This is a genomic window from Lysinibacillus sp. IITD104, assembly GCF_036698265.2.
Taxonomy (GTDB): Bacteria; Bacillota; Bacilli; order Bacillales_A; family Planococcaceae; genus Lysinibacillus; species Lysinibacillus boronitolerans.
In genome coordinates, this window is the sequence record NZ_JBAHYH020000001.1 from 2,876,385 (window position 1) to 2,934,055 (window position 57,671).

The 57,671-nt window shown below is 38.5% G+C and carries 57 protein-coding genes and 1 riboswitch (1 of these 58 only partly in view); of the genes, 21 read left to right on the forward strand and 36 right to left on the reverse strand.

What is annotated here, in order from left to right; all coding sequences use genetic code 11:
* Positions 1-25 precede the first annotated feature (25 nt).
* Positions 26-1,705 carry a formate--tetrahydrofolate ligase gene (locus tag V1L66_RS14770; protein ID WP_036076327.1) on the reverse strand — a complete coding sequence of 560 codons (1,680 nt, stop codon included), beginning with the start codon at positions 1,703-1,705 and terminating at the stop codon, positions 26-28.
* Positions 1,706-1,918: 213 nt separating this feature from the next.
* Here V1L66_RS14770 and V1L66_RS14775 point away from each other — a divergent pair, with 213 nt between their 5' ends.
* Together V1L66_RS14775 and V1L66_RS14780 are read left to right on the forward strand one after the other, a co-directional pair.
* Positions 1,919-2,119 (forward strand): cold-shock protein, encoded by a 201-nt coding sequence (locus V1L66_RS14775; protein WP_004269397.1) that lies wholly within the window; start codon positions 1,919-1,921, stop codon positions 2,117-2,119.
* A gap of 133 nt (positions 2,120-2,252) precedes the next feature.
* Positions 2,253-2,522, forward strand: coding sequence for an amphi-Trp domain-containing protein (locus V1L66_RS14780; protein WP_333006538.1), 270 nt, complete (start codon positions 2,253-2,255; stop codon positions 2,520-2,522).
* Positions 2,523-2,885: 363 nt separating this feature from the next.
* On the opposite strand, the gene V1L66_RS14785 is transcribed toward V1L66_RS14780, so the two are convergent.
* Positions 2,886-3,671: a VOC family protein gene (locus tag V1L66_RS14785; RefSeq protein ID WP_333006537.1), complete on the reverse strand. Its 786-nt coding sequence runs from the start codon at positions 3,669-3,671 to the stop codon at positions 2,886-2,888.
* A 149-nt stretch (positions 3,672-3,820) separates the two neighbouring features.
* Here V1L66_RS14785 and V1L66_RS14790 point away from each other — a divergent pair, with 149 nt between their 5' ends.
* Complete coding sequence (locus V1L66_RS14790) at positions 3,821-4,306, forward strand: flavin reductase family protein (RefSeq protein ID WP_036076325.1); 486 nt, start codon at positions 3,821-3,823, stop codon at positions 4,304-4,306.
* Between the two features lie 91 nt (positions 4,307-4,397).
* Here V1L66_RS14790 and V1L66_RS14795 read toward each other — a convergent pair whose 3' ends face one another.
* From V1L66_RS14795 to V1L66_RS14815, 5 genes are all read right to left on the reverse strand, one after another.
* Positions 4,398-4,553: a YezD family protein gene (locus tag V1L66_RS14795; RefSeq protein ID WP_004269393.1), complete on the reverse strand. Its 156-nt coding sequence runs from the start codon at positions 4,551-4,553 to the stop codon at positions 4,398-4,400.
* A gap of 71 nt (positions 4,554-4,624) precedes the next feature.
* A riboswitch (SAM riboswitch) is annotated at positions 4,625-4,720 on the reverse strand.
* Positions 4,721-4,890: 170 nt separating this feature from the next.
* Positions 4,891-5,985 carry a heparan-alpha-glucosaminide N-acetyltransferase domain-containing protein gene (locus V1L66_RS14800; protein WP_333006536.1) on the reverse strand — a complete coding sequence of 365 codons (1,095 nt, stop codon included), beginning with the start codon at positions 5,983-5,985 and terminating at the stop codon, positions 4,891-4,893.
* A complete protein-coding gene (locus tag V1L66_RS14805; protein WP_016994898.1) occupies positions 5,975-6,571 on the reverse strand; it encodes a TetR/AcrR family transcriptional regulator in 597 nt (198 codons plus the stop codon). Before V1L66_RS14805 ends, V1L66_RS14800 begins: the two co-directional genes overlap by 11 nt.
* A 102-nt stretch (positions 6,572-6,673) precedes the next feature.
* Positions 6,674-7,348: a phosphopantothenoylcysteine decarboxylase gene (locus V1L66_RS14810; RefSeq protein WP_016994899.1), complete on the reverse strand. Its 675-nt coding sequence runs from the start codon at positions 7,346-7,348 to the stop codon at positions 6,674-6,676.
* Between the two features lie 71 nt (positions 7,349-7,419).
* Positions 7,420-8,301 (reverse strand): LysR family transcriptional regulator, encoded by an 882-nt coding sequence (locus tag V1L66_RS14815; protein WP_016994900.1) that lies wholly within the window; start codon positions 8,299-8,301, stop codon positions 7,420-7,422.
* A gap of 134 nt (positions 8,302-8,435) precedes the next feature.
* On the opposite strand from V1L66_RS14815, the gene V1L66_RS14820 reads away from it, so the two are divergent.
* A complete protein-coding gene (locus V1L66_RS14820) occupies positions 8,436-9,335 on the forward strand; it encodes a DMT family transporter (protein ID WP_333006535.1) in 900 nt (299 codons plus the stop codon).
* A gap of 36 nt (positions 9,336-9,371) precedes the next feature.
* Here V1L66_RS14820 and V1L66_RS14825 read toward each other — a convergent pair whose 3' ends face one another.
* Both V1L66_RS14825 and V1L66_RS14830 read right to left on the reverse strand, forming a co-directional pair.
* The gene (locus V1L66_RS14825) at positions 9,372-9,809 is read right to left on the reverse strand and encodes a general stress protein (RefSeq protein WP_036076320.1); all 438 of its coding nucleotides are present in this window, start codon (positions 9,807-9,809) and stop codon (positions 9,372-9,374) included.
* A gap of 190 nt (positions 9,810-9,999) precedes the next feature.
* Positions 10,000-10,440, reverse strand: coding sequence for a Dps family protein (locus tag V1L66_RS14830; RefSeq protein ID WP_016994902.1), 441 nt, complete (start codon positions 10,438-10,440; stop codon positions 10,000-10,002).
* A gap of 217 nt (positions 10,441-10,657) precedes the next feature.
* On the opposite strand from V1L66_RS14830, the gene pepF reads away from it, so the two are divergent.
* A complete protein-coding gene (gene pepF, locus V1L66_RS14835) occupies positions 10,658-12,472 on the forward strand; it encodes an oligoendopeptidase F (RefSeq protein ID WP_333006534.1) in 1,815 nt (604 codons plus the stop codon).
* A gap of 228 nt (positions 12,473-12,700) precedes the next feature.
* Complete coding sequence (locus tag V1L66_RS14840) at positions 12,701-13,684, forward strand: SEC-C domain-containing protein (RefSeq protein WP_333006533.1); 984 nt, start codon at positions 12,701-12,703, stop codon at positions 13,682-13,684.
* 64 nt (positions 13,685-13,748) lie between these two features.
* On the opposite strand, the gene V1L66_RS14845 is transcribed toward V1L66_RS14840, so the two are convergent.
* On the reverse strand, positions 13,749-13,940 hold the full coding sequence (locus V1L66_RS14845) for a zinc-finger domain-containing protein (protein ID WP_004269383.1): 192 nt from the start codon (positions 13,938-13,940) through the stop codon (positions 13,749-13,751).
* A 187-nt stretch (positions 13,941-14,127) separates the two neighbouring features.
* Between V1L66_RS14845 and V1L66_RS14850 the strand changes: the two genes are divergently transcribed.
* From V1L66_RS14850 to V1L66_RS14865, 4 genes are all read left to right on the forward strand, one after another.
* A complete protein-coding gene (locus V1L66_RS14850; protein WP_036076318.1) occupies positions 14,128-14,520 on the forward strand; it encodes a ribonuclease HI family protein in 393 nt (130 codons plus the stop codon).
* Positions 14,521-14,752: 232 nt separating this feature from the next.
* Positions 14,753-15,550 (forward strand): amino acid ABC transporter substrate-binding protein, encoded by a 798-nt coding sequence (locus V1L66_RS14855; RefSeq protein WP_054550807.1) that lies wholly within the window; start codon positions 14,753-14,755, stop codon positions 15,548-15,550.
* Between the two features lie 67 nt (positions 15,551-15,617).
* Positions 15,618-16,274 (forward strand): amino acid ABC transporter permease, encoded by a 657-nt coding sequence (locus V1L66_RS14860; protein ID WP_004269380.1) that lies wholly within the window; start codon positions 15,618-15,620, stop codon positions 16,272-16,274.
* An 11-nt stretch (positions 16,275-16,285) separates the two neighbouring features.
* A complete protein-coding gene (locus V1L66_RS14865; RefSeq protein WP_312124466.1) occupies positions 16,286-17,032 on the forward strand; it encodes an amino acid ABC transporter ATP-binding protein in 747 nt (248 codons plus the stop codon).
* A gap of 799 nt (positions 17,033-17,831) precedes the next feature.
* Here the strand turns inward: V1L66_RS14865 and V1L66_RS14870 are convergent.
* Positions 17,832-19,022 (reverse strand): MFS transporter, encoded by a 1,191-nt coding sequence (locus V1L66_RS14870; protein ID WP_376747976.1) that lies wholly within the window; start codon positions 19,020-19,022, stop codon positions 17,832-17,834.
* A 5-nt stretch (positions 19,023-19,027) separates the two neighbouring features.
* Positions 19,028-19,426 carry a MarR family winged helix-turn-helix transcriptional regulator gene (locus V1L66_RS14875; protein WP_016992502.1) on the reverse strand — a complete coding sequence of 133 codons (399 nt, stop codon included), beginning with the start codon at positions 19,424-19,426 and terminating at the stop codon, positions 19,028-19,030.
* 167 nt (positions 19,427-19,593) lie between these two features.
* Here V1L66_RS14875 and V1L66_RS14880 point away from each other — a divergent pair, with 167 nt between their 5' ends.
* Positions 19,594-20,148: a DJ-1/PfpI family protein gene (locus tag V1L66_RS14880; protein WP_016992501.1), complete on the forward strand. Its 555-nt coding sequence runs from the start codon at positions 19,594-19,596 to the stop codon at positions 20,146-20,148.
* A gap of 34 nt (positions 20,149-20,182) precedes the next feature.
* Here the strand turns inward: V1L66_RS14880 and V1L66_RS14885 are convergent, their stop codons facing one another.
* From V1L66_RS14885 to V1L66_RS14905, 5 genes are all read right to left on the reverse strand, one after another.
* Entirely contained in the window at positions 20,183-20,509 is a 327-nt protein-coding gene (locus V1L66_RS14885) for a DUF3889 domain-containing protein (protein ID WP_333006532.1), read from the reverse strand.
* A 57-nt stretch (positions 20,510-20,566) separates the two neighbouring features.
* Complete coding sequence (locus V1L66_RS14890) at positions 20,567-20,698, reverse strand: hypothetical protein (RefSeq protein ID WP_004269370.1); 132 nt, start codon at positions 20,696-20,698, stop codon at positions 20,567-20,569.
* 14 nt (positions 20,699-20,712) lie between these two features.
* Positions 20,713-20,937: a hypothetical protein gene (locus tag V1L66_RS14895; RefSeq protein WP_004269369.1), complete on the reverse strand. Its 225-nt coding sequence runs from the start codon at positions 20,935-20,937 to the stop codon at positions 20,713-20,715.
* Between the two features lie 126 nt (positions 20,938-21,063).
* Positions 21,064-21,900, reverse strand: a complete 837-nt coding sequence (coaW, locus tag V1L66_RS14900) for a type II pantothenate kinase (protein WP_036076313.1) — start codon at positions 21,898-21,900, stop codon at positions 21,064-21,066.
* Between the two features lie 669 nt (positions 21,901-22,569).
* On the reverse strand, positions 22,570-23,304 hold the full coding sequence (locus V1L66_RS14905; RefSeq protein ID WP_016992499.1) for an SDR family NAD(P)-dependent oxidoreductase: 735 nt from the start codon (positions 23,302-23,304) through the stop codon (positions 22,570-22,572).
* 214 nt (positions 23,305-23,518) lie between these two features.
* On the opposite strand from V1L66_RS14905, the gene V1L66_RS14910 reads away from it, so the two are divergent.
* Complete coding sequence (locus V1L66_RS14910) at positions 23,519-24,340, forward strand: squalene/phytoene synthase family protein (RefSeq protein ID WP_333006531.1); 822 nt, start codon at positions 23,519-23,521, stop codon at positions 24,338-24,340.
* Positions 24,341-24,381: 41 nt separating this feature from the next.
* Here the strand turns inward: V1L66_RS14910 and V1L66_RS14915 are convergent, their stop codons facing one another.
* Positions 24,382-24,870, reverse strand: a complete 489-nt coding sequence (locus V1L66_RS14915; RefSeq protein WP_048390054.1) for a metal-dependent hydrolase — start codon at positions 24,868-24,870, stop codon at positions 24,382-24,384.
* Between the two features lie 158 nt (positions 24,871-25,028).
* Here V1L66_RS14915 and V1L66_RS14920 point away from each other — a divergent pair, with 158 nt between their 5' ends.
* Positions 25,029-26,261: a ferric reductase-like transmembrane domain-containing protein gene (locus V1L66_RS14920; protein WP_333006530.1), complete on the forward strand. Its 1,233-nt coding sequence runs from the start codon at positions 25,029-25,031 to the stop codon at positions 26,259-26,261.
* A 37-nt stretch (positions 26,262-26,298) separates the two neighbouring features.
* On the opposite strand, the gene V1L66_RS14925 is transcribed toward V1L66_RS14920, so the two are convergent.
* Entirely contained in the window at positions 26,299-28,329 is a 2,031-nt protein-coding gene (locus V1L66_RS14925; protein WP_333006529.1) for a methyl-accepting chemotaxis protein, read from the reverse strand.
* Between the two features lie 194 nt (positions 28,330-28,523).
* Between V1L66_RS14925 and V1L66_RS14930 the strand changes: the two genes are divergently transcribed.
* Together V1L66_RS14930 and V1L66_RS14935 are read left to right on the forward strand one after the other, a co-directional pair.
* A complete protein-coding gene (locus V1L66_RS14930; RefSeq protein ID WP_016992492.1) occupies positions 28,524-29,150 on the forward strand; it encodes a nitroreductase family protein in 627 nt (208 codons plus the stop codon).
* A gap of 350 nt (positions 29,151-29,500) precedes the next feature.
* Positions 29,501-29,998 carry a hypothetical protein gene (locus V1L66_RS14935; protein WP_004269361.1) on the forward strand — a complete coding sequence of 166 codons (498 nt, stop codon included), beginning with the start codon at positions 29,501-29,503 and terminating at the stop codon, positions 29,996-29,998.
* Between the two features lie 28 nt (positions 29,999-30,026).
* Here the strand turns inward: V1L66_RS14935 and V1L66_RS14940 are convergent, their stop codons facing one another.
* Positions 30,027-31,076, reverse strand: coding sequence for a DUF1835 domain-containing protein (locus tag V1L66_RS14940; protein ID WP_333006528.1), 1,050 nt, complete (start codon positions 31,074-31,076; stop codon positions 30,027-30,029).
* Between the two features lie 141 nt (positions 31,077-31,217).
* Between V1L66_RS14940 and V1L66_RS14945 the strand changes: the two genes are divergently transcribed.
* The gene (locus V1L66_RS14945) at positions 31,218-32,387 is read left to right on the forward strand and encodes an alanine--glyoxylate aminotransferase family protein (RefSeq protein ID WP_333006527.1); all 1,170 of its coding nucleotides are present in this window, start codon (positions 31,218-31,220) and stop codon (positions 32,385-32,387) included.
* Between the two features lie 532 nt (positions 32,388-32,919).
* Here V1L66_RS14945 and V1L66_RS14950 read toward each other — a convergent pair.
* Together V1L66_RS14950 and V1L66_RS14955 are read right to left on the reverse strand one after the other, a co-directional pair.
* Positions 32,920-34,248: a D-serine ammonia-lyase gene (locus V1L66_RS14950; RefSeq protein WP_333006526.1), complete on the reverse strand. Its 1,329-nt coding sequence runs from the start codon at positions 34,246-34,248 to the stop codon at positions 32,920-32,922.
* Positions 34,238-34,711 carry a YaiI/YqxD family protein gene (locus tag V1L66_RS14955; RefSeq protein WP_258860615.1) on the reverse strand — a complete coding sequence of 158 codons (474 nt, stop codon included), beginning with the start codon at positions 34,709-34,711 and terminating at the stop codon, positions 34,238-34,240. The genes V1L66_RS14950 and V1L66_RS14955 overlap by 11 nt, the downstream gene beginning before the upstream one ends.
* Before the next feature lie 175 nt (positions 34,712-34,886).
* Between V1L66_RS14955 and gdhA the strand changes: the two genes are divergently transcribed.
* From gdhA to V1L66_RS14970, 3 genes are all read left to right on the forward strand, one after another.
* On the forward strand, positions 34,887-36,260 hold the full coding sequence (gdhA, locus tag V1L66_RS14960) for an NADP-specific glutamate dehydrogenase (RefSeq protein WP_333006525.1): 1,374 nt from the start codon (positions 34,887-34,889) through the stop codon (positions 36,258-36,260).
* 217 nt (positions 36,261-36,477) lie between these two features.
* Complete coding sequence (locus tag V1L66_RS14965; protein ID WP_004269355.1) at positions 36,478-37,164, forward strand: phosphoribosylaminoimidazolesuccinocarboxamide synthase; 687 nt, start codon at positions 36,478-36,480, stop codon at positions 37,162-37,164.
* A 146-nt stretch (positions 37,165-37,310) separates the two neighbouring features.
* The gene (locus V1L66_RS14970; RefSeq protein WP_333006524.1) at positions 37,311-37,964 is read left to right on the forward strand and encodes a Yip1 family protein; all 654 of its coding nucleotides are present in this window, start codon (positions 37,311-37,313) and stop codon (positions 37,962-37,964) included.
* 100 nt (positions 37,965-38,064) lie between these two features.
* Here V1L66_RS14970 and V1L66_RS14975 read toward each other — a convergent pair whose 3' ends face one another.
* From V1L66_RS14975 to V1L66_RS15000, 6 genes are all read right to left on the reverse strand, one after another.
* Positions 38,065-39,267 carry an NADP-dependent malic enzyme gene (locus tag V1L66_RS14975; protein ID WP_258860617.1) on the reverse strand — a complete coding sequence of 401 codons (1,203 nt, stop codon included), beginning with the start codon at positions 39,265-39,267 and terminating at the stop codon, positions 38,065-38,067.
* Between the two features lie 407 nt (positions 39,268-39,674).
* Positions 39,675-40,505 carry an MBL fold metallo-hydrolase gene (locus tag V1L66_RS14980; protein ID WP_258860618.1) on the reverse strand — a complete coding sequence of 277 codons (831 nt, stop codon included), beginning with the start codon at positions 40,503-40,505 and terminating at the stop codon, positions 39,675-39,677.
* 54 nt (positions 40,506-40,559) lie between these two features.
* The gene (locus V1L66_RS14985) at positions 40,560-41,114 is read right to left on the reverse strand and encodes a hypothetical protein (protein WP_258860619.1); all 555 of its coding nucleotides are present in this window, start codon (positions 41,112-41,114) and stop codon (positions 40,560-40,562) included.
* A complete protein-coding gene (locus V1L66_RS14990) occupies positions 41,107-42,225 on the reverse strand; it encodes a hypothetical protein (RefSeq protein WP_333006523.1) in 1,119 nt (372 codons plus the stop codon). Before V1L66_RS14990 ends, V1L66_RS14985 begins: the two co-directional genes overlap by 8 nt.
* Positions 42,226-43,150: 925 nt before the next feature.
* The gene (locus V1L66_RS14995; RefSeq protein ID WP_258860621.1) at positions 43,151-43,960 is read right to left on the reverse strand and encodes a sulfurtransferase; all 810 of its coding nucleotides are present in this window, start codon (positions 43,958-43,960) and stop codon (positions 43,151-43,153) included.
* Between the two features lie 10 nt (positions 43,961-43,970).
* Positions 43,971-47,582 (reverse strand): dynamin family protein, encoded by a 3,612-nt coding sequence (locus tag V1L66_RS15000; RefSeq protein ID WP_333005879.1) that lies wholly within the window; start codon positions 47,580-47,582, stop codon positions 43,971-43,973.
* A gap of 245 nt (positions 47,583-47,827) precedes the next feature.
* On the opposite strand from V1L66_RS15000, the gene V1L66_RS15005 reads away from it, so the two are divergent.
* Together V1L66_RS15005 and V1L66_RS15010 are read left to right on the forward strand one after the other, a co-directional pair.
* Positions 47,828-48,253 carry a DUF4183 domain-containing protein gene (locus V1L66_RS15005; RefSeq protein WP_333005878.1) on the forward strand — a complete coding sequence of 142 codons (426 nt, stop codon included), beginning with the start codon at positions 47,828-47,830 and terminating at the stop codon, positions 48,251-48,253.
* A 24-nt stretch (positions 48,254-48,277) separates the two neighbouring features.
* The gene (locus V1L66_RS15010; protein WP_016991913.1) at positions 48,278-48,598 is read left to right on the forward strand and encodes a DUF4183 domain-containing protein; all 321 of its coding nucleotides are present in this window, start codon (positions 48,278-48,280) and stop codon (positions 48,596-48,598) included.
* 40 nt (positions 48,599-48,638) lie between these two features.
* Here V1L66_RS15010 and V1L66_RS15015 read toward each other — a convergent pair whose 3' ends face one another.
* The 8 genes from V1L66_RS15015 to V1L66_RS15050 all read right to left on the reverse strand — a co-directional run.
* Positions 48,639-49,373 carry a 5-oxoprolinase subunit PxpA gene (locus V1L66_RS15015; RefSeq protein ID WP_333005877.1) on the reverse strand — a complete coding sequence of 245 codons (735 nt, stop codon included), beginning with the start codon at positions 49,371-49,373 and terminating at the stop codon, positions 48,639-48,641.
* The gene (locus tag V1L66_RS15020) at positions 49,373-50,236 is read right to left on the reverse strand and encodes an allophanate hydrolase subunit 2 family protein (RefSeq protein WP_315057280.1); all 864 of its coding nucleotides are present in this window, start codon (positions 50,234-50,236) and stop codon (positions 49,373-49,375) included. The genes V1L66_RS15015 and V1L66_RS15020 overlap by 1 nt, the downstream gene beginning before the upstream one ends.
* Before the next feature lie 3 nt (positions 50,237-50,239).
* Complete coding sequence (gene pxpB, locus V1L66_RS15025) at positions 50,240-50,935, reverse strand: 5-oxoprolinase subunit PxpB (RefSeq protein WP_312124492.1); 696 nt, start codon at positions 50,933-50,935, stop codon at positions 50,240-50,242.
* Positions 50,919-51,533 carry a pyroglutamyl-peptidase I gene (pcp, locus tag V1L66_RS15030; protein ID WP_036077493.1) on the reverse strand — a complete coding sequence of 205 codons (615 nt, stop codon included), beginning with the start codon at positions 51,531-51,533 and terminating at the stop codon, positions 50,919-50,921. The genes pxpB and pcp overlap by 17 nt, the downstream gene beginning before the upstream one ends.
* Positions 51,534-51,538: 5 nt before the next feature.
* On the reverse strand, positions 51,539-54,364 hold the full coding sequence (locus V1L66_RS15035) for a M14 family metallopeptidase (RefSeq protein ID WP_258860625.1): 2,826 nt from the start codon (positions 54,362-54,364) through the stop codon (positions 51,539-51,541).
* Between the two features lie 8 nt (positions 54,365-54,372).
* Positions 54,373-55,275 (reverse strand): ABC transporter permease, encoded by a 903-nt coding sequence (locus tag V1L66_RS15040; RefSeq protein ID WP_016991918.1) that lies wholly within the window; start codon positions 55,273-55,275, stop codon positions 54,373-54,375.
* The gene (nikB, locus tag V1L66_RS15045) at positions 55,275-56,207 is read right to left on the reverse strand and encodes a nickel ABC transporter permease (protein WP_036077499.1); all 933 of its coding nucleotides are present in this window, start codon (positions 56,205-56,207) and stop codon (positions 55,275-55,277) included. Before nikB ends, V1L66_RS15040 begins: the two co-directional genes overlap by 1 nt.
* A 67-nt stretch (positions 56,208-56,274) precedes the next feature.
* A protein-coding gene (locus tag V1L66_RS15050; protein ID WP_016991919.1) for an ABC transporter substrate-binding protein crosses the window boundary here: on the reverse strand, positions 56,275-57,671 show its 3' portion. Its footprint extends 184 nt past the window's final position; the window shows 1,397 of its 1,581 coding nt (coding positions 185-1,581); its start codon lies beyond the right edge, outside the window — the gene reads right to left on this strand; it ends in the stop codon at positions 56,275-56,277.

Sequence of the window (57,671 nt, forward strand, 5' to 3'; positions counted from 1 at the left end):
TAAGTAGGCAGCTTTTAATATTCTATTAGAACAATCCTACCGCATGTCCTTCATTATCGACATTCATGCGTAGGGCAGCTGGTGCTTTTGGAAGTCCTGGCATTGTCATAATATCGCCCGTTAGACAAACTAGGAAGCCCGCACCAAGCTTAGGAATAACTTCACGAATTGTGATGGTGAAGCCTTCTGGACGACCGAGTAAACTTGGTTGATCTGATAAAGAATACTGCGTTTTCGCCATACAAATTGGAAGAGAGTCCCAGCCGAATTTTTCGATTTGGGCAATTTGTTTTTTGGCTTGGTCTGTAAATTGTACATCTTTCCCGCCATATACCTTTTGCACAATCGTACGTACCTTTTCTTCAATCGACTCTGTTACATCATATAAAGGAGAGAAGTTGTTTTCTTCCTCTAGCACAGCTAGTACTTGCTCAGCTAAGGCTAGACCACCTTTACCGCCCTCTTCCCAGACATTCGTACGGGCAATACGAACATGATTTTCTTGACACCAGTTCAGAACGGCTTCTAGCTCAGCCTCTGTATCCGTGATAAAACGATTTAAGGCAATAATTGGTTCAACGCCAAATGTACGAACTGTATCTACATGTTTAGCTAAGTTTTCAATTCCTTGTAGGAGTGCTTCCACATTTTCGCCTACAAGCGCTGTTTTCGGTACACCTCCATGCATTTTTAATGCACGAATTGTCGCTACAATGACAACTGCGCTTGGTTTAAAGCCTCCCTTACGAGCTTTAATGTTCATGAATTTTTCAGCACCTAAATCAGAGCCGAAGCCCGCTTCTGTCACCACAATATCAGCTAGCTTACGAGCGGTTTGTGTCGCCATAATGGAATTGCAGCCGTGGGCAATATTCGCAAATGGACCACCATGGATAATAGCAGGTGTTCCCTCTAATGTTTGAACTAGGTTTGGCTTAAAGGCATCTTTTAATAATAGTGTTAAGGCACCCTCTACCTGTAAATCACGCACAAAGACAGGCTCACGCTCGAAAGTATAGCCAATCACGATACTTGCGATGCGCTCGCGTAAATCCTCAATGCTTGTGGCTAAACAGAATACCGCCATAATTTCTGAGGCAACCGTAATATCAAAGCCATCCTCACGCGGCATGCCTTGAACAGGACCACCTAATCCCACCACTACCTTACGAAGGGCACGATCATTTAAGTCCATGACACGCTTCCAAATTATGCGTCGAGGATCAATGTTAAGTGCATTTCCTTGGTGGATATGATTATCAATAAATGCGGATAAAGCATTGTTAGCAGTTGTAATCGCATGAAGGTCACCAGTGAAATGTAAATTAATATCCTCCATTGGTATAACTTGTGCGTAACCCCCACCAGTTGCGCCACCTTTTACGCCCATGACTGGACCTAATGATGGTTCACGTAATGCGACCATCACCTTCTTATCTAATTGATGAAGGGCATCTGCTAGTCCAACAGTCACAGTCGACTTTCCTTCACCAGCTGGGGTTGGACTAATAGCTGATACTAATACTACCTTTGCATCCTCGCCCTGCGCAGTAATTTTTAATGGGTCAATCTTTGCTTTGAAGCGTCCATACTGCTCAAGAGCATCCTCTGGAATACCCGCAGCATTGGCAATTTCCGTAATAGGTTTGATCACTGCTTGACTAGCGATTTCTAAATCTGATAATGGTTGATTTTTCGTTGTCATTTGGCATCCTACTTTCTATGTTGTTCATTTCCATTATAGTCTTAATTGTGAAAAAAAAGAAAGCCAGATACGCAAGCATTTCGTCAATCAATTGACATCTTTGTTCAATTCCTGTATGTTCTAAGAGAAAATGCAATTTTTTCACATTTTCTCAATGAGAGCACCATTTATTTAACTTTATTTTACATTCAAGCGCATTGGAGGCGAATGCTTATGCAACAGGGGATCGTAAAGTGGTTCAATAATGAAAAAGGTTATGGCTTTATTGAATGTGATGATGGCGAAGATGTATTTGTTCATTTTACGGGCATCCAGGAGGAAGGCTTCCGTACACTTGAAGAAGGTCAAAAGGTTTCATTTGATGTTGTGGAAGGCAATCGTGGACCCCAAGCATCAAATGTGGTAAAACTATAAACATAATGGGGCTATCCGTGTAGTTCCAGATTAGCAGCGGATTAGGAAATGAATCGTTTCCTTCATCCGCTTTTTGTGCTGTTTTATAAGCTTAATGACCCCTCCATGTTATAATAGAAGTAATAGGATTTCGATGCAAAAACCAATGACAGAAGTTATTTTGAAGCATACAGAACGACAAAGTGTAGCAGAATTTGCGGCAACACTGGAAACGATTGCAGAAAAGCTTAAAGAAAATGGTGAATTCACTTTTGTTCAAGGCACAGAGCCAACAGTTGTCAGCCCAAGTGAACAGCTCAAAATCGAATACTCCTATACAAAAAAGGGCGACAAGCATTCATTTGAAATTGAGTTTGATTGGTACACAGGTACAGAAACACCGAAAAAAATGACAATCGAATAATAATAGGTAGCGAAAATCCACTTCTTTGATGAAGTGGATTTTTCCATATTATTGAATAAAGAGCATGTCACTAGAAAAAGACCTTTTAGCAAAGTGAGGGGTTGATTTCGCTCTAGAGTCCCCTGTGTAACGCTAAATCCACAGGAAAGCAAGTAGCCTGTATCAGAAATTCTATTGATGGGTTTGTTTTTCAATACTTATGTACAGAGGCTGGAGCAAAGGTGTTTCAGCCCCTAAAAATACCGAGCTATCCACTAAAACGCTTACGAAGTGTTTCGGAATAGTCGGTTTTTCTAGTTATCATGTTTAAAGATTATTCGGCTTAATGAAGGTCCAGGTTAGTTATGTTCCAGCCTTTTTTCATTATTGATTTATCCAATAAAAAGCACCTGGGCAAACTAATGTTTCCTTTGTTCGCTTAGGATCCTTTAATGTCACGCCAAATGGTCCCTCTTTGACATGTCCGAGTGTCATTGCCTTCGCACTCTCTTCCTTATAGAAATCTAAGCGCATATTCGGTAGCTGTAGTGACATATACTGCTCATATTGTGTAGGCTCTGGTAGCTGTAGCACCTCTTGCCACAGCTGAACGGTTGCCTGCATGTCCCTGACATAGAATTGGACGGATTCCATCGTTATAGCCTGTTTTACATCAATGGCACCACTTGCCTTTAATTGTGCCAAACGCTCTTCATCTTCCTCCGCCCATTCAATCAAAAATGGAAAATCAATTGGAAGATCTGGCTTACCAAAATGCAGTAGCTTCCATTCTACCACTGTGCCATCTGGTCTTGTTCTGCTACATGCATCTGGCCCATATACTTCATAGCCCAATGCTCGCAAGCGCCGACCCTCTTCCTCAATATTTTTTGTACGCAGGGCAATTCGAGAAAATCCCTGGCGCTCTTGATCACGTTTAAACGTATAATGTAGGGAATATGGGTATTGTGCCGCTTGCTCAAATAAATCACGATCATAAATAGCAATTTGTTCAATATAGCTTAAGCCAAAGTAGCTTAACGTATTATAAGTCCCCCACATCGTGTGCTGCCCACCATTCACTGTATGAACATTTCGTTTATTGAAGAAAACCTTTATATTTTCTGGTGATTCCACTTGATGAACCAGATGATCAAAATATAAAGTCATGGCCATTCCCCTTTCTTTCCCCATTACCTTTACCTATATGTTTGATTAGTTTAAAATTTACTCAAGAAAAGGAGTTACTAGTAGGATATGAAAAAAAGTTTCGTTTACCTACAAACTCCGTTCACTAATTTCATAAAGAGGTGATTTGAATGACAGATTTAGTAGCTGCCTTTAAATTGGCATTAGGTAATTATCCTACAGGCGTAACAGTTGTCACGACATGTCATGACACACAACCTATTGGCTTAACCGTCAATTCCTTTGCATCTGTTTCAATCGACCCGCTCCTTATTTTGTGGTCACTCGATAAAAAATCTCAGCTCCATCCTTATTTCACGGCTGCGCCAAATTTTGCGGTCAATATTTTAGCGAGTGATCAAGAGCATTTATGTACACTTTTTGCTAGTAAAATCCCTGATCGCTTTGCACAAGCACAGTGGTCAACTTCCACTTTAGGACTACCGATTCTACATGATACAGCAGCTAATTTACAATGTAAAACATTTCAGCAAATCGATGCGGGCGACCATACCATTTTTATTGGGCAGGTGGTAGACATTACAAATGCTCAAAAAGAGCCTTTGCTTTATCATCGCCGTCATATCGGTCCCATACCAAAAGGCTTTTATAGCTAGCCTATCACACAAAAAAAGGGCCACTTGTAAGCACAGGATATCCTTCATGCTTATAGGTGGCCATTTGACATAAGTTCTACTGAAATCATTGTTATTTTTTCTGCGGAAATCTTTGCTTTTCAAGCCTATTAATTTGCACAATTACACCATCTTGAATCGTAATATGCACTTCACCAAATTCAAGATTTTGAATCGCCTTCGCAATTGCCTCTAGTTTCTTATCATCTACTTTTACTGACTGAGCCATACGAAACACCCCTTCTTTCTTATTCCTTATTGTTCATAAAGAGGCCAACGCATCAAACTGATTGATAGCCCCTCCTATCTCTCAGACACCATCTGTTGGATTTGGCACCTGTTTTTCGGTTGCCGAGGCTTCATTGGGCCAAGTCCCTCCACCTCTCTTGATAAGAGTACTGCGTTTCTTGAAAATAATTCTATAATTCCGCTATAGGAATGTCAATACAAAATATTAGAAAACCTAGTTGAATACTATGCAATGTGTCGTTTAGATTAAAAAACTCCCTATACCTAAAGTATTTTATGCCTAGTCAGTGAGAAATAGATGGCAATCCATTAATTTATTACGAGCTCCATTTCCTCATTATGAATTCAAGTGGGCCTCGATGATGTTTAGCCCTCCACCATACAGAAACAAAGACACATCCTAAAAAGTAACAGCAGGCATACAGCATAGAAAAAACAAGTGTTTGGTTCTCCAGCTTTTGGCAAACAATTAGTATTCCAATGCCTATAAAAACATGGCCAACATAATGCGTTAAAGACATTTGTCCAGTTAAGATTAAAGATTGAATGACTTTATTTTTATATGTCTCTACAAGATAGATGGAGCCCACGATAAGGACAATAGCCGAAGCCGAATTAGATAGGACATACATCATATTTGGTGGAATCGGTCCTGTATCAAATAAATACAATGCACTCTCTACATCCAATAAATGAATGGTTGTCATCTTAATGAATACTGTTGAACAAGCCTCAGTCATGATGACTAGCAATAAACCAGTCACCAATAAGATTTTTCGTAATGTACGATTTGTTAAATCTAATGTGCCGATTAACATGCCGATCAGAAAAAAACAAATCCAGGGGAAAAGTGGGTGATAGCCATTAAACAGCAAATTTCTAATAAATCCTACTGGTGTCCAAAAATCCAGATACTCTAGTAACACATATGTTGGATGCCAGCCAGCAAGGTAATTAAATTGAATTTGAAGCCATTGTGAAAGGATAAGAATGACACCGATAATAAACATCATCCTTTTCTTAGATTGGGCAATCAACCATGCGGCAACAAACATATACACGCCATAATAATGTAATATATCTCCTGTCCAACCGATCGCATATAGTACTATCCCTATCACGAATAACAAAAGCGACCTCTTCCACAAAATAAGTCGATTCTGACGAAGAAGCATTGGGTCCTTACTCTCTCTAGCCTGACGAGTCATTAAGGCTGTTCCTATTCCTGCTAGCATGACAAATACGGCCGACGCACGCCCCTCAAACATATTTTGTAAGGCAATCAACCGTGTTGAACCATTCGTTGTAGAACCTGTTATGACGCCAAAATTGACAATGAACATACCAAGCATAGCGAGAGCTCTTGCAAAATCAAGACCTTCAATGCGCCGATCATCATTTCTATTTGTCATCTTTGCCCCCTTGAATAATGCTATGTACAGCCTCCTTCCAAATAGCTCTATAGTTCAATTGGTTACCTGTTAACATGAAATTACCGATATTATCATAGACCAGGGCTAGCATCTGTGCCTTTGCTTCTATATGGGGCGTATCGTCTAGAACTCCTAGCCGCACACCCCATTGTAGGACTTCAACAAAGCTTGTTAAAAAGCTGGTTTCTAGCTCCACTAATTGTCTCTTATAGTTTTCATCGCGAGCCGCTAATAGTACATATTGATTAAATATTTTATTAAAATAAGGATCCTTGCCCTGTGCCTCAATAGACTTATAGCCTAGCTCGAGTAATTTTTCCTTAAAATTAGCGGAAGTAAGCTCTTTATAATCCACAGCGATATCCTGTTGAATTTCTTTATACAATTCATCAAATATGTAAGCGATTAATTGATCTTTTGATTGAAAATAATAGTAAATGGCTGGTTTTGAAATACCTACCTCTGTAGCAATCATTGCTAAGCTTGTTTTTTCAAACCCATTTTCCGCAAACATCACATAAGCAATTTCTATAATCTTTTGAAAAGTTTGTTCTTTATTTCCCATTATTACCCTCCTTTTTTACCGACCGTTAAGTAAATATTATAGGATGCTAACCTTTTAGACAAGAAAAAACTGTGTAGAAATAGTTCTCTACACAGTTCACATTTATTGATTTTGTAAATGCATCATTAAAGCTTCTGCTGTTTTTTGCTTACCCATTACTTTAAGAGGCTGTCCATCAGCAGGTACAATCCAATGAGGTTCATCCCCCCCATATAAAGACTGAGAGCTATTTGCTACCATAAATTGAGCATTGGCTGTTTCCATACGCAGTCTTGCGCGAGCTAACAAGAATTCCTCATCATTCGTGGCTTCGAGCTTAAAGCCTACTAATGTTACATTCGGTTGCCAGCCCTTAATTTGACCTAATACTTTTGGCGCTTTTTTAAAATGAATAATAGGTGGTTCGTCAGAAGGCATTTTCCCCGTTTCCTCCATTAAATTACCTGATTGATCATATACTTTGTCAATGACCCAATCAGAGCCCGCAGCCGCCATAATGACAATATCGATATGTTGTTGTTGAACTGCATGACGCACCTTTTGTCCTAAATCCTCTATGCCTTCAAATTGTATCAATGTCATATCATTTTGGTTTTCTGGGAGCTGTGCAAAGTAACCATGCATGTATACTACATTAGCGCCAGCAGCCAGCGCCGCCTCTGCTAAATAACACCCCATTGTGCCTTTTGATAAATTCGTGTGACCTCGTACACGATCCCATTTTTCAAGTGTTCCCCCACTTGTAATCAGTACGGTTTTGCCCTGTAATGTCCCCATACACTCACCTATTTTCTGAAATATATACAAATACTATTTTAACGTAATGTAAGGATATGCTTCAATAGCCACTATTTTAGGGAGCTGTTTTGCTCTTTTAGCCAAGCACTTAATATCTCTGCAAATTTCTTTGTGACGGGCGAAGCATGATGTTTCATGGCAATACCAATCGTTCGGTAGCCACCTTGCTTTAATGGAATCGCTTTCAATGTTGGCGGTAAATTTTGAATAACCAACTGAGGTAAAATACTGATCCCTAAATGATGAGAAATCATGGAAAGAATCCCTACCTCCTCAGAAAGCTCAAAGCGGATATTCGGCTTGACATGATATTGCTCTAATAGCACCTTGACATCATTTGTCCCTTTATAGGAAGTCATAATAAATGGCATATCCTCTAGATCTACGATATCAATTTCTGTCTTATTAAATAAAGGACTTTTATCCGAAACAATACATAACAATGGGTCCTGTTGGAGCTCAGTGAACTGATATTGCTCTGACTTTTGACCATTCAAAAATCCTACTTCCACTTCACCGCTTAAAAGCCATTGTTCAATTTCATAGTAATCTCCCTCTCGTAACTCCACCTGAATCCCTGGAAATTGATTATCCATGATCTGAACAATTTCTGGCATCCAATTCGAGGAAATACTCGATATTACACCAATTCGAACCTTACCGCGTGTCACCCCAAGAATATGAGCTGCTTCCTGTTGCAATAATTCCTGAGCATCCAAAACCTGACGCATTGCCCTTAGCATTGTTTGTCCCTCACTCGTTAATGTTACACCTACCCGACTTCGATGAATGAGAGCAAAGCCAAACTCTTTTTCTAAACTTGATACGGCATGACTCACAGCAGACTGTGTTAACCCTAGTGCATCCGCTGCTTTTGTAAAGCTTGCCACCTCTGCCACCTTTGTTAAAATCTCATATTTAACTAAGCTCATCCGCAATCCCTCAATATACATGAATTTTTTTAATCCTATTCATTATAAACATTCGTTTTACTAATCACAATACAAGATATATAGTAATTTTTAGTATAAAAACTGTTTTAGTACACAGATGGTAGGTGAACATAATGAGTATCCAAGGAAAAGCAAATGTATTGATGGTTATTGTCACAATGTTTTGGGGGCTCTCTTATACCTTTATGGTCATGGGGCTAGAAACGTTGGCAGTTTATAATGTGGTGGCATTACGTTGTATCATCGCATTTTTTGTAGCAGGACTTATTTTTTACAAACGGATGATCAAAGTAAATGGTAAAACATTAAAATATGCGGCTATTCAAGGATTTTTACTATTCATTGTGTTCGCGTTAAGTTTATTTGGTTTACAGTCTACTTCTGTTTCAAATGCTGGCTTCATCTTGAGCCTAACAGTCGTGTTAGTGCCGATTTTCAGTAGCTTTATTGAAAAAAAGTTACCTTCTCGTGCAGTTAGCTTTGCGATCATTTGTACCATGATTGGGATTACCGTCTTAACAGCACACGGCACATTCACTTTCCATAAAGGCGATTTATTAGTCGCAATTGCTGCGTTATGTTATTCAATTTATTTACTTTTAAATAGCTCATTCACTCGAAATGTAGAGTCCATTTCATACGGAATTTATCAGCTTGGCTTTGCTGGTATTTATGCGCTAGTGTTAACTTTTCTATTCGAAACACCAACATTGCCAAACTCAACAACTTCCTGGATTGCTATTTTAGGGCTTGGCATCATCTGTAGTGCGTTTTGCTTTGTGGGTCAAACTGTTGCACAACAGTATACTTCTGCTACACATACAGGTCTTATCTTCTCCTTAGAACCTATTTTTGCCGCTATGTTTGCCATGATGTTTATCGGAGAAGGCTTAACAATAAAATTAATGATTGGTGGTAGCTTTATTCTTATTGGTAATTTAGTGGCTCAATTAGAGCACTTCCATGCCCTACGCTTTATAAAAAAAGACGCACAAGAAAAAGTCATACAGTAAAACAGAGTGATCACTGGGATCACTCTGTTTTACTCTTTATAAAAATCTTCTATATTGCTCTGCCTCTATCATACGTTGTTGATTTCTTAAACGCTCCTCTTGCTCTTCAGCAGTCTCTGGATATGTTTGGAGTGTATCAACATCATCCTCATGCTCTGCATATAAAACAATACTGCCTTGTTCTACAAGGTGTGCATAGTAAGCGATTTGTCCCTCTGACAGATTAAATCGTTTTAAGCCCTCTGTAACGGCTGAGTCGCCTGTAAACCAAGATTTAAATTGATCTACCCAATTTCCAGCCTCATGCGTTTGCACATCGGCATCCCATTTTACATCCTCAAACTGTTGGGGATCTCTCGCAATAATATGAATATCGTCTTGGTGATAACCTTCCATTCGCATATTCTCTAAAATGTGAAGCATTTCATCCCTTGTATGGGCCACCTCAATTTTTGGATTTTGTTCATTCATCATGTTCAATTCCTCCTATGTTGTATGGCTTACTAGATAATTACCCGCACTGCACACAAGCAAACCCGTTTTACTCAACTGTAATAATTGTTAAATTGCCTTAAACTACGTTGCCCGTTTGACATAATGCCTTCAGGGCAGAAAAAAAGCATGCTGGTGAGACTGTCATCTCCAGCATGCCAATTGTCAATTTTTACTTGTCAAGAAAGGCTTTTAACATCCATGTATGCTTTTCAAGAGACTGGTACATGGCATTGAGTAAATCCTCTGTACGGTCGTCTCCTTCTTCTGCAGCTAGCTCCATTGTAGAGTTTAAAGCTTTCATCAGCTTTTGGAAATCTGAGATTGTCGTTGCAACCATGTCCTCTGTCGTTTCTTCACCTGTAGCTTCCTCTACATAGGATAGCTCTAGATGCTCTTTTAATGTCGCCACTGGCTTGCCATCCTTTGATAAAATACGCTCTGCTATTTCATCTAAATTCAATGTTGTTTCATTATACAGCTCTTCAAATTTTGCATGTAATGTAAAGAAGGCTGGACCTGTGACATACCAATGATAATTGTGTAGCTTTGTATAAAGCACAGACCATGTCGCCACTAGCTTATTTAATTGTTTGTTTAAGTTTTGTGTCATAATCAATTTCTCCTCCAATATGTCTCGTTCTAGCCATTAGTATGCGTAATGAAAGATGTTGGCTATACACTCATTGTTCCCGACCGACAATATTTCAAACATCCTTCATAAGAAACGATTTAGAGTAAGAATATTTCAACTATTCTACGAAATTATTTCACTTTCCGAAATAGTTTCGTTATAATGAAATCACTTATATGTAAAGGGGTGTCCATAAATGAAAGTTTTACCATTACGAAAAGATGTTGCAGTAGAAGAAACTTGGGATTTAACAGATTTATTGAGCAATGAGGCTGATTTTGAACCTACCTTAGCACAATTAGTGGAAGATGCACTTAGCTTCGAGCAACAATACAAAGGTACGATTACAAATGCACAAAAAGTAATTGATGTGTTAACAGCCTTTGAAGAGCTGCAAAAAAAGTTTGTTCCGATTGGCACATATGCAAGCTTAAATCTCGAAACAGATCGCACAAATGATGTAGCCCAAATGCGTGCGGCAAAGTTTGGTACAGCTATCGGAAAAGTCAGCAGTGCACTATCCTTCGTGCGTAGCGAGTTACTGGCATTGGATGAAGCTGTTTTACAAGAAGCAGCAGCATTAAGCCCTCTTTACAAACGCTATCTAGAGGAATTATTAAAACAAAAACCACACCAGCTCCATCCTGAAGTGGAAAAAGCGCTGGCAGCCTTCAGTGCCACATTTGACGCGCCATATAAAACGTACAATACGACGAAATTAGTGGACATGGATTTTGGCGAATTTGAAGCCAATGGCGAAAAGCATCCTCTTAGCTTTGTGCTGTACGAAAATGACTGGGAGTTTGAAGCAAATACAGATGTACGCCGTGCTGCCTTTCAAGCTTTTTCAAGCAAGCTACGCGATTACCAGCATACAACGGCACAAGTATATAACACACATATTCAACAAGAAAAAACAATGGCTGACCTAAGAGGTTTTAATTCTGTCATTGATTATTTATTATTTGATCAAGATGTCGATCGTTCGCTCTATAATCGTCAAATTGATTTAATTACAAAAGAGCTTGCCCCGCATATGCGTCGTTATGCAACGTTAATTCAAAAAGCCAACGGAATCGACCAAATGACATTTGCAGATTTAAAAATTGCGCTGGATCCTGAGTATGATCCACGATTATCAATGGCTGAGGCAAAAGAATATGTTGAAAAGGCATTAGCCGTTATGGGTGAAGACTATAATCAATTAATGGAAAGAGCCTTTAATGAACGCTGGATTGACTATGCGCCAAACAAAGGAAAATCTACAGGGGCATTCTGCTCAAGTCCGTATGGTAGCCATCCTTATATTTTAATGTCTTGGAATGAACAAATGAATGAAGTCTTTACACTTATTCATGAGCTTGGTCATGCTGGGCATTTTGCAAATACGTATGAGCATCAGTCTTATCTTAATAGTCGACCATCTCTGTACTTTATTGAAGCGCCATCGACAATGAATGAAATGCTGTTAGCGAATTATCTACTAACACATAATGATGATCTACGCTTTAAACGTTGGGTGATTTCCAATATTGTAGCGAAAACATATTATCATAACTTTGTTACACATTTACTAGAAGCTGCCTATCAACGCAAAGTCTATGAATTAATTGATGCTGGAGAAGCAGTGAATGCAACCATCCTCAATCAATTAAAACGTTCCGTATTGGAAAATTTCTGGGGTGATACAGTCGCTATTTCTGAAGGTGCTGAACTCACATGGATGCGTCAGCCGCACTATTATATGGGCCTTTATCCATACACATATAGTGCAGGGTTAACCATCTCCACACAAGTGTCTCAACGTATTTTAAAAGAGGGCGCTCCAGCTGTTGAAGATTGGCTAGCAGTTCTTCGGGCTGGCGGCACAAAATCACCAGTGGAGTTAGCGCAAATGGCTGGGGTTGATATTACGACCGACCAACCACTTCGTGATACAATTGCCTACATTGGCCATTTAATTGATGAGCTTGAACGTCTGACAGTGGAAATCGAAGCCGTTCAGCAATAATTTAACTAGAAAACGGTCCTGCCTATTCAAAGGTGTAGGTCGTTTTCTTTTTTTAGTTCTAAGTAGAAAAATACGTACATATACTAGAATCAGGGCGTCCCTCTACATTTTTTAGATATTTCAAAATAGACAATCATTTTTCTTCATACAAAAGTACCGTTATTATTAATAGTACGCAAATTATTTAGCAATATACGATTAACAATGATTAAAGGAAGTGTTCTAATTATGGTAAAACGTAATGATCCATGCCCATGCGGTAGCGGCAAAAAATATAAAAAATGTTGTGAAGGCAAACAACAAGTAACAGTGGAAACAGTACAAATCGAAGAATTAGAGCGTGTGCTACAAACATTTTACTTAGAATATCCTGAACGTAAAGATGTTCGTGCCTATATTGAGCATGTGGGCACATGGCAGCCTAAATTAGAGAGCGTTTTACAGCGAGAGCTAATCGAAGCCATCGCTTTAGACGACTTTTTCTTCCATCAAGAGCCATCTATTTGGAAAAATTATCTGAAGAAAACGAAGAAAAAGGCGGTAAGACCTTCTACGGTCAAAGTACTTGAAGATTGGTCTCAGCCTACTTTATTTATTGGTACAGTGTCTGTTGTTGAGGAAAAATATTTCAAGGCTAATCATTTACTTACAAATGATGAGCTTTATATTCGACGTGAAAATAACAAACCGATCCCTGAAGGTATGCATGTATTTGCCTTCATTTTACCAGATGGTACGAAGAAATCGTCTCATTATTTAGCTGTGTCTACACTGATTTTCTTCCCAGAGGATCATGCGAAGGTCTTTGAAGAATTCAAGAAGAGCTTTGAGGCTTCAGAGAAGAAGGTTGGCTCCTTCTTAAAAGAAGAGCACCTAGCATTCTGGGAGTTATTAGTATCAAATGGCTATAAAGGTGAGGAATTCTCCAACTTTGAGAGCAATGTCCTGACACAAGTAAAAGACTTCTTAGAGCAAAATGAGCGTGAAACAGCACCAATGCTTGAGCTTTTAGAGGACTATTTAATTGAAGGTCAACCGACTGCTCGTAAAGAAGCAGCCATTGCGGCTGGTGCAATTCGTTATGGTCAGGAAAAAGAACTATTCGAGTCTCTATCCATGACCGTGAAAGAAATCGCTGCAACATTTGATATTTCGGCTTCCTCTCTTACAAAGTATTACCAAGACCTAAGCAGCTATGCTGAAACGAAATAATCATGACAATTAAAGAAGCTACATGTATTAGCGTTTCTAATACATGTAGCTTTTTCTCATGTGTTCATTTACTATAAACTTTTAAAAGCTCTTCCCCTAGGAACTGTAGTTTTTCTCCAACTGAACAGGCTTCAATGCAGAAACGATGAGCCCCTGGTTTACCACGTTCTTTACGTAATTGCTTAATCACTAAGCAATCCGAACAATACGTATCATGCAGTTCGTCAATATCCTTCATAACCGTCACTTTATCCATGTCGAACTCTCGCTCCTTTCACGTCCAAAATTCACTTCCTACTATTATGAAGCGTTCAATTTCAACACGCAACTATTTTGTTTGCTTCCTACGTATTTTTTCAAACACGAATTGCTCACAAGGATGCTTTGCACCATAGCCTTGTTGTACAATTATAGAGAAAGTCAAAACGCAAAGTAGGGATGATATGTTAGAAGTTTATATAGATGCTGCCAGTGCAGGAAATCCTGGTCCAAGTGGGATAGGCATATTTATTAAAGGTGAAGGTCACCATATCCAAATCAGCGAGTATATTGGTGAGACAAACAACCATATTGCTGAATTCACGGCATTGGTTCGTGGCCTAGAAGAAGCACAAAAGCTAGGCTCCCCACTTGTCTCGGTGCGTTCAGATTCCAAAATCGTTGTCGCCTCTATGGAAAAAGAATATGTGAAAAATGAGGAATTTAAACCTTATTTAGAAAAAGCTTTAGCGCTTGCCACAAGCTTTGATTTATTCTTTATCAAATGGGTGCCCGACTCACAAAACAAAGCGGCTGATGCCCTGGCCCGCAAAGCAATTCAAAGCAAAAATAGTTAATCTCATTTCACAGGACTGTTCGTTAGGAGCAGTCCCTTTTTCTTTCCCCTATTCTTCAGTTACTTACTATCCCCCAATTTCATTATTTTATGATATGCAAAAAAATGCTAGAAAACGCCGCTCATTTTCTGATTAATCCAAAACGATATTGACATTGTTAAAGTACGATGTTATCCTTTAACACATTAGTAGTTTAGCAAACGAAAGCGACGGATTATAGGGGGAAACAAAAATGAAACGTGTATTGACTTTATTTATGATGCTGACAGCTGTCATCGTTTTAGCAGCATGCGGTACTTCAAAAGAAAAGACAGCAGAAAAAGACGAAACAGCAGCAGATCAAGAAAAAATTATTATTGGAATTGACGACAAATTTGCACCAATGGGCTTCCGCGATGATAAAAATGACATCGTTGGATTCGATATTGATTTAGCTCGTGCTGCAGCAGAGCATATGGGTGTTGAAGCGGAATTCCAGCCAATCGATTGGAAAACAAAAGAGGCTGAATTATTAAGTGGACGCATTGATTTAATTTGGAACGGTTATACCATTACAGATGAGCGTAAGGAAAAGGTTTTATTTACAAAGCCTTATCTTGAAAACTCTCAAGTTGTGATAACAAAGGCAGATTCAAAGATTACAAAGCTAAGTGATTTAGCAGGACAAGAAGTAGGTATTCAATCCCTTTCTTCTGCGGCAGATGCATTAAACGGTAACCCAATTCACAAAGAAGTGAAAAAAATTACAGAATTTGCGGATAATGTTTTAGCATTATCAGACTTAAAAACAGGCCGTGTTGATGCTGTGGTAATTGATGCTGTAGTTGCAGAATATTACATGACACAAGAGCCTGACACATTCAAATTATTAGAGGAATCACTCGCACCTGAGCAATACGGTATTGGTGTGAAACCAGGAAATGAAGCCTTATTAGAAAAACTACAAGCTGCGTTAGACAAAATGAATGAAGACGGTACTGCGGCTGACATTTCAACAAAATGGTTCGGAGAAGACAAAGTATTAAAATAATGACAGGATACATCAACTGTAAGAGTTTCCTTAGTGGAACTCTTACTCTTTTTGGAGGGACATCGTTATGGCGGATTACTGGCAAACTATGATATTACCGATGCTAGAAGGGGCAAAAATGACAGTTTTACTGTTTTTCATCGCCATTTTGGTATCGATTCCATTCGGCTTTTTACTAACACTCGCCGTAAAAAGTCGGATTAAACCACTCGCTTGGCTTGCACATACGTATATTTATATCATGCGTGGTACACCACTATTACTGCAATTATTATTAATTTGCTTCGGTTTACCTATGCTACCAGTAATCGGTGAATATTTAGTACTCGATCGTTTTGTGGCCGCTTGCCTTGGCTTTATTTTAAATTATGCTGCCTACTTTGCAGAAATATTCCGTGGTGGTCTTCTTGCCATCGATAAAGGACAATATGAGGCAGCCCAGGTACTCGGCTTATCCAAATGGCAAACGACCACACGTGTTATTTTGCCACAAATGTTTCGTGTCGCCTTACCCGCATTATCAAATGAATCCGTTACACTAATTAAGGATACAGCCCTGCTTTATGCAGTTGCTGTTCCAGAATTACTACATTTTGCGCAAACAGCTGTCAATCGTGACTTCACAATTACACCGTTCTTTATTGCGGGTGCAATTTACTTAGTCATGACCCTTGTATTGACCGTGTTCTTTAAATGGCTGGAAAAACGCTTTAAATTCGAATAGAGGTGACACATATGGCATTGATGGAAGTAACAAATTTGAAGAAATCTTTCGATCAGGTGGAGGTTCTGAAACAAATTACATTTTCGGTAGAGAAGAACGATGTCATTGCAGTTATCGGTCCCTCTGGATCTGGGAAAAGTACAATGCTTCGAAGCTTAATACATTTAGAAGAAATCGATGGTGGCAGTATTGTAGTAGATGGTGACTATCTTGTACAGGATGGACATTATACAAAGCCACAGGACATTAAAGCAATCACAGCTAAAATGGGGATGGTCTTTCAACACTTTAACCTGTTCCCCCACTTAACCGTTCAGCAAAACCTCGAAATGGCACCGAGCTTATTAAAAAAAGAATCGGCAGAAGCCATTACGAAACGCTGTCAAGATTTACTACAAAAAATCGGGCTTGCCGACAAGGCCAAGGCTTATCCAGCCAATCTTTCTGGTGGCCAAAAACAGCGTGTAGCGATCGCCCGTGCCCTAATGATGAATCCTCAAATTTTGTTATTTGATGAACCTACCTCTGCCTTAGATCCTGAGCTGACAGGCGAAGTATTAAAGGTTATGAAAAGCCTAGCAGAGGATCAGATGACGATGATTGTCGTGACACACGAAATGGGCTTTGCACGAGAGGTAGCAAATAAGGTAGTCTTTATGGACGGTGGTCAAATTATTGAAACCGACCATCCAGACAACTTCTTTACAAACCCTCAAAACGACCGTACAAAGGCGTTTTTACAAAAGAATTTTAATTAAGTTAAAGGAGAGCTGGCTTATGCCGCTCTCTTTTTTTACAGATTTTTATGTACAGAAAAGAGGATGGGACAAAAGAAAGAATGTTAGACCATATACAAGTTTGGTCTAACATTTTTTTGCGTTATTAGAACAAATATACTTTTAAAAATAAGAATTTGCTGTTCTGGATGTGAATACGGCTTTTAGCAATTGACAAACCTAATCCGCTACCTTGACTTGATCTCGAATAAGATCGATTGCTTCTAAAGCATGGTAAGCTTTGAATGCTTGATATCCATCGTCTAAGTAGTTTATTTCACCCTACCAACTGATTCCCCAAAAATCATTTGTAGTCCATAACAATTTATTTTACATTATTTGAAAAAAACCGTTTATCCATGTTATAATTCTTAGTGAAGATGTATATAAGTAAATAAGACCATTGGTGCTGGAACACCAATGGTCCTAGTAACAAGACGAATCGCTTCAAAGGCGATTTGCAAGGTGATGAAAGTAAACCATCTCACATGCTGGCGAGGCAGGGGCGGTTTACTTTTTTTGTGTAAAAGTAAATGACAATGCAAGTACAGAAACAATAAGTGTTGATAGACTTATCGCAACCATTATTGCTTCAAAAATAGTCAAAGGCATCAACTCCTTTCTCTTCAATAAGTTGAATGAGATAGGTTAAAATTGTGCCAACCGCCCATGAAACCTCTATCTAGTTACGCTCTTATTATACCATATTTTGGTCTAAATCAGCCACGCTACATGATTGCCTATAAAAATAAAAACAGTTGGGACAGACCCAACTGTTTTACTATATATTCACAACTTTTTTCGGTTTCATCTTTGCAAGGCGTAATAGATAAATAATAAAGACAACCCCTAGTAAGCCTGCACCTGACAAGTAGACTGAAGCATAGCCTGCCTGCACAGCTACCATTCCCAAAATATAGGAACCTAATGCGATCCCAAGGTCAAACATCGTAAAATAGGTTGCTGTAGCATAGCCACTTCGCTGGATGGCTGTGGATTGAACGGCTAATGCTTGCAAGCTTGTCGTCACAGCTCCATAGCCGAAGCCTACAAAAATAGCAGCACTTAAAAATAACACAGGTCCTTCTACAAAAGCGAGCATAACGAGCCCAATGGCGAAGGAGATAATGCCGGGAATAATAACAAATTGCGGTCCCTTCGTATCATAAAGTTTACCTGTGTATGGCCGCGTAATTAACATGGATGCAGCAAACACTGCATAAAAAAGACTGGCCACAGCCATTAAACCCTTTTGCTGTGCATAGACCGATAAAAAGGATAAAACACTGGCATACGAGAAGGCTACTAAACTAGCAATCGCAGCAACAGGTAACGCTTTTCGCTCAAACAAATCATCAAATTTAAAGGTTAGTTTTCCTTCATGTATAGGCTTCGGTAAATCATCGGTATTGACCGTTAACGCTAGAATTCCTCCTGCTAGAATACAAATACTCATAACGATGAACAATACGTTAAAGGTACTATATTGTATTAATAATAGCCCAATAAATGGACCAATAACGACAGCTAGATTTGTAGACATCGTAAAATAGCCAAGGCCTGCTCCTTTTCGTTTAGCTGGAACGATATCAGCCGCTAAAGAACCTGCAGCTGTTGTAATAATACTAAAGAAAATCCCTTGAATAAAACGTAGACCAAGTAAAAGTCCGAATGGATGAATAAATAAATATAAGACGGTACATATAAAATAGCCCACTATCGAAAGGACTAACAGTTTCTTCTTACCAAAGACATCCAACAGCTTTCCTGAAAACGGGCGTACAATGATAGCTGACAATAAAAAGCCAGACAATAGAAGCCCTGCCTCCTTATCTGTCTGATGTAGCTCCCCTATTGCATATAGTGGCAAAGTCGTTACAAGTCCATAAAATACAAAAAAAACTGAGATATTCGTTAAAAATAGACTAATGAAACGCTTCGTCCATATTTGTGTATTCTCTTCTTGCTGCATGTCCATCAACCTTTCATTTTTTCCAATAGCTTCAGAAGTTGCTCTTGTTCTTCAGCAGTTAAAGACCCAACCATTTCTTCCTCAAACGCTAGAATAGTTGCTGTAATGGCTGGTAGGCGTTCCTCTGCTTGTGCGGATAATGTCACAATCTTTTCTCGTTTATCCTCACCATCTAATCGTTGTACCCAGCCCAATGCCTCAAGCCTTGTAATCGCTCTTGTGATACTTGGTGCTTCCACATTTAAATATTTCCAAATTTGCGTCAATGTCATGGGTCCATTTTTATGTAAGCAATACAAAATGGTCCATTGAGAACTATATAAATGATGCTGCTTCAGCACTTCATTTAAGCAATTAGTTAAATAGCGATTTTTTTGGAATAAAGCATGGAAAATTGGATTCATCACTATCTACCTCCTAAAATTATTTACCTAGCTAAATAAATACTATACGCTTCATTTTTTTCTTTGTAAAGGAAGGAATTTGGAAAGATGGCTCAATCATCAGCAGGGAATTTTTTGCATGTGTCGAATAAAACATAATAGATTCACAATGAAAAGGAGATGGAATCATGGGGAAAAAGGTTTTAATACTTGCAGGAGATGCAGTAGAGGCTTTAGAGATTTTTTATCCTTATTATCGTTGTCTTGAGGCAGGCTATGATGTCACAATTGCAGCACCATCAGCTAAAAAATTACAGACCGTATTACATGATTTTGTAGATGGCGTCGATACATACATCGAGCGACCTGCCTATGGATTAGAGGCACATGCTTCTTTTGCTGATATTGATCCAACACATTTTGATGGATTGATTATTCCGGGTGGTCGTGCGCCAGAATACATTCGTTTAAATGAGCATGTGCCACCACTTGTGTCCCATTTTTTCGAAACCAATAAACCGATTGCAGCCGTTTGCCATGCAGCACAAATTTTCGCGACCATTCCTGAAGCGCTAAAAGGACGTGAGCTGACAGCCTATATTGCCTGCAAGCCAGAGGTACAAGTGGCTGGCGCTACTTATATTGAAGCCAATCTTCATACAGATGGCAATTTAGTAAGTGGACATGCATGGCCTGATTTACCAGGCTTGATGCGTGCGTTTATTCAAAAGCTTGAAGATTAAATGAATGAGGATGCCTTTTCTGGGCATCCTTTTTTCATGACGTACTTTCTTGTAATTCAATTTTTTCCACCTTTTGTGTTGCACTTTGATAACTAATTCTTACATAGACACCAAATTCCTTATCGGGTTGCTTGAGCCAAAGCTTAAACTTTTCGATTGTTGACGCCCCATGTACTTCTTTACCCTCATGCAAATAATCGATAATTTTGGCTGAAGGATATTTTGTCTTTACCTCTTTGATAGCCATTTGTCCCCATTTGGCATAGGCTGGTGTTTCTTGTTGTGCATTGGCGGCCATTGGTGTTTGTATGAACACAGCAAGACAAACAAGCAGAAGCCCAAGTAAATATAACTGCCTCACTTGAATCACTCCTTTAAAAAAATAAGCGCTCCAAAAAAGTTTTGGAGCAGCTTGTCTTTATTGCTTTGGCTGTTGAGGGTTATTATGAATGACTTGGTTAAACTCTGCTGAGTACTCCTCACGATCATTCTTTTTATGCGTATCTTCCTTCTTTTTCTTTTTAAAGCTTGTTTTTCTCTTTTTTGCCATGATTTTCACCTCCGCTATTTTGTTTTATTGGACTGCTGGTTTTTATCATGATTCGTTTTATTGTTTTTATTTTTAGCTTTTGCATCAAATTCTGCTGCGAATTCTTCGTTTAAGTTATCATTCGGGTTGTTATTATTGCTATTACTTCGATCAAGATCTTTACTTTTGTAGGTACCAAAAGGATTATGCGTTCGCATATTCATGGTTTTACTGTTATTTCGATTATTACGTTTGCCCACGTAACATCACCTCCTGCACATAATTTGTTCAAATTGAGGCGTTACTATGTAGGTCAGTTTCTTCGCTAATTGTAAAAAAATGAACATGACTAATATGTATTAGTCATGTTCATTCTTATTTCGTCCCTAGACAATTGTATATTCTGTAATGTTGAGCAATGCTCCGACAGCGCCTGAAAAACCATGATCGTTAATAAAGACAGGTGTATGCTTTTTCGTACGTGTATAATTTGCAATCACACGGGCAAGATGAGCATTATTGCTGAGAGTTGAACCAATATAAACAATATGCTGTGCCTTTTTTTCTTCCGCATATTGAATGCTAAGTGTTGTAATGACTTCGCCTACTAGTCCCTGAACCGTCGCGATAATATCCTCTGCTGGATGTTTCATGGACTGGGTAATGCCTACTTTCCCAAAATTACTTGCAGTTAAATGACCATCAATGGGTGTATCCATGCCCTGATAAATGTCCTTAACTAATAAATCAATGCTCTCACGATGGCCCTTGTCAGCCATTTCTCGTATTTCATTGTAATCTGTAATCCCTGTTGTAAGCGCTGACAATCCAATTAATGTCCCACCACCAACGCCTGTCCCGCCAACGCGAATATGGGTATTGCCCTCCATATAATGAATGGAAGTGCCTGTCCCGATATTGGTAATCATACTACGCTCAAAAAAGTAGCCTTCTTTATTTAGTAAAAATCGGACACCCTTTAAAGTTGCTTCAAACTCCACTATATAATGAATCGATTTCATTGTTTTAATGACATCAAGTAATTGCTCTGTACGTCCCCCCGTAACACCAATATCCTCAATATCTGGATGGTCGATAATCCATTTTTTTACAGATTGCAGATCATTAGACGGAAAGGTTGTTAAAACAAGTTCATTGTGTTGATCTAAATAAGCAACCTTTGTCAATGTGCCGCCTGCATCAATACCTATAGCCTTTGGCATACAATTCTCCTTTGATTTTATTACGCAGTTTACGCGATGATTAAGGCAACTAATAAAGTACATGCCCTCTTTGGTACGAAGGATTTTGCAAGGAGTTTTGTGTGCCAAAATCCTGACCAATTAATTTGTTCGTACAAAAGCTAAACGCTCAGTACAATCCCCCAAATTGTGTAATGACATTTTCGCCCTTTCTAAACTTTAACGCTGTTGAAATGATTGTGCAATAACTTCGTAAACTTTCATGAAAAAATCATGGAAAATATCAAATTTTTTCTATTCGATCGCTGAATTTTAACGCATTTCTAAAGCTTTATTATCATTCTACTAAAAAAATAAAGCTTTGTTAAAGCATTATGCTGTTTTTGAAATTTAACAAATATTCTAAAGTGGAGCAAGTAAGTCTTTGTCATATTAGGGGATACACCTGCATTCAGGTACGCATAAAATATTTGCTTAATTAGAACAAGAAGATTTCAGATTCCAAAAGAAGAAGGCTCATTAGTGCATGCACGATGCCTATCGTAATGAGCACATTGTATTCCTAAGTATGTAAGGTGCTAAAAGGGGGCTTATGAAATACTGACCAAATCGAACGTTCCCCATGAGAAACATAAAAAAAGTGAAAATGCACTGCTTGAGCAGGCACTTTCACTTTCCAAAAACGGTTATTTAGCGTGCTGAATAGCCACCATCAATGACAAGCTCGGCACCTGTAATGTAAGAAGCTTCATCAGATGCTAAAAATAAAATAGCATTCGCTACTTCCTCTGGTTGGCCAAGGCGACCCATTGGTGTTGCTCTTACTAACATATCCATTGCTTCTTTTGCTTCTGATAATTTAGCAGTCATTGGTGTTTCAATGACACCAGGGAATACTGTATTGACACGAACATTGAAAGCACCAAGCTCGGATGCCGCTGCACGAGCAATCGCACGTAAAGATCCTTTAGAGGCTGTATAGGCATTAAAGCCAGCGCCAATAATTGCTGTGTAAGAGGATGTATTAACGATAGAGCCTTTCCCAGCTTCTTTCATATAGTTAGAGGCATGTTTAATGCCCAGGAAAGGTCCAAAGGCATTGATATTATGCATGATTGACCAGTCCGCTTGTGTAATTTGATCTGGTCCTTTTTCGGAGGAAATACCAGCATTGTTAATTAAAATATCAATGCGACCATATTTCTCCACAATGGCCTTTGTCACTTCTGCCCAGTTTTCATCAGAGGAAACATCTAATTTCATACCCTCTACATTGTCTAGCTCAGAGATCTTTGCTAGATTATCTTCATTAATATCAGCTGCAATTACAGTAGCTCCCTCTTGGGCAAACAATTTCGCCATTGCTGCACCCATACCAGATGCGCCACCAGTAATCATCGCAATTTTATTATCTAAACGTCCCATTTTCTAAACTTCCTCTCTTCTGAAATGTGGTTTTAACCTATACTTTCGTCCACAAAGAAAGTATAAGTTTAAATAGTTTACTATTAAACTATATCACTTTTAGGAAACGTTTTCAAAGAATATCTCTCTAAATATGAACAATCTGTTTTATCTTTCCCTATTTTTACGATACGATATACTATAGATGTGGAACCATTTGAACGGAGGAATACAAGTGAACGAGCAAAAAAGACTATACAAAGAAGCGATGCAGGTTTTGAAAGATACAAGCCGCACGTTTTATATACCTATTACATTTTTAAAAAATGATTTAAAGATATCAGTGGCTGCTGCCTATTTAGCGATGCGTGCCATAGATGAAATTGAAGACCATGAGGAACTTGCTAATGATGTAAAATTTGATTTACTGTCAGCAACGAGTGAATTACTAAAGGACACTTTCAATAACGAAGCCTATCAGGCATTACTCGCACCTTATGCAGAGCAATTACCTGAAGTATCCCTTCGTTTAGCAGATTGGCTGACATTTTGCCCTGAGGAATCCAGAAAAATTGTCCAGGCTTCCACAAGTGAGATGGCTTTTGGGATGGCAAAATGGGCAAAGGCGAATTGGCAGGTCCGCACACGTGAGGATTTGGACGATTATACATACTACGTGGCTGGGCTTGTAGGGACAATGCTGTCTGAGCTTTGGGCATGGGGTGCAGGCGTTCAAACGGATCGCGATCTAGCAATAGGCTACGGTCGTGGGTTGCAGGCTGTCAACATCTTACGTAATCAGCATGAGGATTTAGATGAACGTGGTGTAAGTTTCGTACCAGAGGGATGGACACGCGAGGATTTATTTGCGTATGCAGAAGAAAATTTAGCCAAAGCAGATTTATATATGAAGGATATCAATAAACGTACTATTCTGCTATTCTGTCGCCTACCACTTGCCTTAGCGCACAAAACACTAAAGGCAATGCAAGAAGGACGAGAAAAGATGACTCGTGCTGAGGTAGAGCAAACTGTTGAAGAGGTACAGGCAGACTAACATGAAAAGCCCCAGTAAACGATTACTGGGGCTTTTCTTATTTATATCGCATCAATAAATCTTACAATTAATTCATAGCTGAAATAGATGGATAGCATCGATAACAACATCAGTACGATACCTTCTACCTTGCTACCAGTTTTCGTTGTAAGTGGAAAACGAATGGAGACAGTCGCAGGGAAAAATAGTTTAACCCCTTTTTTTGTACACATATCAAGTATGATATGACTAGCCATCCCGATAATTACTCCAATAGATATCGCTCGATAGGGAATTAACATATGTAATAAAACCATCATGCTTATTAAAAACAACAAACTATGTGTAAAGGAACGGTGTCCAAATACCGTAGTCACTAGCTTCGCGATGAGGGGAAATGTTCGACCTATTTTACTACCTCTGTGGCAAATATCTGGAAGTAACGCACCAATAACCCCTGCACCAACTAAGACAAGTGGGTTATCATTTGAAAACTGTGCAAAGGCAAGACTTGCTGTAATGCCCCCAACAATATGGGTATTCCCTTGCATAAATTACTTCCACTCCTTCTCTCTCTTATTTTTCCTTCTTAATGTAACATAATTCGACACAAAAGGGAACATACATTCCGAACGTACGCTCGAAACTTTTTCCACTCTGATTGTATAGCTAGTTAAATTATGGATAAACATAGTGATGGAGGTTAAATATGAGAGCTTATAAAGGAATACTTTTTATTTTATTCATTATGTGCGGTAGTGCTTTGCTTTGGTATTTTGCTAAACCAATGGCACCCATCCATCCGTTGAACACATTAAGTCATTTCATCGGAGGCTTAGCCATTACTTGTTTATTTCTTGTATTTTTATTAGCTACAAGAATAAAAACGTTGGAGCGTTGGTTTAATGGTCTTGAGCGGGTCTATTTTTATCATAAATTACTAGCCATTCTTTCACTTGTATTAATTTTTATCCACGGACAATTACAAAAAATGGTTCCTGATGAAGAGCTAATACAATCAACGTCACTCAACGAATTCGCAAAAGATCTTGGCGAGCTTGCCCAATACGGCTTTATCATCCTAATCATTCTTGCCTTTATTGCAAAATTCCTGAAGTACGAGCATTGGCGCTGGCTTCATCGATTATTACTTGTGCCCTATACATTTGGCATTTATCATGCTTATTTTTCTAGCCACTATGATTTATTACAGCCCTCAGCTTTAGGAATTTTTACAGCATTAACAACTACGATTGGATTTATGTCAGCCCTTTATATGCTGACAATGTATCAGGATATGTTCTTTCCCTATAAAGGTCAGATTTCATCCATTCAAAGGCTGACTCCTGAGATATTGGAAATTAAGTTGAAGCTTACAAAACAGCTGGATTATCGACCAGGACAATTTCTCTTTCTGAAAGTCTTTCAAGAGGGTATCGAAAAAGCACCACATCCCTTCTCTATTTCTGGAGGGTGTGGACAACAAATCAATCTTACAATGAAGGCTATAGGAGATTATACCAAACAGGTTTACAATCTTATTCAGGTTCATACAGAGATTGCTGTAGATGGCCCCTATGGTCATTTTGACTTTGACAGCGGGGATGCACAGCAGCTATGGATTGCAGGAGGTATGGGCATCACCCCATTTCTTGCCTATTTACACACGAAGCCTGATAAGAAAATTGACTTATATTATTCTTTTCACGGGCAAGACAATGTCATCTACAAAGATTTTTTAGAGGATTATGCACAAGCAAACGACCATTTTACTGTCACATTTATTGATACAACACAGCGAAATAGACTCTCTATTGATGAGTTATCCTTCTCTTCACAAACAACTATTTTTATATGTGGACCAAAAAAAATGATTAAGCATTTCAAATCAGCTGCTCCTAAGAATAATGTACAGTGGGAAGCTTTTTCATTTAGATCTTAGAAAGGTGTACACCTAAACCTAGATGTACACCTTACAATTAAATCGTGAATTTAGTTGCTTCTTCTTGCAGATTTTGAGCAAGTTGCGCCAACTGCTCAGAGGCTACGGACATCTCATTCATCGTAGATGCCTGCTCTTCCGTGATGGCCGATACATTTAATGTATGATCATTTGTTGCAAGTGCCTGTTTGCTAATTGCTTGCACCTTTTCGGTTACTGCCTGCAGCTTTTCAAAAGCATCAGATGTCGTTTTGCTTGTCTTTTGCATGGTGTTTTGGAGACCTTCAGTTGCACTGGCAATTGTATCGAAGGTCATGCCTGCCTGTTGAACAGAGCCAATGCCTTGATGAGCTATTTTTCGACTTTGCTCCATCATCTCTACTGCGTCATTCATTTGTTCCTGAATCGTCTGCACAACCTTTGCAATATCTAACGAAGCACGGCTAGTTTGTTCAGCTAGAGCTTTAACCTCTCCTGCAACAACGGCAAAGCCTTTCCCTGCTTCCCCTGCTCGTGCTGCCTCAATGGCAGCATTAAGTGATAGTAAATTAGTTTGGTCGGTAATAGCCGAAATGAGCTGACTCATCTGCTCTATTTGAATCGAATGCTCCTTCAACCCATTCACCAGATTGGCACTACTGTCAACCTGTGCATGTAGGTGGACAATATCATTCACGAAACCATGTATTTTTTGTGATCCGCCAGTAGCGAGTTCAGAGGTTTTTTGTGATTGTTGGACAGCTTTATGTAAATCGTCCATGGCGGTCTTCATATCCCCACCTAGTTGTGTTGTTACACCCTCTAACTCCCCACTCACCTGTTGTTGTGAACTTGTATTTTCTGCCACCTCTTGCATAGAAATCGCAACTTCTGTGACAGTTTTATTGACCTCTTGCACACTTGCCGTTAATTCCTCTGCAGTAGAAGCAACTGTCTCGGTTTCAGCTACAATGCGCTGCATCATCGAACCTAATGCTTCCACAGAGTCATTATAATACTGCGCCATTTCACCAAATTCGTCCTTCGTATGAACGGCCATTTGTTGCGTTAAATCACCCGTAGCAAGATAGCCTAAATGAGTATTCATTGTTTTCACTTCCCCACGGATATAACGAGCAAGGAAATAAATACTAATTGCGATAAGTAAAATTAGAACGACACTGATCACGATTTGCTGTTGAAGCATTGCCTGTATTTCGCCGTAAAGCTCAGTTGTCGGAACCAGTAAAACTAACTTCCACGGCATATCTTGTATTTGCATAAATTGTAAGGTAAAATCACTACCCTGACTGCTTGTATGTATTAACTTTTTTTGCTCAGAAATCTGCTCCACAGGCATGTTCAACAACTGCTGGATCGTTTCTTTATTCACTTTATTTACATCAGGGTGCGTTAAAATTTTGCCACTATCATCAATTAAAAATGCATAACCACTCTCTCGAATTTTCACGTCAGAAACAATGGATTGAATTGAATCTAATACATAATCCCCTGTAATAACGCCAATGGGCTTAGAATCTTTGACAATTTGTGTACCAAATGAGATAAACATTTCCCCAAGAGCTTCATCAAAATAAGGTGCAGTATGAACTACCTTATTCGATTGGATACTATTGCGATACCATTCTTGCTCGTGAAAATGATAGGCAGGATCTTCATAAGCATCCGTAGAGACAATTTTTTCTTCTTCCTTATAGGCATAAGGCCCGAAAATTTCCCCTTTTGCCACATTCTCCTCTAGCCATAATCCCATACCATACGTTTCCTTATTGAAAGGCAATAGCTGCTGTACGTAGCGAATAAATTGCTCTCTGGTCATCATACTGTCAGCCGATTCTATTGTTGTCTTTGCACTATTTATGAGCTGAATGTGTGCATGCAATTTGCTCTCAACGGAACCTGCAACATCATCCGCTAGTATAGACATTTCATTTTCAATAGAGCTTTCAAGTTCATTGGATACGTTCAAATAATTAAGGAAGGTCATACCACCTAAAAAAACAGTGATGACAGGAATAAGCATTGCGATTTTTGCCATAATATTTAAATTTCCTAATAGCTTTTTCATTCACCTTCACTCCATATCTATTATTATTGCTCTATTCCATCTCTAGTATAAATGGATTATACCTACAAAAATATGTTTTTTTTGTAACTTTTAAATCCTAGATTCAAGACTCTTTAATTCGAGCAATTTACTTGGAAAATGAATTCATTTATCGTATAGTAAAAAACGCATCATACCATGAAGGAGACAAAATAATGACAGTGACAAAAAGTTCTTTAACTAAAGTTATGCACGAGCGTAAATCCGTTCGTAAATACGATGAAAACTTTAAAATCCCGCAGCAACAATTAGAAGAATTACTTGTAGAGGCAACATCTGCTCCATCGTCTAGTAACCTACAGCCTTGGCGCTTTTTAGTAATTCAGGATGAAGCGGTCAAAAAAGAGCTACGTGCTATTGCCAATAACCAAGAACAAGTAGAAACTTCCTCAGCAATTATTGCTGTTCTAGGTGATACAAAAATGTACGAAAATGCCGAGGCAGTCTATACAAAGAACTTCGATCTTGGCTATATCAATGAGGCAACAAAAGATTTAATGATTAACAACTCAATCAACTTATATTCTCAACTTCCCCAAGAAGTGTTAAAAAATATCGTTACATTTGATGCTGGTCTAATTTCGATGCAAATCATGCTACTAGCGAAAGACATGGGCTATGATACAGTGCCCATGGGTGGATTTAATAAAGAAGCCTTTGCTCAACGCTTTGAATTAGCTGACCATATCGTCCCAGTTATTTTAATTGCGATTGGTAAGGCAGCCGCACCTGCTTACAATTCTTCCCGCATTGAACTTGAGCACATCGCCAAATTCATTTAATACACGTGAAAATAGTCATCTTACACTGTAGTTAAGATGGCTATTTTTATTTTTTGTGGCATTTCTTGTGCATCTACCATCATAGGATAGTAATGTTTTTGTACGTACTTGTTAAAATTAATAAAACGGAAAATGATTCTCAAAAACTAGCATAATAATGTTCCTCAGGATATTTTTTGTATTTTTATCATAAGGTACTCAAAAAATCATCATTAAAGACTTAAATAATCCACATCATTCTAGTACATTTGTGTGATTTCTACTAAATATTACATCTAAATTGTTGTAGCCTAAACACTTGAGGATTGTTATGATTAGGAGGTATTTTCATATGAAGGGAGGTTTTTCTGATGAATTATGACTATAATGATTCTTATTATTACTCAGATTTAGATGCAGCCATGGGTGGTTTATTTTTTATCTTTATACTAGCCGCTCTTGCAATTGGTTTAATTGCCTACATTATTAGTGCACTTATTTATTTTATGACATCTAAAACAAATGGTTTTGGAGATGTAGCCTATATTGCTTGGATTCCCATTATTAATGTATATAGTCTCTTCCTGCTGACAGCTGGTGGGGATACTCGAGAAACAATACGTGCAACAGCTTTAAAAAATACGCTGATTTATGCGGGCTTAATCATTGTTTCGTTTATTCCATTTATCGGTATTCTGGCTTCTTTAGGAGCGGCAGGCTTTACACTGTATTTCACATATCGCCTATTCTACCGCTGGTGTGGCGAAACAGGTAAGGCAGTATTATACACAATCTTAATGGTAATAACAGGTGGATTGTTCTTTGCCATCTACGGCTTAATGCGTATGAACAGACCTTTCGTTGCTTAATTGTTTAAAACCTCTTTATGCCCTTAGGCTAAAGAGGTTTTTTACGTAATTTCACAGAGTAATGGTGCATGGATTTAGGAATTCCCTTTAATTCAAAAACCCCGCTATATACTAAATAGCGAATTCTATATTCTAAAAAGAAGATATTTGGGGGGGCATCCATTCTTGTTAATAGCTCTGAGATGAATTCACCTGTTTGTATAAAATCAGTACCCCCTTGCTCCTTATGAAGTTGTTCAATCGTTGACATAATCAAATGATCATAATAATTCTCTTGTACTGCTTGAATTTGTCGATGTAGCCATAGTCGACAAACATCCTTTGTCTGTGCTAAACTTTCCCACTGCTGCTGAAAAATTAGACGCTCCTTTGCGGACATTCGCTTTATATCATACATTTCCATGTTCCATTGATGGTTGATAGCCCGCTGTTCACCTGTGTTGATAAGAACAACTTCATTGGTTTTATTACGTAATAAATAGAGTAGAAATCTAATACCACACTGTTCTTCTGCATTGTACCCACACCAAATGTAAATCTGCAGGTTGCTTGGAATATCCTGTATCTCTCTGATTGTGTTCATTAATTTATTTCGATTTACAAAATCATCCATTCCATCATTAATATTTTCTCTTAGCCACTCATCACGGAATGCCTGTCCTCTTTTTTCATCGAGTTTCCACAATGGTCCAATCGACAAATCCTCTGGAAACCCGATCACATATTTCGGTGGAGCAAGTGTCGCTCGTAAGGAGCCTGCTGCAGATTCCGAGCAAACAATATGTACCATTTGTGCTGAAGTAGTAGTTATGACCTGTTGAATATAATCATTAATAATTTCTACCAACTGATAGAGCTCTTCCTGCCCCATAAAGAAAGACCATCCCTGCTGAGGTGTGCTTTGTTCATGATGAAATGCTGTAAAAGATTCAGATGGCTCAAGCTCATACCCCTGCCATTCCCCCTCCCTCATCACATCTGCTATTGTGATATACTCTAACGCTTGAATTCTATATACTAGCACCTGGTTTGTGTCGTAGAAGAAATAGATAAATGGATAATGCATGGATGTTTCCATTCGCACTGCCTCCTTTTTAAAAATTGTACCACAATGACAATCTCTTCCATCATTTTTCAAAAAAGTAGTTAGCTAGCACCATAAATATGCTATTATTATAGTTAGAAAATTATGAATTTATAGCAAAGGGGATAAATGAATATGTATGAAAATATTTTAAGACATCCGGGGCCAACACCGATTCCAAAAAAGGTACAGCTTGCGATGAATCGGGATATTTTTAGTCATCGTAGTCAGGAATTTGTAGAATTATACCGAGAAACAATTGAATTAGTAAAGCCTGTTTTCGGTACGACACAGGACATCTTACTTTTACCTTCGGGTGGGACAGCCGCGCTTGAGGCTGCAGCTGTTAATACTGTATCTGCTGGTGAAGAGGTTGTCGTCATCACAGTTGGAGCTTTTGGCGACTATTTCGTTTCAATCTGTGAGCAATACGGCTTCCATGTACATAAGCTCGAAAAAGAATGGGGACAGGCTTGTACAGCCGAAGAGCTTCGAGCATTTTTACAGCCATTACAAACTATTAAAGCCGTTTTTGTGACGTACAATGAAACATCCACAGGTATTTTAAACCCTGTTGCTGAACTAGCTCAGGTGATCCGTGAAGAAACAGATGCCCTCGTTATCGTTGATGGTGTAAGCTGTATTGGTGGCGCTCCTGCTGAAATGGATGCTTGGGGCATTGATATTCTGGTGACAGGCTCTCAAAAAGCCATGATGCTCCCACCTGGACTCTCTCTTGTCAGCGTAAGCGAAAGAGCTTGGGAAGTCATTGAAGAAAATCAAACACCTGCTTATTACTTAAATCTTCAAAGCTATCGTAGCTGGGCGGAAAAGGGCATGACACCTAATACCCCTGCTATCACACTGATTTACGGACTGCATGAGGTGTGTAAATTAATTGAACAAGAAGGTGGCTTTACGCAAACAGTTGCCCGCCATGACCTCATGAAAAACATGGTGCGAAATGCAATGAAAGCATTACACATGGAGCTATTAACTGAAGATCAATACGCTTCTCCAACTATTACAGCAATTAAAACACCTCAAGGAATTGATCTTGGTGAATTTTTGACGCACCTTAAGCAACACTATCATTTAGATTTCGCAGGCGGTCTAGGTCAACTACAGGGTAAAATTTTTAGATTCGGCCATATGGGCTATTGTTTCCCAAGTGACATTTTACAAGCCGTTTCCCTACTCGAGGCTGCCCTACAAGACTTCTCCTATGATTTCGAACTAGGAGCAGGCATCCTTGCCGCACAAGAAGTATACTTAGCCGCACAACGTAAAGCACTACAACGTTAAAACAGCAAAAACAGGTGGAGAATTTTCCACCTGTTTTTTAATTGGATTTTTTTCTACTAAACTTGAAGTTGCGTTGCGCGTTTGTGGACGCTAATCTGAGCAGGTTGCTTCACTTTTTGAGAGCTTAAGACCCCAGTTTGAGCGGGTCCATACATTTTGTGAATGCTTTGGACTCCTATTGGAGCGGATCCACACATTTTGTGAGCGCTTTGGTCTCCTACTTGAGCGGATCCACACATTTTGTGAGCGCTTTGGACTCCTATTTGAGCGGATCCACACATTTTGTGAGCGCTTTGGACTCCTATTTGAGCGGGTCCATACATTTTGCGAGCGCTTTGGACTCCTATTTGAGCGGATCCATACATTTTGTGAGCGCTTTGGTCTCCTATTTGAGCGGGTCCATACATTTTGCGAGCTCTTTGGACTCCTATTGGAGCGGGGCATCTCACTATTTGAATGCTTTACCCTATGCTCGAGCGGGATATAACTAATAGAGGTCGAGCATCCATCCAAACATAGCTCCACACCGTCTTTAATTAAATTCCTTGGCCTTTGCTAAATAAGCGGCTCGCATTGTAGGTGGAACCATACTACCACCAGTGGCCCATACGAGATGTGTGGCTTGTGGGAGATGGCTTACTAATGCATGCTTTTCAAGATAGGATTGACCTTGTTGCAATAAACGAATGGCTCCAAACATCCCTGCGTGTGCAGATGGCTCTAAAAATAAATCTTCACTTTCCATGGCTAATCCTAGAGATGTAAATAATTCTTCATCTGATACTGTATAGCAACCACTTATATACGTCTCCATCACTTTTCCTACAAATTTGGAGGCGCGTCCAACAGCTAACCCATCCGCTTCTGTTCGATTGTCAAGACCTATATCTTCTACACTAATTGCATCATGTAAGCCTGTCATCAGCCCAATCGTCATACAAGGAGAAGCAACAGGTTCTGCAAAGAAAATATGCACATGCTCACCATAAATCTCTTTTAATCCATAGGCAACACCACCTGGTCCTCCACCTACGCCACATGGTAAATAGACGAACAATGGATGTGCTTCATCCACTGAAATATTCGTCCTTTCTAGCTGTTCCTTTAAACGCTTGGCAGCTACGGCATAGCCAGCAAATAAATCCTTAGAATTTTCATCATCAATAAAATGACATTTTGGATCTTGCTCAGCTTCCTGTCGCCCCTGCTCAACAGCTACACTGTAATCAGCTTCATATTCAATCACTGTAGCACCCTTTTCTCGCAGTAAGGCTTTTTTCCACTCCTTGGCATCACTCGACATATGTACAACGACATTAAAGCCGAGCTTCTTGCCCATAATGCCGATACTTAATCCTAAATTTCCAGTAGAGCCTACTGCAATCGTATATTGTTGGAAGAACGACTGAAATTCTTCTGTTGCTAAAATCGCATAATCATCCACTTCTTTGAGTCTTCCACTTGCCAAAGCTAGCCTTTCTGCATGTTTTAATACCTCATAAATTCCTCCACGTGCTTTGATTGAGCCAGAGATCGGTAGTGCATGATCACATTTTAAAAGCAATTGGCCAGGAATCGCCACACCATATGCTTGTTCAATAGCATTTTTCATTGTAGGAATCGCCTTGATCGTTGACTCAATTAAACCCTCGCTTTCTAGAAGCTCTGGAAATGCTACTTTTAAATAAGAAGAAAAACGTTGTAATGTTGCTTCCGCATCATCCACTTCAGGCATCGTAAAGAGCGTTGTTTCAGGATTTTTCATCCAATTTGTATTTTCCCACAATACAGTAGCCTTTTTTGCTAGTTCGTTCAACTGCGGATATTGTTCGAATAGTTCGTGTTTATGTTCATTTTTCACCTGTAGATTCCTCCAGTTTATGGGCTAAAATTGCTCGTTCACAAATTTGTCGAAATTTCATTTCAAACGAAATATTGTTTTCTTGTGTTCTTTTTTTAGGTCCCTTTGTTCGTCCACCTGCCCTTCTAATTTTCTGACCAACATGCCGCATATCGAGCAAACGTTCGATGTTTTCATCAGACATTTCTCGTCCATTTTGATCAATCGGATACCCCCCTCGTGCTAAAACCATGGCTGCTAATCCGTAATCCTGTGTAATAACAATATCGTGTTTTGAAAGCGCGTTCACTAGCGTAAAATCAACCGAATCTGGACCTTTGGGTACAATAATTGTTATTACATTATCACGTTCAACACGATGGGATGTATCGCAAAATAAGATAGTTTCTATCTCAAACTCAGATGATATAGATAGCGCCAAATCCACGACTGGACAGGCATCAGCGTCTATAAGAACCTTCACAATAAGGCATCATTCCTTTCTCGTAATTAGATGAATAACTTAGAATTAAATTATATTAATATATTTTTAAAACAACCTCTCTTGCTCAATTTTTCACAAACTTTAAAAGTATTTTATTGAATAGTTTGAAAAATAGATATACGATACATCTATCAACTAAATGGGGGTTTTATTTATGACAATTACAACTGTTAGCAATGAACAATTAGCAAAAGAATACGTAGATGGCGTATTTGAGCAACTTAAACAACAGAACAGTCATCAAGCGGAATTTTTACAAGCTGCTGAAGAAATTTTCATCTCATTAGTACCCGTATTCGCGCAGCATCCTGAATATATTAAAGCCAATATTTTATCTCGTATTGTGGAGCCAGATCGCATTATTTCTTTCCGTGTAGCATGGCAAGATGATAACAATCAAGTACAAGTAAATCGTGGCTATCGTGTACAATACAGCAATGTCATGGGCCCATATAAAGGCGGTCTTCGCTTCCATCCTTCCGTAAACGAATCCATCATTAAGTTCCTAGGCTTTGAGCAAATCTTTAAAAATGCTTTAACAGGGCAGCCAATCGGTGGTGGTAAAGGTGGTTCAAACTTTGATCCGAAAGGTAAATCAGATTCAGAAATTATGCGTTTCTGCCAAGCATTCATGACTGAATTATACCGCCATATTGGTCCAGATGTCGATGTTCCTGCTGGTGATATTGGCGTAGGTGCTCGTGAAGTAGGATATTTATGGGGCCAATATAAGCGTTTAACAAAAGCAAATGAATCAGGCGTATTAACTGGTAAGACTCCTGGCTATGGTGGCTCTTTAGCACGTAAAGAAGCAACTGGTTACGGTACTGTTTACTTTTTGAACGAAATGCTAAAGGATGCTAATGACTCATTCGAAGGTAAAACAGTGGTTGTTTCTGGTTCTGGTAATGTATCTACGTATGCCATTGAAAAAGCGCAACAGTATGGTGCCAAAGTGGTTGCTTGCTCAGATTCTTCAGGCTATATCTATGACCCAGAAGGCTTAGATTTAGATGCCATCAAAGAAATTAAAGAAGTAAAAGGTGACCGTATCTCAACTTACGTTAATTACCGACCAAATGCTACTTTTACAGAAGGTTGTACAGGTATTTGGACAATTCCTTGTGATATCGCCCTACCATGTGCTACGCAAAATGAAATTAACGGTGAATCAGCTCGCACATTAATTTCGAATGGTGTGAAAGCAATCGGTGAAGGTGCTAATATGCCATCAGACCTTGAAGCAATCAATGAATTCTTAGAGGCAGGCGTATTATTTGGTCCAGCAAAAGCAGCGAATGCTGGTGGCGTTGCGGTATCTGCTCTTGAAATGGCACAAGATTCTAGCCGTGTATTTTGGTCATTTGAAGAAGTAGATGCGAAACTTCATCAAATTATGAAAAATATTTATACAGACAGCAAAGCAGCAGCAGAAAAATATGGCTTCCCAGGTAACCTAGTAGTTGGTGCAAACATTGCTGGCTTTATCAAAGTAGCAGATGGAATGCTTACTGAAGGCGTCTATTAATAACCTTCTATTTTCAATGTTTCCTAGGATTTGATTTCGGAATATTCTTAATTTCAACCAAGGTGGTAACGAACATTCGTTATCACCTTATTTTTTATTTTCAATTCCGTTATAAAACATCAAAATAAACGTTTTAAACGAACATTTTTACCATTAAATATTTAGAACATTCGTGTTATAATTTTAGAGTACTATGAAAAATATTGGAGGGTTTTTTGTGGAATTATTGTATACAGGTAAAACAAAAAATGTGTTCAAATTAGAAGATGGTCATTATTTATTAAAATTTAAAGACGATGTTACAGGAGAAAACGGCGTGTTTGATCCAGGTGCAAATACTGTTGGTTTAACAATTGATGGGGCTGGCTTGGCTGGTTTACGTTTAACTTCTTATTTTTATTCAAAATTAAACGAACAAGGGGTTCCTACTCATTTCGTTGATGCTAACTTCGAAGATGCAACCATGACAGTAAAACCGGCAACTGTTTTCGGTAACGGTTTAGAAGTGATTTGCCGCTTTAAGGCAGTTGGTTCATTCCTACGCCGTTATGGTGCCTATGTAAAGGAAGGACAAGATTTAGACTCCTTTGTAGAAGTAACAATCAAAGATGATGATCGTTTAGATCCTCCAATTTCTGAAGATGCTTTAGCGATGTTAAACCTGTTAACTCATGAAGAATACGCCATTTTAAAACAACGTACAATTGAAATTTCCAAATTTGTAGCGGCAGAGCTTGCTAAAAAAGGCTTAACGCTTTATGACATTAAATTAGAATTCGGCCGCGATGCGAAAACGAATGAAATTTTATTAATCGATGAAATTTCAGGCGGTAATATGCGTGCTTACAAAGGTGATCAGTATATTGAGCCGTTAGAACTTGAGAAAATTATGTTAGCTGAATAATAGAAACAACCCTAAAAAGAGTCGACAATTACGACTCTTTTTTTATGTGTGGGCTTATTTTTATTTTCCATGAAACTTTTCTTTACTTCACTCGTATATTAACTATATGTAACAAGCAATTATTCTATTATTTTGGAGGTAGTTTGATGGAAAACTTGAATGAGACATCAAAAGAAGAAAGGTCAAAACTAAATCCATTTTTATCGGTTTGGATGCATCCAAAGCAAACGACTCGTTATATGATTAATGAAAAATCTATCGGCTTTGCAATTTTGGTTTTGTCTATTGGTTATATTGGCTCCCTTATGTCTGGATTAATTGATTCAGAATTTCTTCCTGATTTTTCGCCATGGCTTTTAGTCCTATTATGTGTCATTTTTGCTCCTATCGCAGGTATGATTGGCACAGCTATTTCTGCACTCATCTCTTGGCTATTCGGGAAATTATTTAAAGGTACTGGGACTTACTCGGACTTATTTAAGGGGTTAAGCTTAACTGCAATCCCATATATCGTGCTGGTTCCACTTTATATTATTTGGTTAATGACTTCACCCGATTCATTATTGGATCCTAATTTTATGGGTTCATTACCGTGGATTTTTTGGCCAACTATTTTAGTAAGCATCATTGTGACGATTTGGTCATTTGTTATTTCTGTAGGTGTAGTCGCTGAAGCACATCAAATTTCAAACTGGATGGCTTTCTTCACCATCTTTATTCCAGCCATTATTATCTTCATCGTATTATTTGTTCTTTTCTTTGTCATACTCATCGGTATTATTGGTGTTGGCATGATGTAAAAACTCGAGATAAAGCCTTTGTTTAATCGACACAGCATAATAATAAAAGCAGATAGAGAAAAAGCCTGTAACTTTTCTCTATCTGCTTTTTTAAATTTTATTAAACAGATAGTGCTGTACTTTGCTGGAATAGCTCCGATACGCCAGATTCTACAGCTGCCCCACTTACTGCGCGTGAGACGATTGCCACAACGCGTTCGTCCAAAGATTTAGGCACAATATATTCTTCCTTTAGTTCCTTATCACTCACAAGGGAGGCAATGGCTTCTACAGCAGCTAGCTTCATCGACTCATTAATATCCGTAGCACGCACATCTAAAGCACCACGGAAAATACCAGGGAATGCGAGAACATTATTAATCTGATTTGGATAATCAGAACGGCCCGTTCCCATAACACGTACTCCCCATGCTTTGGCATTTTCATACGTAATTTCAGGATTTGGATTAGCTAAGGCAAAGACAACTGGATTTTCATTCATGGACGCAATATGTGCCTCCGTTAATAGATTGGCTACAGAAACACCAATAAAGACATCTGCACCTGTTAGTGCATCCTCCAGTGTACCATGTTGCTTATTAGGATTTGTCAAATGAGCAACCGCTTCTTTAATCGGATTCATCCCCTCTGTACGACCCTCATAAATAATACCCTTTGTATCGCACATATAAATATTTTTATAGCCCATTTGCACAAGAATGCGTAAGATCGCAATACCTGCAGCACCAGCACCGTTAATCACAACCTTCATCGTTGCTACATCCTTTTTCACAATACGATTAGCATTTATCATCGCCGCTCCTACAACAATCGCTGTTCCATGTTGATCGTCATGAAAAACGGGAATATCACATTCTTGACGTAGGCGATCTTCAATTTCAAAGCATCTTGGTGCTGAAATATCCTCTAAGTTTACCGCACCAAATGTCGGGGCAAGCGCCTTCACAATGCTGACGATTTCATCCGTATTTTTTGTATCTAAGCATATTGGAAAAGCATCAACATTGGCAAAACGCTTTAGTAAAATCGCCTTCCCTTCCATTACAGGTAATGCCGCTTTTGGTCCAATATCTCCTAACCCTAAAACCGCTGTCCCATCCGACACAACAGCTACCATATTGCCCTTCATTGTATAGTCGTACACAAGCGAAGGATTTTTCTCAATCTCTACACATGGCGCTGCTACCCCCGGTGAATAAGCCAAACTAAGATCATAGGAATCTTGTACAGGTACCTTTGAGTTCACCTCTAATTTCCCGCTATAGTGTGCATGCATTTCTAATGCCTTTTTCATTACGTCCATTCCATCCCATCCTTTTCCCTTTGAATTTTTATTATATTTCAGAATCATAATACTTTGTGAAAATATAGTCAACGAATTTTCTGTCAATTTATTTTAATCTTCAAAAAACCATTATTTAATGACTTTCATTACACTTTTCTGTCAAATTAAACATTTCACAATCAATTATTTTAAGATAATTAATGCAGTTGTTAACACATTATAAAGTGTACACATAGAGCCATTTAGCCTGTTCAACTTTTCACATAGTATTTTTCTTATGTAAATGAGAATTTTTTCACAAACTTTTGTAAGCGCATCCATTGTCCTTATTGACTTTGTCACAATTTATTCACATTTTTTCACAAAGTTTTTTATTATACAGATCAAAGTATTTGTGAAATTCTTAACAAGCAAAAAAAGAGCCCTTATATAAAGGACTCTTGGGTAAAATGATTAATAAAGGCCGTGATGATATGTTTGGAAGACCATTGCTCTCCCGAAACTTTTGTAATCGGATAGTCACGAGGAAAAATTGTTTTAGTGATTTCTTCAACTGAATAACCTTGCATAAATAATTGCTTTACTTTCCCTTCCATGTCTACCAAATAATCAATTTTTTCTTGTATTTTCGTTCGACCATCCTCTATATACCCTGCATGACAGCAATAGACGACATCGAAATCATAGTTTACTATTTTCCTTAAAGACGCCAAGGTATGGACAATGTTTTCTTCATCAAGCACAACCTTTGTCTTTGGCTGGATAAACAAATCACCTGTAAACATAGCCCCTGTTTCCCGATTGTAAAAAGAAAGATGATCTGTAGTATGCCCAGGTGTTTCAATGACATCCCATGTTGCTGTGTTCGATTGTAACGTTTCACCAAATGGTTGGGCAACAAATGCTGGTCGTTCCCCCCACAATGCCTGTCGATAAAGTGGATAGTCTCCATCCTCAGCACAGAGATTGACTGAATCACGATGAATGTAAATAGGTACATTCTTATGACGTTGAATCCATGCTGCATTTCCAGCATGATCCTCATGAGAATGTGTTAGTGCCAATTGTTCTATCGGTATATCCTTAAAAAAGGATTGAAATTCCTGCGACAGTGAGTAGGAACCTGTATCAATCAGTAGCCCATCCACAAAAAAGCTATATACACTCATGCCAATCCCATGTACTGCAACTTTCCCGTGTGCACATTGTACACCGTGATGCTGCTGAATCTCTATACTTTTCTCCCGTTTAAACATCCTGCTCCCCCTTTACCCCTTGTACAAAAAGTGTAGCATAAAATGAATGGTGAGTCATTTTTGCAAGTAGGTAACAATATAAGATTTGTTCTTTACATGTTTACGAAGTGCTAATACATGAAGAAACAACCGTATATTCACAGCCAATAAAAGCAATGCGCCTAGGAACAATAATCCCATCTGCCAATCACTTGTAACATTTATTAAAAGTGTCCAACTTATAATGACAGCAAAGGAAATCGCAATATATTTTTTCATCACTCGTGTAGTTGGACCCTGTGCATCATGTTTTTGTTCAATGCTCAATAAAATTTTTCCAAATTCCATTATAATTAGTAAATCAATTCCTTGAATTAATACCGTACTCCAATAGAAGAGAAGATGTGAAGAAAAGAAAGTACTCATCAAGGTAAGAATCATAGCGCAAGCCATATATTTGCTGATAGGGGTTTTTTCTTTATAGAATGAAAGACTTTTTAAATAGGCCCCATAAACAAGGATATCTTGTAGTAGATTAGCGTATTTAAAAACATTTAAATAGATAAATTGAAAAAAAAGGGCCACAGCTAACCATTGTAAAAGTTTTACCTGTTGTTTAGATTCAATCATTGTTTTCACGCACCTTTTTCACCAAATTCGTCGTAAAATACGCTTTCGAATATAATTGCTTAGTTAAATAACCATCTGGGCCACTGAAACCTATGGACGTATTGATGTCTAAAGGGGCTTCCTTAAATTGAATAGTTATATCCAATCGTTGACCTTTCGTCACTGACAGAGGAAAATCACTGGCCGTGTAGCGCTGATCATTTAATCTCCATTCTTTCAACAATATTTTACCCTGTAATGTAGGTGGAACATAAAATGCATCAAAAACAGCATCCTGTTGGAGGGTAAATGAAATGATTTGCTCTGAATCATGTTGGGACTGACTAAAGCTATCATGCATGACCTGATTTTCATAAATGGACGGTTCCATCGTAAAACGAATGGGAGCAGGTAATTTCATCCCATCACTTAATACAAGATAAACACTCTTGCTTGCCATCACTTTTTTCATAGTGCTCTCATCAAGTTGAAAAAAAGCAAAGCGAATATTTTGATAGCGTAAATCTTGAGAAGTATCCAATGGATAATAAAAGCCATTCACTAGATTTTCTTGCTCTGTTTGATAATATACTATTGGTAATTGCACTTCTTCTGCCTGCAAGTATTTCACATATCGATGGTCATCTTTGTTTGTAATATAGCGTATCTCTAAAGCATTCTGTAAGCTATCTGTAACTTCAATTACAGTAGGTACCACTATCGGTTTTATTAATTGATGTTGTAAAAAAATCGTACTGTTACCGATCATTAGAATCAAAACTATGGCAACACCAATCGTCTTTTTCTGATCAGTGCCCACTTTAAGGTTTTTCCTAGAGCTGAATAGTATGATGCATACGCACAAAATAGCCAAAATCCAGTACATTGGAGGGGATAAATTTTCTAATTGTGACCTTAGCACACTAGCCCGATCATTACCTAAGTGTTGCTCCCCCACCATGAATGCCACAAATACACACGCTGCTAGTGTTACAGCAATAGTCAAGACTTTAGGTACCCACGGCTGAGGCTTATGCTGCTCTATTTTTGCTTGTTCAATGCCTTGTAGACTACGCTGATGTAACGATTCTGGAATGTCTATTTGATCCATCTGCTTTTTTAGATTGTTCAACCTTGCCCCTCCTGTTCCAGTACCTGCTTTAATTTTTTTAATGCACGATACAAAATGGTTTTCGTCGTCCCTAATTTAAGCTGCAATACCTGAACCACCTGAGACAATGTATAATCATGAAAATCTCAACAAAATAACATCCTTTTCCTCTTTTGAGCTTTGTCATCACATCTGCCAACGCCCACCTCTCAAGAAGTTCTTCATGTGGTTCTTCACCTAGTGCTGACTCCTTTTATGACAATCCTTATTAACCATGTTTTTAAATAGGATGAATTTTGAAGAGAATGTATGTATTTAAAGCTACGGTAAGCGACTTCCTGTACGACATGAGTGCATCTGCCTTTTGATCAAGTATAAAATTCTATCCATTACTTTAAAAGGGCTATCCTTTACTTTTTCATTTTAATCCGCCACTTTGAGCAGGTTATCCGCTACATTAAATTTTATCCGTCACTTTGTATGTTCTATCCTCCACTTTTTCTTCCTTATCCGCCAATCTGAAGGGGTTATCCGCTACATTAAATTTTATCCGTCACTTTGAATGTTCTATCCTCCACTTTTCCTTCCTTATCCGCCACTTTGAGCAGGTTATCCGCTACATTAAATTTTATCCGTCACTTTGAACGTTCTATCCTCCACTTTTTCTTCCTTATCCGCCACTTTGAGCAGGTTATCCGCTGCATTAAATTTTATCCGTCACCTTGAACATTCTATCCTCCACTTTTTCTTCCTTATCCGCCACTTTGAGCAGGTTATCCCCTACATTAAATTTTATCCGTCACTTTGTATGTTCTATCCTCCACTTTTTCTTCCTTATCCGCCAATCTGAAGGGGTTATCCGCTACATTAAATTCTAACCTCTACTTTACGCTCTATCTACCGCATTGCATAAAAAAAAAACGCCCACCGAAGTGAGCGTTTCTTGTTATTCGTTTGTGCCTTTTTCCACGTCATATTCTGTAATCCAATCACTGAAGCTGCCTACATATAATTGGATGTTTTCATAGCCTTCATCTGCTAATACAGCATAAAGCGGAGAGGCGGTTACGCCGCTTCCACAGTAAACAACAACCTGTTCATCAGGTGTAACTTTTTGACGTAATGCATCGTTTGCCTTTAGTTGACCATTTGACTTCAATTGCTCCCAGTCAAAGTTTTTCGCAGTTGGGATATGGCCAGCTACTTTATCCAATGGCTCTACTTCCCCTCTATACCGTTCAGCAGCACGCGCATCGAGTAAAGTGGCTTTCACCTCTCCATCCACAATGGCTTTTACGGCTTGGCGTGGTGCGTAAAGCTCATCTTTCCAATCAAACTCAATGATGGTTGGTGGATATTTAATAATATCCTTGGTAAAAGGAATTTTCGCCTCAAGCGCAGGGGCACCTCCGTTGACAATCACTACATTTGGGAAACCAGCGTAGGTAAGCATCCACCAGGCGCGTGGGGCAAATGGAGCTGCTCCTTGGTCATAAACTACAATCTGATCTTCATAGCGTAATCCTAGTTCTTGAAAAACGGATGCCAATTTTTCTTTGCTTGGCATCGGATGACGACCGTCTTTGCTGTCCATATCCGATAACTGCTGTTCTAAATCAATATAGATAGCACCAGTAGCATGACCTTCCTCGAATGCCTTTTTGCCAGCCTCTTTGTCCTGAAGATCGAAACGAGCATCGATAAAACGGACGTTATCAAACTGAATTTCATCCACTGATTTGAATACTTTTCCCATTGGAATCACCTCATGCGTATTGTAATTGTGCGTAAATCGCTTTCCAAGAAGCTAAACGGCTCTCTTCTTGTAAGGCTAATCTTTCTGTGTCAATTTGTTCAAGCGCTTGATGATAGATATAGTAACGTAATTTTTCGGCTTCCTCTGCAATAAACGTAATCGCCCATGTCATGAGAGAAACTTTCTGTGCATCTAAATAATCTTGTGCATCTGGTTTTGTTACAGCTTCTAATGCCTCACTCAGCTTCACTTTTTCATTCTTTTCAAAGAAAGCTTTTTGATTGCGGAAATGAGATTTTACGCTAGCATATTTGGAAATATCCGCAAACGGTCCTTCAAAATCCAATAAATTTGGCTCAGAAGATTCAAAGGCTAGGAATGAGAAGCTTCGATTTAACTCTTTTAATTCGCGGACTTCATCTTTAAAACGTTGTTGCATCTTTTTGCTAATGAACTGCGATAAACGGAAGTTTGTTACACGCATTTCTTGAGTAAAATCAAAACGCAAGCTTTGCATCACTTCTTTTAATGCATGCTCCAACGCTTGCTGTGCTGGCATTGCAGCAAAGGTAGAAGGATTGTAGCCTTCCTTAAAGAACTCAGGATAACGATAATAAACACGCTGAAGAACATAATAGAGTAGCTCATCAAGCTCCTGTTTTGTTTCACTCTCTAACATGCTCGTATTCAGCACACTGAACTTCGATTGAATATGCTTTTCAAGTGTTGCTAATTCCTCTAGTCGCTCATCTTTACGTTTTAAGTTTTCCTCTGTTTGGGCAATTAAATCCGCCAAACGTTGCTCTGTTTTATCAACTTCCTCTGCAAGAGCTTGAACGGCTAATGCACTCAATTCATCATTTAAGAATGTATGGAAGTCTTTTTCAAATGGTGGCATACCTGATGTTAAATCGGCACCTTCTACCTTTTCCTTCAACGCTAAAAGACTAGATACCCCATATAGTCTAGGGAAGCGAATGCCAAAGCGTTGTAACTCTGAGCGTACATAGCCTTTTACATCTTCCTGTTCTTCATCCGTTGTTGCTAAATCAATCGCATTGACAATAAAGAACATTTTATCAAGCTCAAATGCATCCTTCACACGACCAAGCTGGATTAAAAACTCGCGGTCAGCTTTGGCAAAGGCATGGTTATAGTACGTAATAAATAGGATGGCATCAGCATTACGAATATATTCAAATGCTACGCCTGTATGGCGGGCATTAATAGAGTCCGCTCCTGGCGTGTCAACAAGTGTCACGCCCATACGTGTTAATGGACTATCATAATAGAAGTCGATATTGTCAACAAAGCAAGATTTATTCTCTTGTGCTACAAATTTTTCAAACTCTTCACGGTCTACACGAAGAATAGAGCCAAACTCAGACTTAAAGGTTGGATAGCCTTCTTTATAGGCACGAATAAATGATTTATGAACATTTAAACGTTCGTCCGTTAACTGAACGGCAAGCCCTTCATCAGCACGATTATAGGCTTCCTCCAATGACGAGACAGACAAACCAATCGCCGCATAGGAGCCTTGAATATCCTCTAGCATTTGTTCTGCAGTTTTAAGCTGTACATCCGCTGTTTCATGTGGGTGCTCAGGTGTAACTGGACGAATTTTATTGATGGCCGCAGTTGTTGGGTTTGGCGATACAGGTAACACCTTGGCTCCCATTAAAGCATTCGAGAAGGAAGATTTCCCAGCACTAAATGCGCCAAACAAAGCAATCGTAAAATCCTTTTTCTGTAAACGTTCTACTTTATTTTCAAGGTATTGGGCAACTTCGGCAAAGCCTTGCACCTCTTTGACTGCATTGGCAGTATGGAGTGCACGGTTAATCACACCTTCGATTGGTAGAGTCGTTGCACTAATAGCTTGCTGAGCTTCCTCTTGTTGGACGATTTGCTCTTTTGGCTGCAACATGGACTCGTCAAATAATCGAATTTCTGCTAAATCTTGCTTAAATGATTGTTCCCAATTTGTAAGCTGTTGATTGGCAACTTGACGAATTTCATTGCTCGCTTGATGCATAGTGCTTGCACTATATTGCTGATAGCCTTCAATTTCAAGGACTGCATTAATGGCATCTACTTTGTCCTGCATACCCGCCATTTTTAATTTTGACGGTGCAGCAGTTTCTGTTGCTACAGCTTCAAGTGTTGGCGCTTGCGCATTTTTCCAGCTATCTGTCTCCTGAATGAAGTAGCGCTTTGTTGCTTCTGCGACACGGTTAGCGAAGTTTAGCACAGCATCACCTGTTAAAATAGCGCCTGTTTGAACTTGCTGCTCAATTAATGAAAAAGGTAAGTCAAATACATAGGCATCAATGGCAGCGGCACGTTCCTCGTTTAATGCACTAACGTCCTTCAATGCCTTTTTCATAAGGCCTTTTAAATGCCCCGTGATTTGTGCATGGACCACATTTTGATAGGCACTATACGCATCCTCTTTACGTCGGTTTCGCTCTTCCTCTGTTTTTTTCTTTGCAGTAAAGAGCCCACCAACTTTAAAGCCTTCCTGCATACTTTCTAAATAAAGGCGTAAGCGATCGCGTAAATCAGCTGGCATAATTGCAGCATTCGCGAGCAACTCCTTACGTTGCTCCTCAAACGTTTCGTTCCAAGCTTCTACTGAGAATAATTCAACCTGACGATTTAATTTATTGTATTGCTCTAAAATATCTTGATGGTGTGCCCAGTCATCCGCACTTAAAATTTCTTCATCAATTGCTAAACGATCCTGTCTTTCTTCCATTAAATAATTGTCATGCTCGCTTTGCAATAAACGCAATGTATTCGTAGCTGTTTGTACAAGCTGCTCCTGCCAATCATTCATACTGTCCATCACGATTTTCTTTACTGCCTCAAAATCATTATGTGGATGTTCAGGCTCTCTTAATGATGTGAAGAAAACACCCTTCGGTACAACACCCCATGCTGCAAAGGATTGATGAACAGTTGCTTTAAATTCTTCGAAGCTCAATTCATTATCTTTATGCTTATCAATCATATTGACAATTAAATAAACATTTGGATTATATTTCATTAATTGCTTTGTGAATTGGAAATTTAATTCCGACTGCACATGGTTGTAGTCCATTGTATAAAATACGATATCAGCAATATGTAATGCTGATTCCGTTGACATGCGGTGTGCATCATCTGTGGAGTCTACCCCTGGCGTATCCATTACAGTGACACCTAGTGGTAGTGTAGAGGCACTGTGTCCAATCTCAATCTGTGACACTAAATCCCCATTTTTACTTAGCTCTTTTACTGTTTTAAAATCATAGCCAGCCTCAAATTTTACAGGCTTTTCATTGTGCATGTAAACAATCGCATAGTCTTCCTCTGATTTATGGACTTTTACGATGTTCGCACTTGTTGGAATTGGACTAGATGCCAGTAGATTTTCACCAGACAGCGCATTAATCATACTTGATTTCCCTGCAGAGAAATGGCCTGCAAAGCCAATCACATACTCTTTTTGCTGAATTTTTCGAGCAAAAAGTGATGTTTTATCCATACGCTCTGTATCACCATTATGCTGATAAATTATGTATTGCAAAGAGGCTTGCTTTAATAGCCCCTCCAATTGTTGTTCAAAATCTTTCATGAAACCAGTAACCCCTTTTTCATTAATTATTCATAATTAGTATTCTACCTTATTCAACTAGCAAAGTATAACACTAATTTAAAGCATATATGCCAACGTTTCCATCCTTACAAAAACATGTTTATACAAAAAATCTATGCCAAATGATAGATGGTCAACTAGTTCTTTTTGTATTTACTTCATATTTTATAGTAAGCATATTCGGGGCAAAGTTATATTTTTTTATGAAGGGAGTGTGATGCCATATGATGAATCCTAAGCCTCATCAAATCATTGAAAAATATTGCTCATGTAACTGTGAGGATCGATTTATCTGGCCCCGTATAAAGGCAACTAGCGGCATACCCATTAATCCTCCTACTGAAATAGTCCCAGAAGGAACGGTTATACCAACGATCCAACGATATTTTTATATCGTTACAGCCGATCTTGATCTATCTAATGGGGCAACTCTTCCAGCCGATCTCTTTTGGAATGATGAAGCAAATTCCGTTACTGAGTTTGCCGTTTTTTCACCCAATGGTTACGTTAACCTTTATATTAATGCAGTAATGCAGGAAGGCGGTATTTATACGGTAACCCCAGCCTCCCTGACAATCGTACCCTATAATGCGACATTGTATAGAGGAACACCCATTATTATTGAATCGCTAGGCTTTACAACAAAATAAAGGAAATGAAAGGAGGTGAAATGGGTGGCACTTTCCATTATTAATATTCACGTCAATGTAACAGGTAGTTCTACAAGATTTTTTAACGTCTTAGCTGCACCACTAGCCATTGCAGATGGCACAACAGTCGCTGCAACAACGTTTTTAAATGATAGCGGTACAGCCGCAACAGCATTCCCAGAAGTCGCAAATGGTTACTATAACTTATATATCAATGGTGTTCTTCAGGAGGGTGGTGCCTATACAGTTTCTACAACTGAAATAACGTTCAATACTGTCACAGGTACACTTTCTGCTGGTACGCCCATTGTGCTAGAAGCTGTGGAGCTAGTGACAACAATCTAAATAAAATGGATGCCTTATTTAGGGCATCCATTCTTACATTTTATTGTAATTGCTTTCTAAGACCTGCAATTTTTTTCGCATAGTCTAGCGCATGTGGGCCATCTCCGTGAATACATAAGGTTTGCACCGCAACTTTAATTTTTCGGGACTGGACTGACAACACTTCATTAGCAGTCAAAATACCTTTTACATGCACTAGCATTTCTTCTTCCGATTGTATTAAGGCATTTGGTTCCTGTCTGTTCACTAATGTGCCGTCATCGTTATAGCGTCGATCCGAAAAAACCTCCTCATATACCGGAAGCCCTATGTCTCTAGCAATCTCTACGATGAGGCTACCAGATAAGGCATATAAAATAAGCTGTGGATTAAAATCATACACTGCATTGACTACAGCTAACGCTTTTTCACGGTCATTCGCGCATTGATTATAGAGAGCGCCATGTGGTTTAACATGATGAAGCGTACCTTTTTCAATCTGCACAAATGCTTGTAAGGCACCAATCTGATAAACTAACATATCATAAATTTCAGCTGGGCTACATTCCATATTGCGGCGACCAAATCCCTCTCGATCAGGATAGCCTGGATGTGCACCAATATGAACATTTTTATTAATGGCACTACGGACAATTTGATGCATAATCGAATGATGTCCAGCATGGTAGCCGCATGCAATATTGATGGAAGTTACATAGTCTAATAGTGCTTCGTCTTTACCTGTGATAAAAGCATTATAGCTTTCACCTAAATCACAATTAATATCAATTGGCATCATGCTTCCTCCAGTACAAAGTGAATAGTGTTAAACATACGCATTTGTGCTACTTTATGTAAATCCTCTTCATGAACTGTCGCAATAATAGGATAGCCTCCTACTGTTTGAGCATCAGCCATTAGGATAATGGGATCACCACTTTGCGGCACTTGGATCGTACCGAACTGTGTAGCTTCTGACAGTATATCTTTCATTTCCTGAAGTTGTAAGGCAGGTCCTTTTATGTAGTAGCCCATACGATTGCCGCCGATAAATTGAAAAGGATTTTGTAAAAATTGTTGCTGACTCTTTTCTGTAAATAAATGAAAGTGCGGTCCTTTAAACAATCGAACCGTAATGGAACTGTCAAAATGCGGACGATAGGGTGCATATAGCCCTCTATTATATTTTAAAGACGATGATACCTGCCCATACAAAATACTTCCTTTTGTAATCCGTGTTCCCAAATTGCCAAGCGGAAGGCAGGATTGGCTACCAAGCTCATCGTTGGTACGAAAACCTCCTAATGGAGTTAAGTAAACAATAGAGCCTTGATGGACACCCTTGATAGCTAATCTATCTCCCCTCGTTAAATGGAATGTTTTCCACATTTCGATTGGTACATGATTAACCAAGCATGTACTATGCCCCCCTGTTAATACATAAACACCATCAGCAAGCGCCTCAAATTCAAAACCACCAACAAACATTTCAAAAGACGTTTGATCATGGTGGTGATGTAAGATTCTCTGAGCTGCTTGAAACGATCGGTTATCCATTGGTCCAGATAACGGAATACCAAATGCCCGATAGCCGTACCTTCCTTTGTCTTGTAAGCTACCATAAACCCCTTGTTTTGTTACGAGCAGAAGTGGCTTCAAATGCTACACTCCTTTGCTTTTCATTTCCCAAAATTGCTGTTTGGTTATTTCATAAAACTGAACTTCATCACCAAGTTCAAATAAAAATGGCTCTTTGCCATGAACATCAAATAAATCCAACGGTGTTTTCCCTATAATATTCCAGCCACCGGGTGAATCGACAGGATAGATTCCTGTTTGTCCACCCCCAACTCCAACAGAGCTTGCTGATACAGATGCCCTTGGTTTCTGTAAGCGTGGCACAAATAATTTAGAATCAAGCTCACCTAAGTAAGGAAAGCCTGGTAAAAAGCCGATTAAATACACATAATAGCTTTTGGACATATGCAATGTTTTAATGTCCTCAAAAGGTAAACCTGTAAAATTCATGACGCGCTTTGAATCTAAGGCAAATTCCTCATCATAGCAGACGGGTATTTTTAAAAATCGATTCGTTCCTTTATCAATTGTTGTGGAGGCTTGCATCTCAAGCCACTGCATTTCTAAACGTTCAACATCTATTTTTTGTTTAATATAAGCTGTTACTGTATGGTAGCTTGCAACACTTTCAACTAGGTTATGTCGTAGCTGCTGTTTCAGAAAACGATTAAACGTTTGGACCGCGTGAAAGTTTGAGTGGGAGATTTCCTCCTTGAATGCAAAACGAATAGTATGTTGACTAATCCACATCGAATGAGGAAAATCAATGATTGGTTGCACGTGCCGTCTCCTCAATACAAAGCTGTACTGCAGCTATCAAATCTCCGATATTCCAGCCGGGAATTTTGCCATGTTGGATTGCCAGCTCAAATGATGCTGGAATATGAATAAAGCCAGCACGAACCCCTTTATGTTGCTGGGCATAAGCAAGCCCCTCATACATAATGTTATTACACAAGTATGTACCTGCTGTATTGGAGATTTCCGCTGGATATCCTTCTCCCTGCAAACGATTTACCATACTGCGAATCGGTAAGTTTGTTAGATAAGCATCCTCCCCCTCCTCATAGATACTCTCATCAACGGGTGTATAGCCATTATTATCAGGCTCTCCGTCTTTCACATTAATGGCAATGCGCTCTGGTGTTACTTTAAAACGTCCTCCTGCTAACCCTAATGAAATGATGATTTGTGGTTTCACTTCTTCTATATGTTGTTTTAATTGCTCCGCTGATTGCTGAAAATCAACAGATAAAATTCGTCCGACGATATCATAGCTATCTATCTTCTTTCCATTTAATGCTTCCACAATTTGCATTGTTGGATTTATTTTAAAATCAAGAAATGGTTCAAACCCTGTTACTAATATTTTTGTCATATTTGTCACCTGATTTCTATCGGACGTTTTTTAAAGTAGCGTCCAAATTGTTTAATTTTATTTACTTTAGTAGAAAGTGCTGCTTCAATAATAGCTTGATTAAATAATTTATGTGCTTCAATACAAGAAGTTAATTCTTCATCATAAACAATTTCATCAGACACTTCAGAAATGATATCTAGAGCCACCCACTGCGGGTAGCGTAATATACTTACAGATGAGTATGTTGGCGTAACTTCCATACTTCGATAAAAATTTATATTTCCCATTTCTTCAATTGGGTACTTTTGTGGATCCCACTTTGTGCCATATTTATAGTAGCGTTCACGCCAATATGCATTTTCTTGGGCAAATATTGTACCCTCAAAAATCATATTCACTTTTTCAGCTACTCGTTCTAGATTCGTAGCCTGGACTTCCCTCGTATCATAATCCGCATATCGACCAATTCCGTAGATCTTAGCACTTGGAAGCGTGTAAGAAACAGGGAAAATAGGTGGACACGCATATCCTGCGAATGGTTGAACCCATTCACGAGCAGGGATTCCATGATCATCAATCACTATATCAGGTGCCCATTTTTTTAAGATAAGTGGTAAAACATTTGCCTCACCAAATACACTTTCTTGGAATTTGACATAGGCAAACTCTAAACCTACCGCATTAAATCTTGCAGCATGATGTTTCCATTTTGGATGTTCTTTTGTCAAGCTCTCCATTATTTCATAACCATCTGGATTTGATAGCGGAATAATGATTATATTAATCTTTTTTAAGATTTCAGGATGGTGACAAATAATATCTTCCATGAGCTCTAATATAGCAGGTGTACTAGATACTTCGTTTGGATGATGGCCCGCTTCAAAGACAATCGTATGCTTTTCATCCGATTTTTTAAGTCCTGAATAAAAGTCACTAGTAATAGGCTCAGTCACTTCAAAAAATGGAATGACATTCCCTTTGTAAGATATATCCCCATAATTTAGTTTGACCTCAGAATAATTTTGATACCGCGTTGATAGTTGATAAACATTTTTAATTTTGTATTTTAAATTATCATTCATTTCCATTACTTTCAGATAATTACCTAAATACATTTCTACTGTTTCAAATTGCCCCTCTTGGTTAAATAAAATTCTTTTTGTAACTGGAACTAAATTGGTTTTTTCATGCCATTTGTATGCCCGTATTACACTTTTAATAGGCTTATAAATATTTTCCTCTATATGAATAAAGGGAATAATACCACCAGGAGCTTGATAAGGTTGATTAACTAATCGGCGACCGAGCTCATTAAAATAATCAAGCGTGTTAAAATAAAGGTCTTCGTATAACGCTTCAAAGGACGAGTTTGCTTCTTGCTTCACGTTTAATTCTTCTTCAATTCCAGATGAAGTAAAGTCAATTTCGATGCGATCAAATAAAGGGAACAATTGTCCTTGATCACGATTTGTTACATCAATATTTAATTTTCCCACTATCTGAGGAAGAAACTCATTGATATACGTTTTATAGAAACGCTCACGATCTGACAATATTGCATTTTCTTGAACCAGTTTCCCATCTTCAAATAACCTATACCCCGCTGTAGTTGGATAGACTTTTCTCTGACCATCAACATAATCCAATTCACTAATCAGCGGATTTAATTCAGCAATTAATAGATCATCAACATAGACACTATAGATGTGCTGCTGTGTGCTTGAAAGCTCAAATTGTACATTTTCTTTCGGTATGCCATATTGCATTTCAATCAATTCATCCACTGGGTAAAGTTCCATAATCCAGCGATTATGTTGTTCTAAACCATTTTGATTAACCCCATCTTTACATATTATTTTTACTTGTTCAAAATGACCCGAAACAGATGGAAGTACTTCCTCTAATATCCAGTATAACCCTGTTTTAAACGCAGAGCGAACTGTAATTGTCTTTAAATTTGAAAATTTCTTATACAAATCTAAACAATATTCATCTCGATTTTTTTTAGAAGCTGTAAGATAGATTTCAGCATCAAGCATTTTATTTGGTTCATCTTGCAAAGCATTTAAAATATACGATGCTTCCGATTCATCTTCCCATGTTGTTTCATACAACAAATCTGCTACATTTACTTGTTTTTCGTTTAGCTCCCAAACACCAAATAAGCCACCTTCAGACACATGCTTTTCTTTTGCTATTGAATGTAGGACAGTCGGTAAGCAATCTTTAGTACCACAAATTTGAATAACGTTTCTAGAACTTAACTCTATGAAATTTTCAGTTCCTTGCTTGATATCAATCGAGAACTGTCGATGATCTTCTGTGACAACTGGTAAAGAAACAGAGGTAGCATACAGTCCTAAACGTAATGCAAGATAGCAAACTTCTTTTATAATGGCGTTTGACATGATTTCTTGTTGTAAATTAATTTTCACACTTAAATGCTGATGTGGATGTGCCTCGTCCTTCTCACCAGTTCCATAGGCTGACCACAGATGACTTAAACTTTCATAATAAGAGGATGGAATATCTGTATGCGTTTCGGCCATTCCTTCACTTGCTATCGTACTTAACAACGTTGACAGCGAAGACTCAGTCTCATAATAGAGTGTAAAGATAGATCCATTCTGTGAAATAAATGTACTACTATGTTGTAAAAATTCCATTGAGTACTGCTGATTAGACGCTTGAAATAAATCAAAATCTATTTCATTTGACTCTAAGCCTAACCTCGCACAAAAATCAATCAATCCGATTGGAACAAGATTTGTAGGTAAGTTTATAAATAAAGAAGGCTTTTTTAGGGTTTCATTCTTATTAAATAAAATTGAAAATATTTTTGAGTTCACACTATCACCTAAACTTTCATATTTGGATCTAAGCGATCTCGTAGCCAATCTCCTAGTAAATTAAAGCCTAGTACAGTTAACATAATTGCAATACCTGGAAATACAGAAATCCACCAAGCTGACGTCATATAATTCCGACTGTCTGCTAACATTCCGCCCCACGAAGGTACTGTCGGTTCAACACCTAACCCTAAAAATGTTAGTGAAGCCTCTAATAAGATAAACTCTGCGATACACATCGTTGCTAACACTAAAATCGAAGAAGCAACATTTGGTAAGATGTGCTTAAGGATAATTTTAAAATGTGTGCCTCCGATTGCCTTTGCAGCCTGTATATATTCTTGTTCCTTTAGAGCTAAAATCTCCCCTCGAATTAGCCTAGCAAAACTAACCCAATATGTAAGTCCAAGAATAATAATGATTTTTTCAATCCCTGTTCCAAATACACTCATAATTACAATTGCTAGTAAAATAAATGGCAGACCTAATTGAACTTCAGCTAACCTCATGATTAAATCGTCCATCCATTTCCCAAAATACCCTGACACAATTCCAAGAAATGTTCCAAGGACTAACGAAATGAGCACACCACAAATCCCTACCAAAAGGGAAATACGAGCACCATATATAATCCTACTTAGCAAATCCCGTCCAACTTGGTCTCCCCCAAGTAAATATTGAGATTTACCAGTATCGTCTAACCATTTAGGCAAATCTAGACGATGTCCTAAGCTAGCTGCTCCTGGATCATGTGGAGCAATATAAGGGGCAAATATCGCACATAGAATAGTCGTGACAACTAATAATAGACCGATTATCCCAGTTGGATTATTTTTAATAAACTTTAAAATACTTATTATTCTACTAACCTTTTTTATTTCGACTGTTTCTGCTTCCATTATCTGTGTCATTAATTGTCACCTCTTCCAGTGCGTATTTTTGGGTTAATTAATGAATAACATAAATCCACAATTAGATTAACGACAATCATGATAAGAGCTAGGAGAATTACTCCACCCTGTACGACTGGATAATCTCGTTGATTAATAGAATCAACAATTAATCTTCCGATTCCTGGCCAAGAAAATACTTGCTCTACAATAACAGCCCCCCCTAAAAGTCCACCGAACTGTAACCCAACAAACGTCACAGTTGGCAATAAGGCATTTCGAAAGGCATGTCGAATAATGACAAGCCATTCTCTAATTCCTTTTGCTCGAGCAGTTGTCACATATTGCATTTTAAGCACCTCAAGCATAGAGGTACGAATTAATCGAACTAAAATACCAGATAAAATCAGACCCAATGCAATGGATGGAAGGATCAATGAGCTAAACCCATCAAAGCCCGATACAGGTAACCATTTTAACTGAACAGCAAAGATCAAGATTAGCATAAACGCTAACCAAAAATTAGGGAAAGAGATACCTAATAAAGAAAAAATACGACCAAAAATATCAATGGACTTGCCTTTATAAACTGCAGATAGGATACCGATAGGAATAGCGATTAACAATGCTACAGTCATCCCCCCTAAAGCAAGTGCTAGTGTTGGCCATGCTCGTTCTAACAACATTTCCAAAACTGGACTATTCGAACGATACGATGTACCAAAATCAAGCGTTACTAAATCTTTCATGAATATGATATATTGCTCCCAAATAGGCTTATCTAAACCCAACTTTGCTGTCAGTTCCTCTACTGCTTGTTGTGAAGGTTCCCCAGCACCGAACATGATGCTTACCGGATCCCCCGTTAAACGAATGGCGAAAAATATAATTAATGAGACAGCAATTATCACCAACACTGTATGCGATAAACGTCGTAGTATATAGGAAAGCATAATTCCATCCTCCTAATTTGAAATGAAAGAGATAGTATGACAAGCATACTATCTCATAATTTTTTACTTACTCGACAGTGACACCTTCAAATCTAAAGCGGCCATCATGAGGTGGTTGGAAATCTTTTATTCGTTTATTCACTGCGTATATTTCAACCTCAGAATATAAATTAACTTCTGCAGCATCTTCATATAACACTTCTGTCAGCTCTTTAAAGATTTTTTGACGCTCCTCATTATTAATCGTTGCTCGCTCTGCCGCTAATAATTGTTCAACTTTTTCATTTTTATAGGATGGATTCCAGAATTCCCCTTCGTGATACATTAAATAAGCTGTATTATCAAAATCTAAAGTCCAACCACCCCAGCCATTTTTATACATTTGACCAGCTTTCCCTTGTGGTATTAACTCTGATTGGAATGTAGTATTTTCCACACTATTAATAGAAACTTTTAATCCCACTTCTTGTAAATAAAATGCTACTGCTTGGGCTATTTCTTTAAATGTTCCATCCGTACCTGGAATAAAGAATTCAAGTGTAGTACCTTCAGGAACCTTAGCTTCTGCAAGTAATTTTTTTGCTTTTTCTGGATCATATGGATATGGCTCTAAATCTTTGTTATAGCCAAAAGATAGATTACTTTGGAACGAACTAATGAGGTTGCCATAGCCACCTAAAATTTCTTTCACTATTGTTTCCTTATCAATGGCATAGTTAATCGCTTGACGAACACGTACATCATCAACAGGCTTTTGTGCTGTATCAAAACGAATTGAATACGCTGTAGGAGTGGACACATCCTTTAATTCAATGAAATCAGTTCCTTCTGCTGTTGCCGCTTGCGAAACCTCTAAACGTGTCATAATATCAATATTTCCTGTTTGTAATTCTGCCAGTGCCGTCGCTGTCTCTGGAATCACTTTAAATGTTACTTTATCTAGTTTAATAGCATCTTTATTCCAATAATCTTCATATCGCTCAATAACTACTTGTTTATCACGTTGATAATCAGTCATTTTAAATGGACCAGTACCAACAGGCTTCATGTCAAAATTCTCTGCACCCTGTTCTTGGATATATTTAGGTGGTACGATGACAGCACCATATCCTGAAAGTTTAGTCAATAATACTGGGTCAATGGCATTTAGGTGCATAGTGACTTCATAGTCACCTGTCACTTCAACATTGTCAATCGACGTATAGTTTGAATATTGCGGACCTTGTTGACCTTCTTCTCCTAGTAGACGATCAAATGTAAATTTAACTGCTTCCGCATTAAACGGTTCGCCATTATGGAAGGTAACACCTTGTCGTAGTTTAAAAACAATCGTTTTATCATCTATATATTCCCAAGATTCCGCTAACCCTGGTTGAATTTCTAAATCTAAAGAACGACTAACTAATCCTTCAAATACCGATGTTGCTACTGTACTCCAAGCAAGTAAAAATGTATCAATTGGGT

What these genes read in the sequence shown, in the direction of transcription:
- V1L66_RS14890 (WP_004269370.1), bottom strand. Translation starts at nt 20,698, where the DNA reads ATGGCAAAAAAGAGAAAAACAAGCTTTAAAAAGAAAAAGAAGGAAGAT.
- V1L66_RS14935 (WP_004269361.1), top strand. Translation starts at nt 29,501, where the DNA reads ATGAATTATGACTATAATGATTCTTATTATTACTCAGATTTAGATGCA.
- V1L66_RS14995 (WP_258860621.1), bottom strand. Translation starts at nt 43,960, where the DNA reads ATGGGAAAAGTATTCAAATCAGTGGATGAAATTCAGTTTGATAACGTC.
- pcp (WP_036077493.1), bottom strand. Translation starts at nt 51,533, where the DNA reads ATGACAAAAATATTAGTAACAGGGTTTGAACCATTTCTTGATTTTAAA.
- V1L66_RS14945 (WP_333006527.1), top strand. Translation starts at nt 31,218, where the DNA reads ATGTATGAAAATATTTTAAGACATCCGGGGCCAACACCGATTCCAAAA.
- gdhA (WP_333006525.1), top strand. Translation starts at nt 34,887, where the DNA reads ATGACAATTACAACTGTTAGCAATGAACAATTAGCAAAAGAATACGTA.
- V1L66_RS14915 (WP_048390054.1), bottom strand. Translation starts at nt 24,870, where the DNA reads ATGCAAGGGAATACCCATATTGTTGGGGGCATTACAGCAAGTCTTGCC.
- V1L66_RS14855 (WP_054550807.1), top strand. Translation starts at nt 14,753, where the DNA reads ATGAAACGTGTATTGACTTTATTTATGATGCTGACAGCTGTCATCGTT.
- V1L66_RS14820 (WP_333006535.1), top strand. Translation starts at nt 8,436, where the DNA reads ATGAGTATCCAAGGAAAAGCAAATGTATTGATGGTTATTGTCACAATG.
- V1L66_RS14985 (WP_258860619.1), bottom strand. Translation starts at nt 41,114, where the DNA reads ATGATTGAATCTAAACAACAGGTAAAACTTTTACAATGGTTAGCTGTG.
- V1L66_RS14785 (WP_333006537.1), bottom strand. Translation starts at nt 3,671, where the DNA reads ATGACTTTATATTTTGATCATCTGGTTCATCAAGTGGAATCACCAGAA.
- V1L66_RS14930 (WP_016992492.1), top strand. Translation starts at nt 28,524, where the DNA reads ATGACAGTGACAAAAAGTTCTTTAACTAAAGTTATGCACGAGCGTAAA.
- V1L66_RS15040 (WP_016991918.1), bottom strand. Translation starts at nt 55,275, where the DNA reads ATGACACAGATAATGGAAGCAGAAACAGTCGAAATAAAAAAGGTTAGT.
- V1L66_RS14865 (WP_312124466.1), top strand. Translation starts at nt 16,286, where the DNA reads ATGGCATTGATGGAAGTAACAAATTTGAAGAAATCTTTCGATCAGGTG.
- V1L66_RS14845 (WP_004269383.1), bottom strand. Translation starts at nt 13,940, where the DNA reads ATGGATAAAGTGACGGTTATGAAGGATATTGACGAACTGCATGATACG.
- nikB (WP_036077499.1), bottom strand. Translation starts at nt 56,207, where the DNA reads ATGCTTTCCTATATACTACGACGTTTATCGCATACAGTGTTGGTGATA.
- V1L66_RS15000 (WP_333005879.1), bottom strand. Translation starts at nt 47,582, where the DNA reads ATGAAAGATTTTGAACAACAATTGGAGGGGCTATTAAAGCAAGCCTCT.
- V1L66_RS14770 (WP_036076327.1), bottom strand. Translation starts at nt 1,705, where the DNA reads ATGACAACGAAAAATCAACCATTATCAGATTTAGAAATCGCTAGTCAA.
- V1L66_RS14860 (WP_004269380.1), top strand. Translation starts at nt 15,618, where the DNA reads ATGGCGGATTACTGGCAAACTATGATATTACCGATGCTAGAAGGGGCA.
- V1L66_RS14775 (WP_004269397.1), top strand. Translation starts at nt 1,919, where the DNA reads ATGCAACAGGGGATCGTAAAGTGGTTCAATAATGAAAAAGGTTATGGC.
- V1L66_RS14905 (WP_016992499.1), bottom strand. Translation starts at nt 23,304, where the DNA reads ATGGGACGTTTAGATAATAAAATTGCGATGATTACTGGTGGCGCATCT.
- V1L66_RS14810 (WP_016994899.1), bottom strand. Translation starts at nt 7,348, where the DNA reads ATGGGGACATTACAGGGCAAAACCGTACTGATTACAAGTGGGGGAACA.
- V1L66_RS14970 (WP_333006524.1), top strand. Translation starts at nt 37,311, where the DNA reads ATGGAAAACTTGAATGAGACATCAAAAGAAGAAAGGTCAAAACTAAAT.
- V1L66_RS14840 (WP_333006533.1), top strand. Translation starts at nt 12,701, where the DNA reads ATGGTAAAACGTAATGATCCATGCCCATGCGGTAGCGGCAAAAAATAT.
- V1L66_RS14925 (WP_333006529.1), bottom strand. Translation starts at nt 28,329, where the DNA reads ATGAAAAAGCTATTAGGAAATTTAAATATTATGGCAAAAATCGCAATG.
- V1L66_RS14880 (WP_016992501.1), top strand. Translation starts at nt 19,594, where the DNA reads ATGGGGAAAAAGGTTTTAATACTTGCAGGAGATGCAGTAGAGGCTTTA.
- V1L66_RS14790 (WP_036076325.1), top strand. Translation starts at nt 3,821, where the DNA reads ATGACAGATTTAGTAGCTGCCTTTAAATTGGCATTAGGTAATTATCCT.
- V1L66_RS14780 (WP_333006538.1), top strand. Translation starts at nt 2,253, where the DNA reads ATGCAAAAACCAATGACAGAAGTTATTTTGAAGCATACAGAACGACAA.
- V1L66_RS14805 (WP_016994898.1), bottom strand. Translation starts at nt 6,571, where the DNA reads ATGGGAAATAAAGAACAAACTTTTCAAAAGATTATAGAAATTGCTTAT.
- V1L66_RS15015 (WP_333005877.1), bottom strand. Translation starts at nt 49,373, where the DNA reads ATGCCAATTGATATTAATTGTGATTTAGGTGAAAGCTATAATGCTTTT.
- V1L66_RS14980 (WP_258860618.1), bottom strand. Translation starts at nt 40,505, where the DNA reads ATGTTTAAACGGGAGAAAAGTATAGAGATTCAGCAGCATCACGGTGTA.
- V1L66_RS14795 (WP_004269393.1), bottom strand. Translation starts at nt 4,553, where the DNA reads ATGGCTCAGTCAGTAAAAGTAGATGATAAGAAACTAGAGGCAATTGCG.
- V1L66_RS14975 (WP_258860617.1), bottom strand. Translation starts at nt 39,267, where the DNA reads ATGGACGTAATGAAAAAGGCATTAGAAATGCATGCACACTATAGCGGG.
- coaW (WP_036076313.1), bottom strand. Translation starts at nt 21,900, where the DNA reads ATGCCAAAGGCTATAGGTATTGATGCAGGCGGCACATTGACAAAGGTT.
- V1L66_RS14850 (WP_036076318.1), top strand. Translation starts at nt 14,128, where the DNA reads ATGTTAGAAGTTTATATAGATGCTGCCAGTGCAGGAAATCCTGGTCCA.
- V1L66_RS14940 (WP_333006528.1), bottom strand. Translation starts at nt 31,076, where the DNA reads ATGGAAACATCCATGCATTATCCATTTATCTATTTCTTCTACGACACA.
- V1L66_RS14875 (WP_016992502.1), bottom strand. Translation starts at nt 19,426, where the DNA reads ATGAATCCAATTTTCCATGCTTTATTCCAAAAAAATCGCTATTTAACT.
- V1L66_RS14830 (WP_016994902.1), bottom strand. Translation starts at nt 10,440, where the DNA reads ATGACACAAAACTTAAACAAACAATTAAATAAGCTAGTGGCGACATGG.
- V1L66_RS14800 (WP_333006536.1), bottom strand. Translation starts at nt 5,985, where the DNA reads ATGACAAATAGAAATGATGATCGGCGCATTGAAGGTCTTGATTTTGCA.
- V1L66_RS14825 (WP_036076320.1), bottom strand. Translation starts at nt 9,809, where the DNA reads ATGATGAATGAACAAAATCCAAAAATTGAGGTGGCCCATACAAGGGAT.
- V1L66_RS14815 (WP_016994900.1), bottom strand. Translation starts at nt 8,301, where the DNA reads ATGAGCTTAGTTAAATATGAGATTTTAACAAAGGTGGCAGAGGTGGCA.
- V1L66_RS14920 (WP_333006530.1), top strand. Translation starts at nt 25,029, where the DNA reads ATGAGAGCTTATAAAGGAATACTTTTTATTTTATTCATTATGTGCGGT.
- V1L66_RS15005 (WP_333005878.1), top strand. Translation starts at nt 47,828, where the DNA reads ATGATGAATCCTAAGCCTCATCAAATCATTGAAAAATATTGCTCATGT.
- V1L66_RS14870 (WP_376747976.1), bottom strand. Translation starts at nt 19,022, where the DNA reads ATGCAGCAAGAAGAGAATACACAAATATGGACGAAGCGTTTCATTAGT.
- pepF (WP_333006534.1), top strand. Translation starts at nt 10,658, where the DNA reads ATGAAAGTTTTACCATTACGAAAAGATGTTGCAGTAGAAGAAACTTGG.